Annotated in this window: 52 protein-coding genes and 2 pseudogenes (2 of these 54 running past the window's edge); 35 read left to right on the forward strand and 19 right to left on the reverse strand. The window is 69.6% G+C overall.

Annotated elements, in window-relative coordinates:
- Positions 1-395 carry the 3' portion of a DUF5937 family protein gene (locus tag ACGFNP_RS38020; RefSeq protein ID WP_358317674.1) on the forward strand. 628 nt of this gene lie to the left of the window's left edge, so the window shows 395 of its 1,023 coding nt (coding positions 629-1,023); its start codon lies beyond the left edge, outside the window; its stop codon occupies positions 393-395.
- Between the two features lie 259 nt (positions 396-654).
- Here ACGFNP_RS38020 and ACGFNP_RS38025 read toward each other — a convergent pair whose 3' ends face one another.
- Positions 655-1,263, reverse strand: coding sequence for a TetR/AcrR family transcriptional regulator (locus tag ACGFNP_RS38025; RefSeq protein ID WP_393327087.1), 609 nt, complete (start codon positions 1,261-1,263; stop codon positions 655-657).
- 92 nt (positions 1,264-1,355) lie between these two features.
- Between ACGFNP_RS38025 and ACGFNP_RS38030 the strand changes: the two are divergent.
- The 5 genes and pseudogenes from ACGFNP_RS38030 to ACGFNP_RS38050 all read left to right on the forward strand — a co-directional run.
- Positions 1,356-1,532 (forward strand): annotated as a pseudogene (locus ACGFNP_RS38030) (SDR family oxidoreductase); the annotation flags it as partial.
- Positions 1,533-1,553: 21 nt separating this feature from the next.
- A pseudogene (locus ACGFNP_RS38035) lies at positions 1,554-1,784 on the forward strand (ester cyclase); the annotation flags it as partial.
- Between the two features lie 46 nt (positions 1,785-1,830).
- Complete coding sequence (locus ACGFNP_RS38040) at positions 1,831-2,517, forward strand: SDR family NAD(P)-dependent oxidoreductase (protein WP_393327090.1); 687 nt, start codon at positions 1,831-1,833, stop codon at positions 2,515-2,517.
- 451 nt (positions 2,518-2,968) lie between these two features.
- Entirely contained in the window at positions 2,969-4,177 is a 1,209-nt protein-coding gene (locus tag ACGFNP_RS38045) for a cytochrome P450 (protein ID WP_393327093.1), read from the forward strand.
- Positions 4,178-4,687: 510 nt separating this feature from the next.
- Positions 4,688-5,293, forward strand: coding sequence for a DUF1707 domain-containing protein (locus ACGFNP_RS38050; RefSeq protein ID WP_393327096.1), 606 nt, complete (start codon positions 4,688-4,690; stop codon positions 5,291-5,293).
- 152 nt (positions 5,294-5,445) lie between these two features.
- Here ACGFNP_RS38050 and ACGFNP_RS38055 read toward each other — a convergent pair whose 3' ends face one another.
- Positions 5,446-5,763 carry a hypothetical protein gene (locus ACGFNP_RS38055; RefSeq protein ID WP_393327099.1) on the reverse strand — a complete coding sequence of 106 codons (318 nt, stop codon included), beginning with the start codon at positions 5,761-5,763 and terminating at the stop codon, positions 5,446-5,448.
- Positions 5,764-6,029: 266 nt separating this feature from the next.
- Here ACGFNP_RS38055 and ACGFNP_RS38060 point away from each other — a divergent pair, with 266 nt between their 5' ends.
- From ACGFNP_RS38060 to ACGFNP_RS38080, 5 genes are all read left to right on the forward strand, one after another.
- Complete coding sequence (locus tag ACGFNP_RS38060; RefSeq protein ID WP_393327101.1) at positions 6,030-6,590, forward strand: RNA polymerase sigma factor; 561 nt, start codon at positions 6,030-6,032, stop codon at positions 6,588-6,590.
- Entirely contained in the window at positions 6,583-6,876 is a 294-nt protein-coding gene (locus ACGFNP_RS38065; RefSeq protein WP_358317643.1) for a hypothetical protein, read from the forward strand. Before ACGFNP_RS38060 ends, ACGFNP_RS38065 begins: the two co-directional genes overlap by 8 nt.
- A gap of 226 nt (positions 6,877-7,102) precedes the next feature.
- Positions 7,103-7,642, forward strand: a complete 540-nt coding sequence (locus ACGFNP_RS38070; RefSeq protein WP_393327103.1) for a hypothetical protein — start codon at positions 7,103-7,105, stop codon at positions 7,640-7,642.
- An 81-nt stretch (positions 7,643-7,723) separates the two neighbouring features.
- Positions 7,724-9,043 carry a Dyp-type peroxidase gene (locus ACGFNP_RS38075; RefSeq protein ID WP_393327106.1) on the forward strand — a complete coding sequence of 440 codons (1,320 nt, stop codon included), beginning with the start codon at positions 7,724-7,726 and terminating at the stop codon, positions 9,041-9,043.
- A gap of 10 nt (positions 9,044-9,053) precedes the next feature.
- Positions 9,054-10,175 (forward strand): catalase family protein, encoded by a 1,122-nt coding sequence (locus ACGFNP_RS38080; RefSeq protein ID WP_358317637.1) that lies wholly within the window; start codon positions 9,054-9,056, stop codon positions 10,173-10,175.
- Between the two features lie 6 nt (positions 10,176-10,181).
- On the opposite strand, the gene ACGFNP_RS38085 is transcribed toward ACGFNP_RS38080, so the two are convergent.
- A complete protein-coding gene (locus tag ACGFNP_RS38085; protein WP_393327108.1) occupies positions 10,182-13,046 on the reverse strand; it encodes a poly(A) polymerase in 2,865 nt (954 codons plus the stop codon).
- Positions 13,046-14,827 carry an RNA ligase family protein gene (locus ACGFNP_RS38090; RefSeq protein ID WP_393327111.1) on the reverse strand — a complete coding sequence of 594 codons (1,782 nt, stop codon included), beginning with the start codon at positions 14,825-14,827 and terminating at the stop codon, positions 13,046-13,048. The genes ACGFNP_RS38085 and ACGFNP_RS38090 overlap by 1 nt, the downstream gene beginning before the upstream one ends.
- A 247-nt stretch (positions 14,828-15,074) precedes the next feature.
- Here ACGFNP_RS38090 and ACGFNP_RS38095 point away from each other — a divergent pair, with 247 nt between their 5' ends.
- The gene (locus tag ACGFNP_RS38095) at positions 15,075-15,242 is read left to right on the forward strand and encodes a hypothetical protein (RefSeq protein WP_393327114.1); all 168 of its coding nucleotides are present in this window, start codon (positions 15,075-15,077) and stop codon (positions 15,240-15,242) included.
- Here ACGFNP_RS38095 and ACGFNP_RS38100 read toward each other — a convergent pair.
- Entirely contained in the window at positions 15,232-15,774 is a 543-nt protein-coding gene (locus ACGFNP_RS38100) for a hypothetical protein (RefSeq protein WP_393327117.1), read from the reverse strand. The genes ACGFNP_RS38095 and ACGFNP_RS38100 overlap by 11 nt on opposite strands.
- Before the next feature lie 9 nt (positions 15,775-15,783).
- Positions 15,784-16,563 (reverse strand): hypothetical protein, encoded by a 780-nt coding sequence (locus ACGFNP_RS38105; RefSeq protein WP_393327119.1) that lies wholly within the window; start codon positions 16,561-16,563, stop codon positions 15,784-15,786.
- 28 nt (positions 16,564-16,591) lie between these two features.
- Between ACGFNP_RS38105 and ACGFNP_RS38110 the strand changes: the two genes are divergently transcribed.
- A complete protein-coding gene (locus ACGFNP_RS38110; RefSeq protein ID WP_393327121.1) occupies positions 16,592-17,230 on the forward strand; it encodes a TetR/AcrR family transcriptional regulator in 639 nt (212 codons plus the stop codon).
- Here ACGFNP_RS38110 and ACGFNP_RS38115 read toward each other — a convergent pair.
- Positions 17,154-17,636, reverse strand: a complete 483-nt coding sequence (locus tag ACGFNP_RS38115; RefSeq protein WP_358317623.1) for an Lrp/AsnC family transcriptional regulator — start codon at positions 17,634-17,636, stop codon at positions 17,154-17,156. The two genes, ACGFNP_RS38110 and ACGFNP_RS38115, sit on opposite strands and share 77 nt — an antisense overlap.
- Positions 17,637-17,670: 34 nt before the next feature.
- On the opposite strand from ACGFNP_RS38115, the gene ACGFNP_RS38120 reads away from it, so the two are divergent.
- The 3 genes from ACGFNP_RS38120 to ACGFNP_RS38130 all read left to right on the forward strand — a co-directional run bounded on the left by ACGFNP_RS38120 (position 17,671) and on the right by ACGFNP_RS38130 (position 20,308).
- Entirely contained in the window at positions 17,671-18,588 is a 918-nt protein-coding gene (locus ACGFNP_RS38120) for a DMT family transporter (protein WP_393327124.1), read from the forward strand.
- Complete coding sequence (locus ACGFNP_RS38125; RefSeq protein WP_358317619.1) at positions 18,576-19,553, forward strand: aldo/keto reductase; 978 nt, start codon at positions 18,576-18,578, stop codon at positions 19,551-19,553. The genes ACGFNP_RS38120 and ACGFNP_RS38125 overlap by 13 nt, the downstream gene beginning before the upstream one ends.
- 152 nt (positions 19,554-19,705) lie before the next feature.
- Complete coding sequence (locus tag ACGFNP_RS38130) at positions 19,706-20,308, forward strand: hypothetical protein (protein WP_393327127.1); 603 nt, start codon at positions 19,706-19,708, stop codon at positions 20,306-20,308.
- 86 nt (positions 20,309-20,394) lie between these two features.
- Here the strand turns inward: ACGFNP_RS38130 and ACGFNP_RS38135 are convergent, their stop codons facing one another.
- The 4 genes from ACGFNP_RS38135 to ACGFNP_RS38150 all read right to left on the reverse strand — a co-directional run bounded on the left by ACGFNP_RS38135 (position 20,395) and on the right by ACGFNP_RS38150 (position 22,864).
- Positions 20,395-20,877, reverse strand: coding sequence for an ester cyclase (locus ACGFNP_RS38135; protein ID WP_393327515.1), 483 nt, complete (start codon positions 20,875-20,877; stop codon positions 20,395-20,397).
- Positions 20,760-21,734: a hypothetical protein gene (locus ACGFNP_RS38140; protein ID WP_358317615.1), complete on the reverse strand. Its 975-nt coding sequence runs from the start codon at positions 21,732-21,734 to the stop codon at positions 20,760-20,762. The genes ACGFNP_RS38135 and ACGFNP_RS38140 overlap by 118 nt, the downstream gene beginning before the upstream one ends.
- On the reverse strand, positions 21,731-22,276 hold the full coding sequence (locus tag ACGFNP_RS38145) for an RNA polymerase sigma factor (protein ID WP_358317613.1): 546 nt from the start codon (positions 22,274-22,276) through the stop codon (positions 21,731-21,733). Before ACGFNP_RS38145 ends, ACGFNP_RS38140 begins: the two co-directional genes overlap by 4 nt.
- A gap of 123 nt (positions 22,277-22,399) precedes the next feature.
- Positions 22,400-22,864 (reverse strand): DUF1348 family protein, encoded by a 465-nt coding sequence (locus ACGFNP_RS38150; protein ID WP_393327130.1) that lies wholly within the window; start codon positions 22,862-22,864, stop codon positions 22,400-22,402.
- A gap of 211 nt (positions 22,865-23,075) precedes the next feature.
- On the opposite strand from ACGFNP_RS38150, the gene ACGFNP_RS38155 reads away from it, so the two are divergent.
- The 10 genes from ACGFNP_RS38155 to ACGFNP_RS38200 all read left to right on the forward strand — a co-directional run bounded on the left by ACGFNP_RS38155 (position 23,076) and on the right by ACGFNP_RS38200 (position 35,354).
- Positions 23,076-23,810: a GntR family transcriptional regulator gene (locus tag ACGFNP_RS38155; protein ID WP_358317609.1), complete on the forward strand. Its 735-nt coding sequence runs from the start codon at positions 23,076-23,078 to the stop codon at positions 23,808-23,810.
- 170 nt (positions 23,811-23,980) lie between these two features.
- Positions 23,981-26,335: an aldehyde dehydrogenase family protein gene (locus ACGFNP_RS38160; protein WP_393327133.1), complete on the forward strand. Its 2,355-nt coding sequence runs from the start codon at positions 23,981-23,983 to the stop codon at positions 26,333-26,335.
- 112 nt (positions 26,336-26,447) lie between these two features.
- Positions 26,448-27,422: an L-lactate permease gene (locus tag ACGFNP_RS38165; protein WP_393327136.1), complete on the forward strand. Its 975-nt coding sequence runs from the start codon at positions 26,448-26,450 to the stop codon at positions 27,420-27,422.
- 13 nt (positions 27,423-27,435) lie between these two features.
- Positions 27,436-27,507, forward strand: coding sequence for a hypothetical protein (locus ACGFNP_RS38170; protein WP_358318327.1), 72 nt, complete (start codon positions 27,436-27,438; stop codon positions 27,505-27,507).
- 53 nt (positions 27,508-27,560) lie between these two features.
- On the forward strand, positions 27,561-28,421 hold the full coding sequence (locus ACGFNP_RS38175; protein WP_393327139.1) for an alpha/beta fold hydrolase: 861 nt from the start codon (positions 27,561-27,563) through the stop codon (positions 28,419-28,421).
- Positions 28,422-28,508: 87 nt separating this feature from the next.
- Positions 28,509-31,166, forward strand: coding sequence for a class IV lanthionine synthetase LanL (gene lanL / locus ACGFNP_RS38180; RefSeq protein ID WP_393327141.1), 2,658 nt, complete (start codon positions 28,509-28,511; stop codon positions 31,164-31,166).
- A 252-nt stretch (positions 31,167-31,418) separates the two neighbouring features.
- Positions 31,419-33,182 (forward strand): ABC transporter ATP-binding protein, encoded by a 1,764-nt coding sequence (locus ACGFNP_RS38185; protein ID WP_393327144.1) that lies wholly within the window; start codon positions 31,419-31,421, stop codon positions 33,180-33,182.
- Positions 33,151-34,113: a prolyl aminopeptidase gene (pip, locus tag ACGFNP_RS38190; RefSeq protein ID WP_393327147.1), complete on the forward strand. Its 963-nt coding sequence runs from the start codon at positions 33,151-33,153 to the stop codon at positions 34,111-34,113. The genes ACGFNP_RS38185 and pip overlap by 32 nt, the downstream gene beginning before the upstream one ends.
- 58 nt (positions 34,114-34,171) lie before the next feature.
- Positions 34,172-34,624: a hypothetical protein gene (locus ACGFNP_RS38195; RefSeq protein WP_358317593.1), complete on the forward strand. Its 453-nt coding sequence runs from the start codon at positions 34,172-34,174 to the stop codon at positions 34,622-34,624.
- Between the two features lie 79 nt (positions 34,625-34,703).
- Positions 34,704-35,354: a DNRLRE domain-containing protein gene (locus ACGFNP_RS38200; RefSeq protein WP_393327150.1), complete on the forward strand. Its 651-nt coding sequence runs from the start codon at positions 34,704-34,706 to the stop codon at positions 35,352-35,354.
- A gap of 42 nt (positions 35,355-35,396) precedes the next feature.
- Here ACGFNP_RS38200 and ACGFNP_RS38205 read toward each other — a convergent pair whose 3' ends face one another.
- The 3 genes from ACGFNP_RS38205 to recO all read right to left on the reverse strand — a co-directional run bounded on the left by ACGFNP_RS38205 (position 35,397) and on the right by recO (position 40,552).
- Positions 35,397-38,897 (reverse strand): S8 family serine peptidase, encoded by a 3,501-nt coding sequence (locus ACGFNP_RS38205; RefSeq protein ID WP_393327153.1) that lies wholly within the window; start codon positions 38,895-38,897, stop codon positions 35,397-35,399.
- 150 nt (positions 38,898-39,047) lie between these two features.
- Positions 39,048-39,821 carry an isoprenyl transferase gene (locus ACGFNP_RS38210; RefSeq protein ID WP_393327155.1) on the reverse strand — a complete coding sequence of 258 codons (774 nt, stop codon included), beginning with the start codon at positions 39,819-39,821 and terminating at the stop codon, positions 39,048-39,050.
- Positions 39,818-40,552 (reverse strand): DNA repair protein RecO, encoded by a 735-nt coding sequence (gene recO / locus ACGFNP_RS38215; RefSeq protein ID WP_358317585.1) that lies wholly within the window; start codon positions 40,550-40,552, stop codon positions 39,818-39,820. Before recO ends, ACGFNP_RS38210 begins: the two co-directional genes overlap by 4 nt.
- 153 nt (positions 40,553-40,705) lie before the next feature.
- Between recO and ACGFNP_RS38220 the strand changes: the two genes are divergently transcribed.
- Both ACGFNP_RS38220 and ACGFNP_RS38225 read left to right on the forward strand, forming a co-directional pair.
- Positions 40,706-42,214 (forward strand): CDP-alcohol phosphatidyltransferase family protein, encoded by a 1,509-nt coding sequence (locus tag ACGFNP_RS38220; RefSeq protein ID WP_393327159.1) that lies wholly within the window; start codon positions 40,706-40,708, stop codon positions 42,212-42,214.
- Positions 42,211-42,933 carry a DUF5941 domain-containing protein gene (locus ACGFNP_RS38225; protein ID WP_358317581.1) on the forward strand — a complete coding sequence of 241 codons (723 nt, stop codon included), beginning with the start codon at positions 42,211-42,213 and terminating at the stop codon, positions 42,931-42,933. The genes ACGFNP_RS38220 and ACGFNP_RS38225 overlap by 4 nt, the downstream gene beginning before the upstream one ends.
- Before the next feature lie 134 nt (positions 42,934-43,067).
- Here the strand turns inward: ACGFNP_RS38225 and ACGFNP_RS38230 are convergent, their stop codons facing one another.
- Positions 43,068-43,301 carry a helix-turn-helix transcriptional regulator gene (locus tag ACGFNP_RS38230; protein ID WP_358317579.1) on the reverse strand — a complete coding sequence of 78 codons (234 nt, stop codon included), beginning with the start codon at positions 43,299-43,301 and terminating at the stop codon, positions 43,068-43,070.
- Positions 43,301-43,999: a DUF2975 domain-containing protein gene (locus ACGFNP_RS38235; protein ID WP_393327162.1), complete on the reverse strand. Its 699-nt coding sequence runs from the start codon at positions 43,997-43,999 to the stop codon at positions 43,301-43,303. The genes ACGFNP_RS38230 and ACGFNP_RS38235 overlap by 1 nt, the downstream gene beginning before the upstream one ends.
- A gap of 499 nt (positions 44,000-44,498) precedes the next feature.
- On the opposite strand from ACGFNP_RS38235, the gene ACGFNP_RS38240 reads away from it, so the two are divergent.
- The 3 genes from ACGFNP_RS38240 to ACGFNP_RS38250 all read left to right on the forward strand — a co-directional run bounded on the left by ACGFNP_RS38240 (position 44,499) and on the right by ACGFNP_RS38250 (position 48,229).
- Positions 44,499-45,848, forward strand: a complete 1,350-nt coding sequence (locus ACGFNP_RS38240; protein ID WP_393327164.1) for a hypothetical protein — start codon at positions 44,499-44,501, stop codon at positions 45,846-45,848.
- Between the two features lie 89 nt (positions 45,849-45,937).
- Entirely contained in the window at positions 45,938-46,645 is a 708-nt protein-coding gene (locus ACGFNP_RS38245) for a hypothetical protein (RefSeq protein WP_393327168.1), read from the forward strand.
- 183 nt (positions 46,646-46,828) lie between these two features.
- On the forward strand, positions 46,829-48,229 hold the full coding sequence (locus tag ACGFNP_RS38250; protein ID WP_393327171.1) for a glycoside hydrolase family 16 protein: 1,401 nt from the start codon (positions 46,829-46,831) through the stop codon (positions 48,227-48,229).
- Between the two features lie 9 nt (positions 48,230-48,238).
- On the opposite strand, the gene ACGFNP_RS38255 is transcribed toward ACGFNP_RS38250, so the two are convergent.
- A complete protein-coding gene (locus ACGFNP_RS38255) occupies positions 48,239-49,435 on the reverse strand; it encodes a hypothetical protein (protein ID WP_393327173.1) in 1,197 nt (398 codons plus the stop codon).
- 62 nt (positions 49,436-49,497) lie between these two features.
- Here ACGFNP_RS38255 and ACGFNP_RS38260 point away from each other — a divergent pair, with 62 nt between their 5' ends.
- Positions 49,498-50,454, forward strand: a complete 957-nt coding sequence (locus ACGFNP_RS38260) for an isopenicillin N synthase family dioxygenase (protein ID WP_393327175.1) — start codon at positions 49,498-49,500, stop codon at positions 50,452-50,454.
- Between the two features lie 141 nt (positions 50,455-50,595).
- Here the strand turns inward: ACGFNP_RS38260 and ACGFNP_RS38265 are convergent, their stop codons facing one another.
- Both ACGFNP_RS38265 and ACGFNP_RS38270 read right to left on the reverse strand, forming a co-directional pair.
- Positions 50,596-51,216 carry a hypothetical protein gene (locus tag ACGFNP_RS38265; RefSeq protein WP_393327177.1) on the reverse strand — a complete coding sequence of 207 codons (621 nt, stop codon included), beginning with the start codon at positions 51,214-51,216 and terminating at the stop codon, positions 50,596-50,598.
- A 380-nt stretch (positions 51,217-51,596) separates the two neighbouring features.
- Positions 51,597-53,948, reverse strand: coding sequence for a GH1 family beta-glucosidase (locus tag ACGFNP_RS38270; protein WP_393327179.1), 2,352 nt, complete (start codon positions 53,946-53,948; stop codon positions 51,597-51,599).
- A gap of 91 nt (positions 53,949-54,039) precedes the next feature.
- Between ACGFNP_RS38270 and ACGFNP_RS38275 the strand changes: the two genes are divergently transcribed.
- The 3 genes in view from ACGFNP_RS38275 to rocD are tightly spaced (at most 55 nt apart) and all read left to right on the forward strand, a layout consistent with a single transcriptional unit that may run on beyond the window.
- Positions 54,040-54,582, forward strand: coding sequence for an Lrp/AsnC family transcriptional regulator (locus tag ACGFNP_RS38275; protein ID WP_393327180.1), 543 nt, complete (start codon positions 54,040-54,042; stop codon positions 54,580-54,582).
- Positions 54,583-54,637: 55 nt separating this feature from the next.
- Positions 54,638-55,501 carry a dimethylargininase gene (gene ddaH, locus ACGFNP_RS38280; RefSeq protein ID WP_393327518.1) on the forward strand — a complete coding sequence of 288 codons (864 nt, stop codon included), beginning with the start codon at positions 54,638-54,640 and terminating at the stop codon, positions 55,499-55,501.
- Position 55,502: 1 nt separating this feature from the next.
- Positions 55,503-56,579, forward strand: the 5' portion of a protein-coding gene (rocD, locus tag ACGFNP_RS38285; protein ID WP_393327183.1) for an ornithine--oxo-acid transaminase. Its footprint extends 132 nt past the window's final position; 1,077 of the gene's 1,209 nt are visible here — the first part of the coding sequence; its start codon is at positions 55,503-55,505; the stop codon falls past the right edge of the window.

Consider the following 56,579-nt stretch of genomic DNA (forward strand, 5'->3'; position numbering starts at 1 on the left):
GGGCCGCCACCGTCCCCATTTCCCCGGCCGAGCCCCCTTTGATCATGTACGGCACTCGGGGCGTCGGCACCCTCTGGCAACCGGAGCCCCGTCACTCCCCAGGAGTGCTCACCGACCTTCTGGGCGCCACCCGGGCAGGGCTGCTCACCATGCTCGAGGCCCCCGCCTCATCGACCGAACTCTCCGGCCGCCTGGGCGTCACCCCCTCGGCCGTCAATCAGCACCTCCGCACCCTCCGCGCCGCAGGCCTCCTCGCCAGCGCCCGCCACGGCCGCTCGGTCCTCTATCTGCGCTCGGAACTCGGCGACGCCCTCGTCGCCGGATCAGGACTTCGGGCCGTCGGTGTCGACCGCGGAGCGGAGGACGCTGCCCACCCCGTTCCCGGCGAGACATGACCACGACCCCGGAACAGTCTCTACGTGGGCGCCGCCGTCGACCGGCTGGAGACGAGTGGTCTGACCGTCGGACCGCAGATCCGCGCGCGCCTGTCACCGCTGCTGTTCGAGCACATCAGCTTCCACGGCTCCTCCCCCTTCCATCGCCCGGACCTGCACGGACGCCTGCGCGAGCTGCGTGAGGTCGCCCCCATCGGCGCCGCACTGCTTACCAGGCCACCGAGGCCACCACTATCTGCCGATCAGCCCGGGGCGGTTCTCAGGAGAGCGGCCAGTTGCGCAGGGCGGCGTCGGCCATCTCCTGGAGTTCGTCGCGGCCGACACCGCTCGCGGCTTGCACGGCGATGCCGAACGCCAGAGTGGTGACGTAGCGGGCCAGGAGCCCCGGATCGGTTTCCGGAGGAAGGTCGCCGTCGTCGACGGCTCGCTGGAACCGCTCTCGGACGCAGGAGTAGGAATCGTTGCGCCAGGCGACGAGAAGGTCGCGGACTTCACGCCCGGAGTCGCTGGCGGCCAGTGCGCCCTGGACGCCCAGGCACCCGTGGGGTTGGGCCGGGCGGGTAGTGGTTCGAACGGTGCCGGCCAGGATCGCGGTGGCGACGCCGAGGGCGGTCGGCTCCTCCAGGGCCTCCGCCAGGTATGCGCTCGGTCCTTCGGTGTAGCGCTCCAGGGCCTTGCGGAACAACTCCTCCTTGTTGCCGAAGGCCGCGTACATGCTGGTGGTGGAGATGCCCATCGCGTCCGCCAGGTGGGCCGTGCTGGCCCCCTCGTAGCCGTGCTCCCAGAAGGTCAGCACGGCGCGCTCGAGAGCTTCGTCGGCGTCGAATTTTCGCGGCCGGCCGATGGGGCCGCTCTGTTTCCTCCCCACTCCTTCAGTCTACCGCTTTTTGCAGCGATCGCTACAGAAGTGCTACCGTCGGACTTCTGCAGCGATCGCTGCAGAAATGGAAGGGCGCGTCGATGTGGGACTACTTAACCGACCCGGCGCAGTTCCAGCAGCACCTGGCTACGCGTGTGCCGCGGGGCCGGCTCGGGCGCCCGGAGGAGATCGCCGCCGCCGTGACCTTCCTCGCCAGCGAGCAGAGCAGTTTCATCACCGGTTCGAGCCTGTACGTCGACGGTGGCCTGAACCAGATCAAGGCCACCCGGGACGACCTCATCGCGATTCAGAAAGCTGACGTGGACGCGGTTCCGGACCTGCACTGGGAGCTCAAGGAACTGCTCTTCGACGGTGACCGTATGGCTGCGCGTCTGGTCAACACGGGCACTCCGGCGAAGGCGTGGCTCGGCGTGGCCCCCACCGGCGCCTCGTTCGAAATCGTCGAGTACGCCATTTATCAGGTCCACGTGCATGACGCCGGCGAACTACTCCGGCAGCTGACCGGCTGACCTCCGCGATCAGCGTCAGCAACCCACATATCTCGAAGGGAAAAGCATGACCATCACACTGATCACTGGGGCCAACAAAGGCATCGGCTTCGAAACAGCCAAACAGCTTCTGGCCCTGGGCCACGTCGTCTACATCGGCGCGCGTGACGTCGAGCGCGGCGAGAAGGCCGCGGCAGCACTTGGCGCACGATTCGTGCAACTCGATGTGACCGACGACGCATCGGTGAGCAGCGCTCTGGCGACGATCGACGCGGCCGAGGGCCGGCTCGACGTTCTGGTGCACAACGCGGGCATCCTGGGAGACGGAGTCATCGACGGTCCCACGGCTCTCCGCGTGTTCGACACCAACGCGGTGGGAATCGTGCGCGTCACGGAGTCGGCACTTCCCTTGCTGCGCAGATCATCGAACCCTAACGTGGTCACCGTTTCGAGCAGCGCCGGATCCTTTTGGGCAGTGAACAACCCCGACCGGCCGGAGTTCAACTTGCCCCTCACGCTTTACTCCGCGTCCAAGTCAGCAGCCACCATGCTCACGGTTCAGTACGCCAAGTCCCAGCCGGGCATCAAGTTCAATGCGATCGAGCCCGGCACCACCGCCACCGACATGACCGCGGCCTTCGGGATCGGAAGGTCACCGGAAGAGAGCGCCAGAACTGTCGTGCGCCTGGCCACCCTCGACGCGGACGGTCCGACAGGAACGTTCCAGGACGACACCGGGAAGTTGCGCTGGTAGGCGCGGGGGAACGATCGAGGGGCAACGCGACTGCGTTGCCCCTCGATCGTTTTGCGGCGGGCCAGGCCGGTGGAAGTTCCGCCATCGGGTGGACTGATCGCCGTCAAGATCGGCAGCGACTGCGACCGCACTGGTGGCGCTCGCCGACCTTCTGCCTCCAGGTCCGGCAGCGGAAGCGGCGGGGCCAGGACGGGCGGCAGGGCGGGCGGTGGACCAGCCAAGGAGTCCGATGGAAGCAGAAGTTTAAGAAAATTAAGATCGACTTCTTGAAAGTTGAAGTCCTATCCCCATCGTCAACGCCATCCGCGACCTGTTCACCCAGCAACCGGTCGGCACCGACATCTGGACCGCCCTCGGCTGGTGCATCGGCCTCCTCATCGTCACCTACGCCCTCGCCATGACCACCTACCGCCGCAAGATCTCCTAGGGCCCTACAAGACAAGGAAAGGTCATGAACGAACCCCTCCACAGCGTCACGACGATGCCGACGGCGCGTCAGCCCGGCTGCCCCTTCGACCCGCCGAAGGAGCTGATCCAGGCCCGAGAGCAGAGCCCGATCAGCCGCCTCCCCTTCGCCGACGGACATCAGGGCTGGCTGGTCACCGGCTTCGACCTGGTCCGGTCGGTCCTGGCCGACTCGCGGTTCAGCTCGCGCAAGGAGCTCATGGGCCACCACCCGACCATCGACTACGGCGGCTTCGAGGTCCCGCCGGCGCCGCCCGGTGAGTTCCTGTTCATGGACGAGCCGCAGCACGGCCGCTACCGCAAACCGCTGGTGGGCAAGTTCACCGTCCGGCGGATGCGGCTGCTCACCGAGCGCGTCGAGCAGGTCACCGCCGAGCACCTGGACGCGATGGAGAAGGCCGGGCCGTCGGCGGACCTGGTGACCGCGTTCGCCAAGCCCATCCCCGCCATCGTCATCTGTGAGCTGCTCGGGGTGCCGTACGAGGACCGGGGCCGCTTCCAGGACAACATCGACAAGTTCCTCAACGGGGAGGTCAGCGACGAGGACCAGTTCGCGGCCTACACCGCGACTCAGCAGTACCTCGCCGAACTGGTGGCCGCCAAGCGCGCGAACCCCACCGACGACGTGCTCAGCGACCTGCTCGACAGCGACCTCACGGACGAGGAACTGAAAGGGATGAGCCTGCTCCTGCTGGCGGCCGGGTTCGACACCACCACCAACATGCTCGCGCTGGGCACCTTCGCCCTGCTGCGGAACCCGGCCCAGTTGGCCGCGCTGCGCGCCGACCCTATGCTCGCCGACAAGGCCGTGGAGGAACTGATGCGGTACCTGAGCGTCGCCAAGCAGTTCCAGAGGGTCGCGCTGGAGGACGTCGAACTGGGCGGTCAGACCATCAAGGCCGGTACGACGGTCATCCTGTCCTACGCCACCGCCAACCGCGACCCCGAGCGCTTCACCGACCCTCACGTGCTCGACCTGCGCAGGCAGGACGGCGGGCACCTGGCCTTCGGCCACGGCATCCACCAGTGCCTGGGCCAGCAACTGGCCCGCGTCGAGATGCGCGTCGCCTTCCCCGCCCTGCTCAACCGCTTCCCCACCCTGCGCCTGGCCGTACCGGCCGACGAGGTCGCCCTGCGCCCGGAGACCGCCGACATCTACGGCGTCAAGAGCCTCCCGGTCACCTGGAACGCGTGACCGCCAGCCGGTGACGGGCCAGGACCCGTACGGCCCCCGCCACCGACGGCTCCATCGCCCTGGGCTCCGCGACCGGCCTGGTCGGGCACGTACTCGCCGAAAAGACCAGGGACATCAACCTGAACAGCAAGTCCATAGCCGAACTCGCCGACCACGTGCTGCCGGCCCTGACGGCGGCCATGAGCCGCTCAAGCAGCAGGATCCGGCAGAGGCCGACAACTTCCGCAGCACCGTCATCGTCGCCGTCGAAGCAGCCGCCCGGACCCACCAGGGCCGGCCCAGCCCCACCCTGGCTGACATGATCCGCAAGATCACCGCAGCCCTCGACGCCGCCTGACGGAAAGCCGCCCCGCCCGCGCAGCGTGTCACCGGGCCCCCTGAAACGGCGGCCTGGCGGGGCGAGCAGACGTCGAGCCGCCGGATCGCCTAGGTAGCTGTCCCCTTAGACCGATCAGTCAGTCAGCAAGTTCGGTGGCATGGTGCCACCACCTCACCACCGAGGAGGGCCAGATGCCGGCAGAACCGCTCAACTCACCCGCGCTGCGCGCGTCCGACGCGGAACGCGACCGTGCCATCGAAACGCTGCACGCAGCCGTCGCCGACGGCCGGCTCGACCCGGTCGAGTTCGACGAGCGGCTGGACGCGGCACTGACCGCCCGCACCATCGACGCGCTGACCCCGCTCATCACCGACCTGATCGCGGCGCCGGGCAGCGACGGCGCACTCGTGCTGCCGCTCGCTCGGACGCCGGCCGAGCCGGCCGCCGAACTGCTCACCATCAAGGAGCGGCACGGCTCGGTGCGCCGTGACGGCCGGTGGACGCTGCCACACCGGCTCGCGCTGCGCACCGCGTGGTGCGAGGTGCTGCTGGACCTGACCAGTGCGGTGCGCAGCGCGCCCGAGCTGGTCATCGAGCTGCGGGTGAACGGCGGCAACGTGCAGCTGGTCCTCGCCCCGGGCATGGTGGTGAACGCCAACGACCTGTCAGTACGCCACAGCAGCGTGGCGATCAGCAGGGACGCGGGCGACAACACGCCGGAGACGCTGCACGTCCGCCTGGTAGGCCGAATGCGGCACGGCCGGCTCGACACCCGGTGGCAGGCGCCGCGCCGGTGACCCGGCATCGGCCGACAGCACCGTGACGGGATGACCGCGCGAGCGGAAGGCCGGCGCGTCTCAGACCGGGGTTCAGAGTGTGGACGAGCGCCCAGTCCGACCACGAAAATCCCCCCTGCGCGACCGCACGGGGGGCTTGTTGCATAACGACGTCAGCAGAGGTCAACCCTCTGGTACGAAGCGCCGGGGGAGGAGATGTTCTTCATGGTCTCGCCCGGCGACAGCTCCTTGCAGGGACTGTCGGGCCCGTTGTTCCAGATGATCTTGACGTCGTAGGTCCAGGCGCAGTCGTTCCTGACTTTGACCCAGGGGTAGATGATGTCGTATCTGCCGCTGTCGATCTTCTTCACGCAGGAGATCGCCGTCTCCGCCTCCACGGGGTCCGCGCTCGCGGCACCTGATCCGGCGATCAGCAGAATCGCGGCGCCGGAGGCCACGGTCAACGCCCTGAATCCAGCTCTGATATTCATTGCACCTCTTGGAGGGAGATCGTTTACGTCACTGGCGAACGTACCAAAACATCAGCCACAAGATCGCCAGATCGGGCATTCAGCCCTGACCCCGGACATAAAGAGAGGCGAGGTGAATCCTTTGGTGGGGTGCGCGTCTCTTATACCTGTACCGACAACAGCGTCGGGACAGGTCCAGGAGGTTGTCATGCTCGTTGGTATCGCCGTAGCGGCTGTTCTCTTGTGCGTGTGCACCGTCGTGGTGCTGCGTCGGCGGGGTCGTTCGCGTGGCTGAGGTGGGTTGGCCGGTTGAGCAGCTGGTCGTCGCCGCGCGGGATGGCGACGTCGAGTCGATCGCCGCACTGGTGTCCGGCGCGCACCCGCATGTGCGGCGATTCGCCCACTCGATGTGTGCCTCGCCAGAAGACGCGGAAGACGCCGCGCAGGAGGCGTTGATCATCCTGTTCCGCAAGATCGGCACCTTGCGGGCGTCCGGTGCGCTGGCGTCGTGGATGTTCCGTATCGTCCGCAACGAGTGCCTGCGGCGGGCGCGGCGGCTGGTGCAACACCACGAACCGGTCGTGGACGCCACCGTGTGGTCGGCCGAGGAGGAGGTCTTGCAGCGGTTGGAGGCCGGCCGGATGGCGGCGGCGATCGCTTCTCTGCCCGCTGATCAGCGGCGCGTTCTGATCATGCGAGATGTTCTGGGCTATCGCGGACGGGCGGTCGCCGACGCGCTCGGCCTCAGTACCACCGCGATGAAGTCGCGGCTGCATCGCGCCCGCGCCACGGTGCACCGCACGCTGCAGGGCATACCCGGCACAGCCATGGGAGACAACGATGACTGACGATCGCAGCTTTGCCAGCGCCTCGCTGCCGCGACACCTGGTGCGCGGCGTGGTGGGGTTCGGCGCGCTGGTCGGTTCGGTCGCCCTGATTCCGGTGGTCGGATGGGGCGGCTTACTGCTCGCACCGGCTGGTCTGCTCGCCCTGCGGGGGTGTCCGACCTGCTGGGCCATCGGTTTGATCCAGACCATGTCGATGGGCCGGGTACGGCGCTCCTGCATAGACGGCCGGTGTGAACTGACCGTGGCCCACTCCGCAGAATCGCACCACACCGACAACAGCTCGTAACCGGCAAGTGCCGTTCCAGGACCGACTGTTCATGGGCAGTCCTTGGTTTTCGGCGAACCAAATGCCTACCAGTCGGCCAACAGTGGTGGGGTCAGAATGGGAGATGAGGGCGATGGCGCCTCGCCCTGGAGCGCCTGGCTCCCCTCGGACGGATCCGCAGCAGGAGAGGTTCACCATGACTGCGGCACCAGACGCGACCTCATCAGCTCAGCCCGAGCGCCCGGGCATGAAGGACGGGGTGTGCAGCGAGTTCACCGTCTTCACCAAGATCAAGCCAGGCCACGCGGATGCGCTGCGTGAGGATCTCGCCACACTCGCCGGCGGATCGTCCGACACGGATGCCCGTGCGGCGCTGCGCCAGATCGGCACCCTGCACGACGCACGCCACGTGATTTTCGACAACGACACCCGGCACATGTTCGCCAGCGTCTTCGACGGCTCCTGGGACACCTACATCGACGACTTCGGCAAGACGGCGATCGGAGGCCGCTTCGACAAGGTCTTCTCGCATGCCGAAGGGTTCCCTGGCATCACCGATCCGAAGATAAAGGACTGGTTCATCGCCCGGCAGGCGCCCGCGGGGGTCTTCGTCAGCTCTTATCCAGATCTGACCGTTCAGCAGATCTGGAAAGACCAGCGCGTGAACGAAGCGTTCCAGGCGGTGCTGGACACCCCCGAGTTCCGGGCGGCGCTGGACAACCCGGCGAACGCCGAGTTGCTGGCCACGCCGGCCTTCCAGAGGCTGATGGAGGAAGCCGCAGGCTAGCAGCCCGGGGTTGTCCAGCTGAAGACCGATGCGGAGGCACAAGCGATCATGAACGCGGCGGCAAGCGCGAGCGGAGCCAGCGTGCGCATCGAGATCGACGACATCCAGAGCGGGGCACTGCATCCACGGCCCGCACCGTACGTGGGAAGGTTCGTCTTCCTACGTGTCGATGACCGCCACGCCGGGCGTTCGCTGCTGCGGCGGCTGCTCCCGGCGATCGAGGGTGGATTCCCCAGCGCGGACCCGAATGAGGATGCCTGGGTGGCGGTGGCGTTCACCTACCAGGGACTGCGGGCCCTGGGGGTGCCGCAGGATTCGCTGGACAGCTTTCCGCGGGCGTTTCGCCAGGGCATGGCCGCGCGTGCGGACCTGATCGGTGACCTGGGCGAGAGCGCCCCGGCCCACTGGGAGCCACCGTTCGGAACAGGCGAGGTGCATATCGCGTTGAGCGCCCTCTCCCCCGATGCGGCGCGGCTGGAGAAGGCTCTGGAGCGGGCCCGCGTCGCCTACCGGGACACGCCCGGTGTCCAGGTGATCTGGCAGCAGGAGGTCCGCCAGCTCCCGACCGGGCGTACCACCTTCGGCTTCCGTGACGGCATCAGCCATCCGAACATCGAGGGCCTCGGGCTGCCCGGCTCCAACCCGCAGGAAATCCCCATCAAAGCCGGCGAGTTCATCCTCGGCTACCCCGACGAAACCGGCAATCTGCCGTCCATGCCCAGCCCCGACGTGCTGGGGCGCAATGGGACCTATGTTGCCGTGCGCAAGATTCACACCAAGGTGGCGGCCTGGCGCCAGTACTTGCGTGCGAACACCTCCAGCGCCCAGGAAGAGGCGCTCCTGGCGGCGAAGATGGTCGGGCGCTGGCCCAGCGGAGCACCGTTGGCGCTGACCCCGGAGCACGACGACCCGGCGCTGGGCGCCGATCCGCACCGCAACAACGACTTCATGTACCGGGCGAACGACGATCGCGGCTTCCGGTGCCCCGCTGGTGCGCACATCCGGCGTACCAACCCCCGCGATGCCACCATCATCGGCGACGCCCGGATGCACCGCCTCATCCGCCGCGGCACCACCTACGGCCCGCCGCTGCCAGAGGGCGTACTGGAAGACGACGGCGCCGACCGGGGCCTGGTCGGCGTCTTCATCGGGGCAAATCTCGAACGGCAGTTTGAATTCATCAAGGCCGAGTGGGTCAACGACGGCAACTTCATCGGCTTCCCCGGCGAGAAGGACCCGGTGGCCGGGCATCACGGCGGAACCGGCAGCGCCACCATCCCGGAGAAGCCGATCCGGCGCCGCCTGCGGAACCTGCCCAGCTTCGTGGCCACCCGAGGCGGCGAGTACTGCTTCCTGCCGGGTCTGCGCGCCCTGCGCTGGCTGACCGAGCTGGAGGATTGAGGAGGAGCTCATGCCCTCGCAATTCATCCCTTACACACCAGACGTCGAAGCCACCGTCCCCGATTTCGACGAGACCCTGCAGACGGTGATCGCCAAGACCGAGCGGTACATCGCCGAATCGGTGACCGCTGAGGGCACCGGCCTGGCCGTCCGTGACGCGCACGCCAAGGGATACGGGCTCGTCAGAGGAGAAGTCGAGATCCTCGACCAGCTGCCCGCCGCGTACGCGCAAGGCATCTACGCCACACCGGGACGGCACGACGCGCTCGTCCGCTTCTCCAACGGCTCACCGCACGCGGGCGCCGACGCGCGCCTCGGCCGCGCGACCGGGCTGGCGCTGAAGATGTTCGGCATCCAGGGTCCGACCCTGCTGGCGGACGAGCCCGACACCGGCACCTTCGACTACACCCTCATCAACGCGCCGGTCTTCTTCTGCAACACGGTGAAGCACTACCTGTTCATCCAGGAACTGTTCCTCGACGCGCCGAAGTATTTCGCCCAGGGCGCGCCCGGGCGGCATCGTTTCTACCGGGAGTTCGTGACCGGCAAGGGAAGCTTGGCCGAGGACGAATGGGCGTGGGACGAGTTCCTGGCCTTCCTCGCGGTGTCACAGCGGCCCTTGGTGAACGTGTTGCTGTCGACCTACTTCACGATGGGCGCGGTACGGCACGGCGACCACATCGCCAAGGTGCGCCTCGCCCCCGACCCCGCCTCCGCCGCCGCGGTCGTCCATCGCGCCATCGACCTGGCAGCCGCGGAAGAGGTCTTCCGGCCGGCCTTGGTGGCCGAGATGAGGGACCGGCCCTACGCGTTCGACATCCAGGTCCAGCTCTGCGCCGACCTGGACCGCATGCCGGTAGAGGACCTCACCGTCGAGTGGCCCGAGCGGCTGTCCCCGTTCGTCACGGTCGCCAGGCTGCGCCTGCCGCAGCAGGACATCTCGGACGAGGAAACCCTCAAGAAGATGGACGCGCTCTCCTTCACCCCGTGGCGGGTGACGGCCGAACACGCGCCGCTCGGCGAGATCATGCGGGCACGCGAGGAGGTCTACCGCCGTTCCTCCCTCCAGCGTCACCGGCTCAACCAGCAAGAGCGCCGGGAGCCGCGCAGCGCTGATGAGGTCTCGTCGTGATGGTGATCAGATCAAGGTTGGTACGACGCCTCGATCAACCCGTTCGACCGTGACGCCGGACATGTTCCTGGCCCATCGGCCGGTGATCTCGCTGAGCTGTGCGGCCTGCGGAGGCGTGCGGCCCAGGCCGATCGCGTAGCGGGCCTGCCGGGGGCCGTTCTCGAACGGGCGTGGCCAGGCGTGGACGTCCGGCGCCCCGGCCTCTTCCAGGGCGGTGAGCAGCTCCAGCATGCGGCCTCTGACCCGCCCCAGCACCGCGTCGAGCTCCTCGGGGCGGTCGGAGCGTACGGTCAGCACCACCCAGGCCGCGTGACGGCGGTGGAGGGGCGGCGGGGCGAGTGACTCCGCGGACCAGCCGTTCTCCGTGAGCTCCCATGCCTGATAGAGCTCCTGGGTGAGCCGGTCCAGACCGCCACGGGTGACTTGGCGAGCGCAGTTACGCACGGGAGCGCTGGGCGTCATCACGGTCATCACGGCCGGAGCGGCTGGAGCGGCTGGGGCGGCTGGGGCGGCTGGGGTGGCGGTGGGGGTGAGAGTGACCGGCTCGTGCCAGTCCCAGGCAGCCCAGGTGCTGAAGAATCGGTGGAGGAGCCCGAGGTCGGATTCGCCGGCGGCATCGAGGACGGTGCGGGCGGCCAGCACCGCCCACGCCAGACCGGGCAAGCCGCCGAACGGGGCCGCGTCCAGGCCCTTGGCCCGGGCCCACGCCTTCACCTCACGGGCGAGGCGGGCGAAACGCTGGTGTGCGGGGCCCACCGCGGCGCGGATCGCGTCCGCGTCACTGACCGCGCTCAGGGCGATGGCCGCCGCCTCGCCCAGTTCGGCGCGGCGGGGCAGGAACTGCGCCGGGGGGATCTGGCCGGTTGCCACCACGGTCAGGTCGACGTCCAGGTCGGACACGCGCAGGCGCAGGCCCGGCACCCGGGCGCCGATCACCTGCCGCAGCCGCACGGCCTCGGGCAGCGCCGCCCGCACCCGAGCCTCAACGTCCGTACCGGTGTCTGGGAGCGCCGCCACCAGGTCCAAGTCGGCGGTGGGGAGTGCGCAACCCATGCGCCGGGAGCCTGCGACGTGCACGATCCCGGGACTGAGCGCCTCCGCCAGGCGGCAAGTGACACGATCGGCCAGGTCGGTCAGGTCCGGAATCGGCTCGGGTGGTACGAGCGCGGGCGGAGCGGCGGTGGGCTCGGGCGTGATGGGTTCCGGCGTGGCGGGCTCGGGCAGCCATCGGAGTTCGCCCGTTCCCAGAGTGATCACCGCGCGCGGGCGCATGGGTTCGTCCGCTCGCCGCGACAGCAGTACGACCGCCCCGACGCGGGCGATCATCGGGTCGAGCCGGATGCCCGCATGATGCGGGGCGTTCACGCGGCCCAGGGTCAGGTGCGGGATGAAGCCTTCTGGGCGGCCCGCACAGCGGGGGAAGCGCTGGTGGAGGACGTGACGCAGGCGGGCCCATGGTGCGGGATCGGCGGCGGCCGGGTCGAGCCAGATGGTCGTGTCCTGGCGGTGCTGGAAGGAGCGGATGCCCTCCAGCCGTACGGCGAACGGCTGCACTTCGGCGGCCGCCGCGGCCAGCAACGGCGCCGCCGCCTCGAACGCCGGCTCCGGCACGAACCCGAAGAGCAGGTTGACGTGCGGCAGCCAGCGGTCAACCTGCGGATCGTGCGTCCGGCGGAGCGCCTGGATGGGTGGCCACAGCTCCTCCGGCGGAATCCACGCCACCGCCGTGCGCGCGGTCGGCGGCAGGTCCAGCACCCCGGCGGGCGCGCTGTCCATGACGTCGAGCTCGGTCTCCACCCCGTAGTGGTCGGAAACGTACAGCCCGCCGGGATCGGGCGTGTCGCCGCGCAGGGCGGCCGCGACGGTCCGGGGACGGCCGCGCACCAGCACGCGGTCCAGCCGGGCGGCCCGCCCGGACAGCGAGGACAGCGTCGCCAGCGGGTTGGCACGCGGGTCGAACGTGGGCGTGTCGTCGCCGGACCCGTACGCCTCCGTCCAGGCGTCGCGGAGCCCGAGGGCCGACGCGGGGACGTCCGTGCCGTCGTTGAAGTCGCCCATCAGGACCAGGTCACCCTCGACGCCGGCCAGCCCTTCGGCGATCCGGGCGAGTTCGGCCCGCCGCCGCGCCGCGCCGTCGGCGGTGTGGTCGCTGGTCAGGTGGGTGGTGGCGACGACGAGCGGACCGGCGGCGGTCTCGGCGGCGAGCGCGGCGACCGCCTTGTGCGGGCCGAGCCGCTGCCAGGCCGCCTCCCGGACGGGCAGCCGGCTGAGCAGCAGCAGCCCGCTGTCGGCGACATCCTCGCCATCCGGGTCGCTGCCGACGGTGTAGCGGGCCCGCACCCACGGGGCCGCCAGCAGGAGCGACAGCAGCGCGGGCTCGACCTCCTGCAGCGCGATGACGTCGGCGTCGGCCGCTTCCAGGGTCGCCAGCAGCAGGGGCCGGCGCCGCGCGGTGTCGATACGGTCGCTGTCGTAGCGGTCCCAGAGGGTGTTCCAGGTCAGGAGGCGGACGGCCCCTACGGTGGACGACTCCACCGTGGACCCCGTGCTCGGCCGCCAGCCGACGGCCGGGTCCCAAGTGTGCGGGGTTCTGGCGCTGAAGACGGGCGCGCGCAGGCGGCGCGGGGCGCGTACCCGGCCCGCGTCGCAGGTGTCGATCCGATCCAGTCCGGTGGCGCGGTCCCATACCAGCTCGCCGTCCGCCTCGACGAACAGCACCCGGTGCCACGGAACGTCGCCGCCGGGCACGAAGATCGGCAGCGGGATGCGCTTGGGGTCGGCGCCCCGCTGGCCGACACCGAGCACGAAACGCGACGGGTCGAAGCGCGGATCCCAGCGGACCCAGTGGTAGAGCTCCTCGCTGGTACGCATCAAGCCTCACCCCCGTCCAGGTCTTCGATGGTTCCGGACGCGCCGACGTACCAGGTGCGATGGGCCTGACCCGGATAAGGCGGGACGAACCGCCGCACCTGAGCGGCCAGCACGTGCGGCGGCACCGGATGGGTACGACGGGCGTTGCGCCGGTGCAGTTCGTCCTCCTTCACCAGCGCGACGGCGTGCGTCGTCAGCGCGTCGCGGCGGCGCGCGACGGCGTGGACCAGGGAACGCTGGTGCTGGTTGAGCGAGGTGGCGTCCCAGACCACGGTGCCACCGGCCGCCAGGGCGGCATCGAGCCGAGCCAGCCCCTCGCCGAGCACGTCCCGGTTGGCCCGCTGGTCCGCCCGCGAACCCCTGGCATCGCGCAGATCGTCCAGTGACAGATACGCGTCGATCTCCGGCAGGCCGGCCGCGAACGTGCTCTTCCCGCTGCCCGACGGTCCGACCAGATGCACCAGCCGGGGGAACCGCCTCGACCGCCACCGCCAGGTCGCCGCCACGGCCTCCTCGACCGTGGTGACCCTCCCCCTGGCCCAGGCGTCACGCGCCTCCGCCCAGCACCGCTCGGCCACCTCCTCACCGAGGCCGGCCAGTGCCTCGCGCATACCGGCCCGCAACGGCTCCAGCGGCCCCGGCCCGAGCAGCCCGGCCTCCTCGGCATGCAGGACCGACCATTCGACCTGCTCACGCTCCTGTTCGGCCTCATCGTCCACGCGCCCCGCCAGCAGGGCCGCCGCCACGGCGTGCAGCACGCCCAGGTCAGCGGCCAACGCCATGCGCCCCAGCCCGGCACGCCGCCCCTCGTCCGGGTACGGCCGGCTCAGCGCGCCGTGCAGCCCGGCCAGGTCCGCGACCCGCCGCGCCAGCCGCATGCCCAGCGGCCTCGCCAGCCGGGCCGCCAACCGGGCCCGGGGTATGGACCGCAGCGCCACGGCCAGCACGCCCGCCAGCCGGGCGTCCCCGCACCGGCCGAGCACGTTCAGCCGAGCCGACACCTCGGCCACCGCCTCCGGGAGGACGTCCTTCGCTTCGGCTCGGGCGAGATCCTCTGCTTCGGCTCGGGCGAGGTCCCCTGCTTCGGCTCGGGTGAGGTCCACCGCGGCCAGCAGGGCGTTCACCTCGCAGTCCGCGCCCGAGCGCACCGACCACAGCGCCGCCCCCGGGCCGAGCGCGTTCGGCACGACGCTCGCGTGCATCCAGTGCGTGCCGGTCCGCACGTGCTCGCGACGCACCCACTTGGCCACCCGCCCCGCGAACTCCCCCCGCCCGAAGCCCTCGACGGCCCGTACCACGTAGCCCTCTTGCCGCTCCGCGTTCAGCCGCAATCCCCGCAGCGCCCGCTCGTCGAAGACGCCGCGCCACAGCACCGGCGGGACGGGAATGCCCAGCCCACGCAGGAAGGTGACCGTGCGGTCCCAGTCCAGGCACCGATCGCCGTCCCAAACCGAGAAGCCGTAGAACCAGCTCTCCAGCCCCTGGTACGCGATGGAGTGCCGGGCGTACATGTTCTCCCCGCACACCCGCCACCCCGCCGGGATCCGTTCACCGATCCGTCCTTGCAGACCCTTGACCCACGCCCGGGAGGGATGGTGAGCCGAGTCCAGCGACCGGGCATGCATCCCGTCCGCGTACAGGGTGGTGTTCTCTCCGTCGAGCTTCTCCGTGACCACGACCTCGCGCCCGCGCAGCCCGGACAGATCTCCCGCGCGGACGTCGTCCGGTGTCACGCCAGGTGACCAGGGCAGGTGAGGGGTACGCGGATAGTGCACGCGCATGATCTCTCCCCTGCCGCCCCTTGAAGCTGGAGCCAGCCACTGTACAAGCGGCAAGAAAGCGCCTCCATCGAATAAGCTGCCGCTCCCCCGCGCTCGACCTTTACAAAGTAGACGAAAACCGACAGGCTGCCGGCGTCTGGAGCATCGGCCGCGAGTTCTGGCGATGCCACACGACGGACCAGGGATGCAACGGCCTCGGATCGACGATCGATTGTGGGGAGACGTCACCGGGGACACGGTGGCGCACGTGGGAAGGCAGGTCATGCCCGGGGTGTTCAACCTCGACCGCGAGGAGATGCTGCGCTCGTTCCGCAAGCTCGCGGATGTCGACGCGGAGTTGGCCTGCGTCGGCCACGGCGAGCCCATCAAGAACGCCCACATCGCCCTCCCCGCGACCGCCGGCCTCATCCCCTGATCTCGGGCCCTGTGCCCTCGGCCGCCCAGTGCGGGGTATGCGATTCGATCGCCTCCGGCAGGTGGATCCGCCCGTTCGAGAGAACAAGCGGTTCGATCTCCACGCTCTCGCAGAAGCGCAGGTAACCCACGAAGAACTCGCTACCGTCGGTCTGCGCGTTGGCCGAGCACCGGCCGAGCCACTCCAGCAGCGTCCGGAGCTGATAGAACGCGTCGGGATGCACTTCTTGGCGTACCGTCAGCGCCCAGCCATCAGAACGCTCCCGCCCGGCCAGCTCGGCGACGAGCACGCCGCCCACCAACAGTGCGGTGCCGCGCTGCGTGAACGCGGGCTCTGGTTCCGCCGTCTCCCATTCGCAATCGGGGTCGTCGGGATCACCGAGCGGGTAGGCCTCCAGATAGTTGTCGGTGCCGATCGGCAGCCGCTCGGGTCGCGGCCCCTGCCCCACATGCCACCGCAGCTCGGCGAGCTCGTCATCGGTGATGTCAGGGCGAAGGTCCACCGTCAGCGCGAGTTCGTAGATGTCCGCCATCGGCCCACCTTATTGAGCCGAACCGATCTCATAGTGGCGGGCGAGGGCGTGGAAGGCCTCCTTCGGCTCCCAGGGCATGCCGGGGTAGGTGTGGCCCTGGGTGCCGTCGAGCATCTTGACGATGCCGTACGAGCCGAGGTCGAGGTCGTCGCGGGGGTTGTCGCGGTGCGGGAGTTCGAACCCGGCGAAGCTGAACCAGAAGACGGTGTCCATGCCCACCTCGTCGAAGACGGTCAGCAACTCGTCCATGTAGCGGACCTGCTCGCCCTCGTCGCGTACGGTGCCGGACTTGACGCGGCCGTCTTCGACGACGGTCCACCCGCCGGCGCCCCAGTCGCCCGCGCCGTGGAAGGTGCAGCAGCCGGCTTCGGTGACGGCGACGGGCTTGCCGTGGGTGAAGTGCTCCTCCAGGTCCGCGCGGTAGGTGGCGGCGTTGTGCTGGTTGCGGTAGGCGTCCACGCCGACGATGTCGAAGGGTGTCCAGTCGACGTACTCGATGGGGATGGACGCGTAGCTGATCGGGCCGCCGAAGCGGGGGCGTACGGAGGCGGCGACGCGGGCGAGGAAGGCGTTGACGGGATCGGGTATCGAGGCCAGCGCCGCGGCGCGCTCCTCCGGCGAGGCGCGCAGGACCTGCATGCGCTCGGTGAAGGTGTCGCCGGGCAGGTAGCCGCGGGCGAACAGACTCAGCTCGCACCCGGTCACGAACACGACGTCGGCGCCCTGGCGGCGGAGCGCTTCGGCGCGGTCGGCGCAGTCGTCGAAGTAGGGCAGCATCTCCCGCGCCACTGTCGCAGGGTCGAAGACGCTGCGGGTGGTGTCGCCGTTGGGCAAGGTGCCGGCGGCTCTGCTGGAGGCGGCCTGGCAGGAGCTGCGCGCCGTCGGCTACCACGAACTCACCTACGACGCCGTGGCCGCGCGCGCTCGGACCAGCAGGACGGTGCTCTATCGCCGCTGGCCGCACCGACGTGACCTGGTCCTGGCCGCCCTACGCCACCAGGCGCCGCCCATGCCGCCGCCCGTTCCCGACACCGGCTCTCTGCGTACCGACCTGCTGACCCAGTTCCGCGTGGTCAGCACACGCATGATCGAACTTTCCCCGATCCTCCAGGCGATCGGCGACGGCAGGGCAGACGGCAGCGAGCTCACCGACTACCTTCACGAGCGCGTCGGCCAGGCCGGCAAGCGTGAGATGGACCTCCTGCTCGAACGTGCCGTGCTGCGCGGCGAGATCGACCGGGTCCGGATTCCGGCCAGAGCCGCCGTGGCACCCTTCACACTCGTCGCCGTCGAGACGCTGCTCAACCACCGCCCGTTGCCTGAAGACGCGCTCGCCGAGATCGTCCTGCCGTTGATCGCGCACCACACGGGCCCGAGTCTCACTCCAGGGGCAGAGGACGGCGCGGCACGGGAGCGGTGTGAATCAGCGACGTGGTCGTCTGACCGTAGGGCGTGAACAGGTCAAGGATCGGTTCGAGTTCGTCGACCGCCCGCAGGTGCATCGTGAAGTAGAAGCAGTCGTCGCCGGTCATCCGGTAGCACTCGACGATCTGCGGAACCTCCTGGGCGATCTTGGAGATGCGGTGCAGTTCCCGGATCGCCGGGCGGATCCGGACCATCACCGTGACCGGAAAACCCAGCGCCCGCGGGTCGACCTCGGCGTGATAGCCGGTGATCACTCCCGTCTCCTCCAGCCGCTGCACCCTCTCGGCCACCGCGGGGGCCGACAGGGCGACCCGCCGGCCCAGCTCGGCGAAGCTCAGTCTGGCGTCGACCTGCAGCTCGGCGAGAATACGAAGGTCGAGGGCGTCCATTCCCTTGGGTTCGTACGCCCGCTCGGGTCTGATCCTTCGATTCGCCATTCTCCTAAATTACGGGCTGGCCAACGATGGGGGCATGTCGCCCACCGGCCCTCGTGCCGTACTCTCCGCGGCGCCTCCATGGACCTACTTCCTGGGAAGCGCCGTCTTCCACTACCTCGGCCCGGCTTTCGCCGTGCTCCTGTTCAGCAGGCTCGCCCCGCTCGGGGTCGCGGGGCTGAGGATCTGGAGCGCCGCGCTCGTCTTCGCGCTCTGGCGCCGCCCCTGGCGGACCCTCGCCCGGCTCGACGCCGCGGGCCGTCGTTCGATCCTCGCCTGGGCCGCGGTGCTCGCGGCCATGAACGTCTGTTTCTACCTGGCGATCGCCCGCGTGCCCCTGGGAACCGTCGCCGCGATCGAGTTTCTGCCGGTCATCGTGCTGGCCGCGCTCGGTGCCCGTACCGTCCGTAACCTCGTGGCACTCGTCGCGGCCGTCGGCGGTGTCTACGTGCTGACCGGCATCCGGCCGGCCGGGGACCCGCTGGGGCTGGGGTTCGCCTTCGCCAACGCGGCGCTGTTCGCCGCCTACATCGTGCTGGCCCACCGTACGGCTCGGCGGCCGAGCGGCGTCAGCGGCATCGACGGGCTGGCCGCCGCCATGCTCGTCGCCTGCGTGTTCGTCGCGCCGGTGAGTGTTGGGCAGGCCGCTCCCGCGGTGCTCGACCCGGTCACGCTCGCCGCCGGGATCGGGGTGGGGATCTGTTCGTCGGTGATCCCGTACGTGTGCGATCAGCTCGCCATGGCACGCATCGCCCGCTCCACGTACGCGCTGCTGGTGGCGCTGCTTCCGGCCACGGCGACGGTGATCGGCGTCGTGGTGCTCCGGCAGCTTCCCTCACTGGCCGATCTCGCCGGAGTCGCCCTCGTGGTGTTCTCGGTCGCCCTCCACCGCGAGGTCCGGACTGCGCCTGCCAAGGAGATCCTTCAGGAAGGTAAGACGGAATGCGCTATGTGAAGCTGGGCTCGTCGGGGCTGCGGGTGTCCCGGATCTGCCTGGGCATGATGAGCTACGGCGATCCCCGTTCCTGGGAGTGGATCCTGCGCGAGGACGCGGCCGAGCCGATCGTGCGGCGCGCGGTCGAGGCGGGTGTGACGTTCTTCGACACCGCCGACATGTACTCGGACGGCGTGAGCGAGGAGATCACCGGGCGGCTGCTCGCCAAGCTCTTCGCCCGCCGCGACGACTACGTACTCGCCACGAAGGTCTACTTCCCGACGGGACCGGGCCCGAACGACCGAGGGCTGTCCCGCAAGCACGTACTGGCCGCCATCGACGCCTCGCTGACCAGGCTCGGAACCGACTATGTCGATCTGTACCAGATCCACCGCTGGGACCACGAGACCCCGATCGAGGAGACCATGGAGGCCCTGCACGACGTGGTACGGGCCGGCAAGGCACGTTACATCGGGGCCTCCAGCATGTACGCCTGGCAGTTCGCCAAAGCGCAGCACACCGCTCAGACGGCCGGCTGGACCCGGTTCGTGTCGATGCAGAACCACTACAACCTGGTGTACCGGGAGGAGGAGCGGGAGATGATCCCGCTCTGCCTGGACCAGGGAGTGGGCGTCATCCCGTGGAGCCCGCTGGCGCGCGGACTGCTCACCGGGAGCCGCTGGCGCGACGGCCGGCGGCGTACTGTCCGATCCGGCAGCGACCTGCTGGCCGACAGCATGTACGAGGACGCCGACTTCGACGTCGTCGACGTGGTGCGGGCGATCGCCGACGAACGAGGACTGCCCCCGGCACAACTCGCGCTCGCCTGGCTGCTCGGGAGGTCTGGGGTGACCGCGCCGATCGTCGGGGCGAGCAAGGTGCGTCAGCTGGATGACGCGATCGCGGCGGTGGATGTGTCCCTGAGCGGCGAGGAGACGGCCCGCCTGGAGGCTCCCTACCTGCCCCACCGGATCATCGGGCACTAGTCACGTTCCGTCTCGATCTCGAACGACCCATGGACGGGGAAAGTTATCGGCTCGGCCGCAGGGGGCTGACGCGTGTCGTTCTTCATGAGATCACGCACGCACTAAAAACAGGGGCGTGAATGATCGGACTCCCCAATGAGAAGGAAGCGCCTATGAGGACCGGGACGAGGAAAGCTCAGGCCGCTCTGTTCGCCGCCGCAGCGGCCATACCGTTGGCCATCGTGCCCGGGGCGGCGACCGCCGCCGGACACGGCAAGGGCTCCGGGGACTGCGTCACGTCCGGATTCAGACGCTCGACCGACCAGATCGAGGTCATCAGCGGCCATCAGACGCAGACGATCACCGGCAGGGGGTGGACCGACCTGACCTGCGGCTCAATGTACGTGCAGGTGCCAAGAGGCACACACGGACACCTCACCGTCTGGGTGAACGCCGAGATCCGATGCAAGGGGCCGAGCGTGATCGGCAACTGGTGCGGGGGCCGCATCATCGTCGACGGAGTGGCGCTGCCGCCGAGCAACAATGCCGACAATGACCGCTTCGACTGGGACACCGCCAACCCCGATGACCGGCGCTGGCGCGACGGTTCGATGCTCGCCGCCGGGTACGTGACGTGTCCCGCGAACAACTCCAGGATGTACTGCAACAAGAAGATCCAGGTGCAGGCGACCAACAACACCAGCTCCACCACGTTCTGGATCGACGACACCATCGTGCGCGCCGAGCTGCTGAGGAGACAGCTGTTCCCGCGCTGATGGTCAAGCCCACGGCCTGGAGGAGCGGAGACGCGGAACGGCCGATCCCGGGCGGACAGGCCGTTCCGCGTGTCTGACGGGCGAGTTCAGACGATACCGAGCTGGGCGAGCATGCCGAGCTGGTCGCTGCTGCCCCACCGCTCCACCAGCTTGCCGCCGGCGAAACGGCTGATCTGCATGCCGCGGTAGCTGACCTTCCCGCCGGTGGCGGAGTGGCCCATGAGGTCGCCCAGGTGGGTGCCGCTGATGGTGTAGGCGAAGGCCAGCTCGTCCTCGGTGGCGATCAGGTGCTCGACCTCGACGTGCAGGTCCGGGAACGCGGTGCGCAGCTCGGTGAAGAGGGCCTTGTAGCCCTCAGGGCCACGTCCACGGACGTCCTGCGCATGGATCGTCGTGTGAGCCTGTTTCCGCAGGTTAAGCGGTACGTACCCGCAGGAGCGAGTGCCGCCTGCTAGTCCTTGATGACGTTGTCGCGTGGACCTCCGTAAACGGGGTTCTTGTCGTAGCGCTTGTCCGTGACGAGCAGGCGGACCACTCCTGGTTTGCCCATGGATTCCTCCGCCTCCCAGACGATCCAGTCGTCGCCGACGGGAGCGGTCTGCGTGCGGAGTACGCCGTAGCCGCCTGGATTTCCCTCTGGGATTGCCATGACGACGTAGGTGACCTTCAGTCCGCGTTTCCTGATCTCGGGCAGAACCTCGCCGACGGTCTTCTCATCCACCCGGAACCCGGCGAGCGAGCGGCCCTTCTCGGTCGCCCGCCGGGTGTCGGACTTGTCCTCCTTCGGTTTGTGGCTTTCGTCGGGCACGAGGACGCACGGCGCGACCGGATTGTTCATGAGGATGGTGCTGGTGCTCTCCTCGCCGATCGTCCAGACGAAGGTCTGGCCGGGCTTGAAGAGCTTGGTGTTGATCCGCATCTGCCAGCCGCCGGAGGTCTCTTCTCCGGGAATGTTCTCCGGCACGGAGTACAGGCCGCGGGGAATGTCCTTGACGTACGTCCCGCGCGGTTCCCGGCACCACTTGCCCGCAGGCGCGTAGTCGACGATGGCGGGGACGTTGAGCTCCTTCAGCTGTCTCGTCAGTCCCGCGGCGTCGTGGAAGTCCCTGACCTTGACGTACACGACGCCGTCGGCGTCCTTGGTGACCGCGTAGGAAGGGGGTACGCCGTTCTGCAGCAGGCTCTGCGCCATCACCAGGCCCACGGCGAGCGCCCCCGCGCCCGCCAGCCCCAGGACCAACCGCCGGGGACGGCGCCGGCGTGGGCGGACCACGGACGGGCCGCCGCCAACGGCGCCGGGCTCCTCGGCGATGATCGAGTCCAGCAACGTCCGCGCCCCCGCGTCGGACGGGCGGCCACCAAGGGCTCCGGGCTCGACCCGGGCCAGCGCGCGAGTGATCTCGTCGACGTCGTCGATGTTCTTCACAGCTGCCTCTCCGCCGGGATCAACCGGCTCTTCGACGTGAAGCGCACGTCCGCCTCGGCGAGGGCGCGGGCGAATCGCCTGCGGGCCCGGTGGAGCCTGATGCGTACGGCGTTGCGTGACAGGCCGAGCACAGCGGCGATCTCCTGCCGGTCCAGGCACTCCCAGGCGACCAGGGACAGCAGCTCGCGATCATCATCGGACAAGGTCCGGAAGATCTCCGTGATCGCCTTCAGCTCGACCCCGCTGTCGGGCGCGGCCTGGTACAGGTCGGCCAGCTCGGCGTCGAGCTCCACGCTGAGGGCCTGGCGGCGAACCTCGCCTCGGTAGTGGTTGGCCAGCACTTTTCGCGCCACGCCGTACAGCCACAGCGTGGCTTCCGCTCCGCCGGGCAGCTCATCGATGCGCCGCCAGGCGATGGCGAAGGTCTCCGCCACCACGTCGGCCGCGTCTTGCGGCGACGCGCAGCGGCGGGCCGCGTACGCCGTGATCTGGCCGTACGTCTCCCGGTAGACGGCCTCGAGCCTGGCTCGCTGGTCACCCACTGGCCGTTCCCGTGCTCGGTCTCCTCGGCATTCCCATGCCCGGCTCCTTCATAGTGCGACTTGCGGACATCTGTGCCTATGTAAGGAGTCGGGCCATCATTTCTCGTCAGAGCGGAGAAATTTTCAGAAGCCGAGATCGGTCAGGCCCGGGTGGTCGTCCGGGCGGCGCCCCAGGGGCCAGTGGTACTTCCGGTCCGACTCCTGGATCGGCAGGTCGCTGATGCTCGCATGCCTCACCCGCATCAGGCCCTGCTCGTCGAACTCCCAGTTTTCGTTCCCGTACGAGCGGAACCAGTTGCCCGCGTCGTCATGCCACTCGTAGGCGAAGCGGACCGCGATCCGGTCCCCGGTGAAGGCCCACAGCTCCTTGATCAGCCGGTAGTCGAGCTCTCTGGCCCACTTCCGCCGGAGGAACGCCACGATCTCATCGTGTCCCGTCGCGAACTCCGCCCGGTTCCGCCAGCGTGAATCCTTGGTGTAGGCCAGCACCACCTTCTCGGGGTCCCTGGTGTTCCAGCCGTCTTCCGCCAGCCGGACTTTCTCTATGGCGGTCTCCCGGGTGAACGGGGGCAAAGGGGGTCGCGTCATGATCTCTTCTCCTCAGTCATCGCAGTTCCGAAACCGCGCGACCGATCCCCGACCACCGTCTCCCAGGCTGCCGGCTCCACGGTTGCGACGGTAATTGCAGGATACTTCTCCGGTACGAGGCACTTTGGGATGGCTCACCCAGGCCGTGCAGGGATTTCTGGATCTCACCGCATACTGGAAGGATCTCCATGAGCGACGGACCGGAGGACTGATGGCCGAACGACCCGGCGGGGCACGTACGGAGGAGCCTGCGGCCAAGCGCAGGAGGCCTCGTGCGGGTAGCGGGCAGTCGCTCGGCGACCAGGCGTACGAGCACATACGGGCCGCGATCCTCCAGGGCAGATACCGCCCCAACCAGCGGCTGCCGGAAGACGAGGTGGCGGCGCAGCTCAACAGCAGCCGCACTCCTGTACGCGTCGCCCTGATGCGCCTGGTCGACCAGGGGCTGGTCGTCCGGGAGCGGCAGGGCTGGGTCGTGCGCGAGCACACGCCGGACGAGATCCGCGAGATCTACGAGGTGCGGTGCGCCCTTGAGGCGATGGCCACCGGATTGGCCGCCGTACGCGCGTCCGAGGAGCAACTGGGCACGATCGCCGCGTTCTACGACGGGCCGATCGAGGAGTACGTGCAGCGGCCACGCGCCGAGCTGGGCCGGATGAACCGCGAATTCCACCAGACCATCGTGCGGGCCTCGGGCAACGGCCGGCTGCTGGACGAATGGCTGCGCAACCGCGACTTCGGCATCACGTACAACATGGCCGTCCTGTTCACCCGGGAAGAGGTCGTCACCTGCGTGGAAGGCCATCAGCGCATCGTCGAGGCGCTGACGCGCCGCGACCGTGAGGGCGCGGAGAAGCAGGCGCGGATCCATGTCGAGGACGTCCAGGCCGCGGCCAGCCGCCGGCTCGACGCCCTGCAGACGTCCGTCGGGCTGTACCTGTCCTGAGCTGACTTCGCCCTAGCACTTCCCCCAGGCCGACGTGACCACCCCGTCGGCCTGGTTTCCGGCGTCCGCGTCCGGCTTCTTCACCGGTCAGATCGACCATGGCTACAGATGCGAAACGGTGATGAAACAGACTCTTGAGACATTGGATCCAAGTTTGTACCCTACGTTGCATGCAATCTGCCAAGAGCTTCTCGTCGATGGACCCGCGGACAGGAGCCGAGCGGCGCCGGTTCGCCGACGCGACGCACGCCGATCTCGACAAGGCCCTCGCGGGCGCGGCCGAGGCGTTTCCCGTCTGGGGCGGCTTCGACCCGGCGCCGCGGGTCGCCCTGCTGCGGCGGATCGCCGATGAGCTGACGGCCCGCCGAGCCGAGCTCGTCGCGGTGGCCGGCGCGGAGACCGGGCTGCCGGAGCAGCGTCTCGACGGTGAGGTGGAGCGGACCGTGCTCCAGCTCACCCAGTTCGCGCGGATGATCGAGAAAGGCGGTCACTTCGACGCGGTGATCGACCCGGCGACTGGCGCCGCCGCGGACATCCGCCGCGTCAACGTGCCCCTCGGCCCGGTCGCCGTGTTCGCGGCCAGTAACTTCCCGTTCGCGTTCGGCGTGGCGGGCACCGACACCGCCGCGGCGCTGGCCGCCGGGTGTCCGGTGATCGTGAAGGGGCATCCCTCGCATCCCGAGACCGCCGAGCTCGTCGCCGCGGCGGTGCACGCGGCGGTGGCCGCGACCGGGGCGCCGAGCGGGGTGTTCCAGTTGCTCCAGGAGAGCGGGCTGGAGGTCGCGCGGCGGCTGGTCACCGCGCCCGAGATCGCGGCCGTCGCCTTCACCGGTTCGCTCGCCGGCGGCCGGGCGATCTTCGACCTGGCCGCCGCGCGCCCGCGCCCCATTCCCGTGTACGCGGAGATGGGCAGCCTCAACCCGGTGTTCGTCCTCCCCGGAGCACTCACCGAATCCCTGGCGGACGGCTTCGCGACCTCGCTGACCACGTCGAACGGCCAGCTCTGCACCAAGCCCGGCGTGATCTTCGTGCCGAGCGGCGAGGCCGGCGACAGCTTCGTGGCGCGAGCCGTGCACCAAGTCCAGGAGCAGCCGCCCGGCGTCATGCTCAACGCCGCCATGCGGCAGCGCCTGGCGGCGGGGGCGGCGGAGGTGGCGGAGCGGGCCGGGGTACGCGTGCTCACCGGAGCCGTCCTGCCGGACGACGCCGGTTTCTCCTTCCCCGCGAGCCTGGTGGAGGCCGATCTGACCACGTTCCTGGCGGACCCGGCGCTCGGCGAGGAGCGGTTCGGGCCGTTCGGCGTCATCGTCCGGTACGGCGAGCCCGATGAGCTGATCGGCGCGGCTAGGTCCTTCGACGGGCACCTCACCGGAACGATCCAGCTCGGCGCCGGGGACAGTGAGGACGGGCGGCGACTGGCCGCCGAGCTGGCGGCCCGGGTCGGGCGCATCGTCTGGAACGGCTGGCCGACCGGGGTCGCCGTCACCGACGCGATGCACCACGGCGGTCCGTACCCCGCGACCACGAACGCCGCCGCCACCTCGGTCGGCACGAACGGGATCTTCCGCTTCCTGCGCCCGGTGGCCTACCAGAACAGCCCGCAGAACCAGCTTCCCGCCCCGCTGAGGGACGCCAACCCGCTGCGGATCGGCCGGAAGGTGGCCGGCGAGACGACCGCCGAGACGATCATCACCACGGGGCCCGGCGATGCCGCCCGTGGCGCGGTGCTGCTGCCGTCACTGCCCGCCAAGCCCGAGCTGACGCCCGAGGCCGCCCAAGTGATCAAGGAAGTGCCGGGCTATCTGGGCGTACCGTTCGTCAGCCCCATCTTCCAGGCGCTGGCCAACTATCCCGACTACCTCGTCCCGGCCTGGAACCAGTTCAAGCCCGTCATCGGGTCAGCGGAGTTCCAGCAGGCGGCGGCCGGGCTGGGCGTGCCGGCCGGGTTGCTGCCCGCGCCGGAGGAGTCCCTGACGGCCGTCGGCACCGACATCGCGCGCTACACGATCACCTTCCACCGGCTGCTGCCCGAGATCCTCCTGCTGGCCTCGTGCTGGTACCGAGGGCTCACCGTCGGCGCCGATCCGGGCCTCGCGCTCGACGGGAACACCGGCCCCGGACCGCGTGGTGTTTCCCCGGCCGCGGTCAACATCGTGCCGGACGGGACTCCGCCCGGCGAGGAACTGGCGCGGGTGTACGAGGAGATCCGCGCCGTGCACGATCATCCCCGGGTGCTGAGCTACTACCGCGCGATCGGCGGCCGGCCCGGCCTCATGCCGCAGGTGTGGAAGCGGCTGGAGCCGATCGCCCGCAGCGCGGAGTACGCCGCGGCGCGCGAACAGGTGCTGGCCGACGCCGACGCCGCTGCCGCCCGCCTGCCCGTCCCGGTGATCGACACGGCTCACGCGGACGACGTGGCGGCCATTCTCGCGCTGTTCCGGCTCCGGCTGATCCCGTCGCTCCTGTTCGACACGGCGGTCGTTCTCGCGCTTCTGGGGGAGAACGCGGCGGTCGTCACCGCCTGACCGTCAAGGAACCCGGCTCCACGCGGCATCGGGGGATCGCCGCATCACCCCATCCCTCCGGCCCCGGTGACCTCATGTCCAGGGCCATTCCGATCCCGCTGAGGGGTTGCTCATGTACCAGCAGATCTTCGACCCAGTCCTCGGACAGCTCGGGCTGTCCGCCCTCGTCGCCGCGATCCCGTTGCTCGTCCTGTTCGTCCTGCTCGGCGTCTTCCGATGGAAGGCCCAATGGGCGGGTCTGTCGGCGCTGGCGGTGGCCGCCCTGATCGCGGTCGCCGTCTACGGCATGCCGATCGTCCAGACCTTGAGCGCCGGCGGTTATGGCGCGGCGTCGAGCTTCCTCACCGTCATCTGGATCCTCGTCAACGCACTATGGATCTTCAAACTGACGGAGTCCACCGGGCACTTCGGCGTACTCCGCAGATCGTTCGCCGGCGTCAGCGACGATCAGCGGATCCAGGTCATCATCATCGCCTTCGCGTTCGGCGCGCTGCTGGAGGCACTGGCCGGCGCCGGCACGCCGGTCGCGATCAGCGCGGTCATGCTGATCGCGCTGGGGCTGCCGCCCTTCCGGGCCGCGGTGGCCTCCCTGGTGGCCAACACCGCCCCGGTCGCGTTCGGCGCGCTGTCCGTGCCGATCACCACCCTGTCCAAGGTGACCGGGCTGGACTTCGAGGCGCTGGGCGCGATCGCCGGTCGGCAGACCTCGGTCGTCGCGACGATCGTCCCCTTGGTGCTGGTCTTCCTGGTGGACGGCCGCCGGGGCGTGCGGGCCGTCTGGCCCGCCGCGGTCGTCGCGGGACTGGCCTTCGGCGCCGGGCAGTTCATCTTTTCCAACTACATCTCGGTCGAACTCGCCGACATCGGCGCCGCGCTCTCCTGCGCGATCTTCCTGGTGGCGTTCCTGCGGGTGTGGCGTCCCCGGGAGCCGCTGACCGTGGCAGCCGTGCCCGTGGTGGCGGGCGGCTCGGGCACCGGCAGCGTCGAGGAGGAAGCGGCCCTGCTGGAGCGCGCGGGCCAGGACTCCCGCAAGAACGTGATCCTGGCCTACCTGCCGTACGCCGTGGTGGGCCTTCCTCGCCAGTGACGCGGCCTCGTACATCACCGGGACCAACCTCGTCGTCGACGCGGGCTGGACCGTCATCGACGGCCGCTTCGACCCGGGACGCTGACCGGCGGGAAATCCGATTGCCCTGGTCGCGACGCCGCTGACAGGATCGCCGCCATGCCTACCTTCTCCGCACATGATGGGACCGACCTCGCCTACCACGTGTTCGGAGAAGGCAGCCCGGTGATCTGCCTGCCGGGCGGCCCGATGCAGGACACCGACTACCTCGGCGAACTCGGCGGCCTGTCGGCGCACCGGCAGTTGATCATGATGGACCTCCGGGGCACCGGCCGGTCCGCGACACCGCAGGACCCCGCCTCCTACCGCTGCGACCGGCTGGTCGATGATGTCGAGGCACTGCGCGAGCACCTCGGCCTTGACAGCTTCGATCTGCTCGCGCACTGCGCCGGCGCGAACCTCGCGGCGCTGTACGCGGCCCGGCACCCGGACCGCGTCGGCAAGCTCGCCCTGATCACGCCGAGCACCTTCGCCGTCGGCATCGCGCCCAGCGGGGAGTCCCGGATCGAGATCGCGCGGCTGCGTAAGGACGAGCCCTGGTTCCCGGCGGCCTTCGCGGCTCTTGAGGCCATCGTGGCCGGCAAAGCCACCGATGACAGCTGGCAGGCCATCGACCCCTTCTTCTACGGCCGCTGGGACGCTGCGGCGCAAGCTCACCATGCCGCCCAGAACGGCCATCGCAACGACGAGGCCGCGGCCGCCTTCGGCGCTGAGGGCGCGTACGACCCGGATGCCACCCGCGCGGCCCTCGCCGCGTTCAGCGCGCCGGTGCTGCTGCTCGCCGGAGAGGTCGACCTGAACTCGATTCCGAGCGCCGTGGCCGCATTCGCCGAGTTGTTCCCGAACGCCGAGTTCGTCGTCCAGCCAGCGGCAGGCCACTTCCCCTGGACCGACGATGCCGACCGGTTCGTAGCGACGACCGCCGCGTTCCTCGATCGGTCCTGCGACAAGAATCGTTGATTCGACTGTCAGCGAATTGCAAGACCCGTCGGCGACCTTCGTATCGAGCGCCTCCACGAGGCGGCGCCGAAATCGGGAGGCAGTGCCGTGGGGGCAGACGCGACCATCCTGCGCGACCTCGTGACCGCCGAGCTGGCGCGGTCCGGCGAGGCGGGCTGGTCGGTCGAGGCGTCCGATTTCTGGTGCCGGGTCACTCCTGACGGCTATCCGATGCCTGATCAGGGATGGAAGCTGCATGTCTCCGCGACGATGCTGTCGGCCCCTCTCGTACTCGCCCAGGTCGCCCGTGTGCTCATCGAGGCGGGGTGCGCCTTCAAGTTCCCCGCCGAGCTCGGCACCTACTGGGAACTGCTCTCGCCGCACTGCGCGCGGGCGCAGGCGGGCAAGTTCGTCACCGCCTACCCGGCCGACGACGCCGAGTCGGTACGGCTGGCGGCCCTCCTCGACGAGGCGACCAGGGGGCTGCCGGGGCCGGTGATCCTCTCCGACCGGCCCTTCCGCGCGGGCGGCATCGTCCACTACCGCTACGGTGCCTTCTCCGGGCACCGGACGCTGGGCAACGACGGGTTCTACGAGGTACGGCTGCGCGCTCCGGGCGGAGAGCTGGTCCGTGACCAGCGGACGGCCGCCTTCACCCCGCCGAGCTTCGCCGACTCCCCCTTTCAGCCGCTCGCCCGCCCGCCGAAGGCGTCGGCGGTCATGCTCAACGACCGGTTCGTGGTGCGGGAGGCGATCAGGCACGCCAACAGGGGCGGCGTGTACCTCGCCGAAGACACGAAGACCGGACGCGAGGTCATCGTCAAGGAGGGTCGCCCGCACGCCTCCTCCGACCTCGGCGGCCGGGACGCCAGAGAACGGCTGGCCGCGGAACGCGCCGCTCTTGACGACCTCGCCGCCACCGATGGCGTGCCCGCCGTCGTCGACTACTTCGAGCAGGGCGGCCACGCGTTCCTCGCGGAGGAGCTGGTCCCGGGCCGCACCGCGCATCGCTGGTCGGAGGCGCGCGCGACGCCTCTCGGCCCGGACGGCTTCGGGTGCGCGGTCGAGGAGGTCGTACCGGTCGTCTCGCACCTGGTCGCCCTGCTGCGGGAGGTGCATCGCCTCGGCTACGTCTTCCGCGATCTGTCGCCCGGCAACGTCATGATCCTGCCCGACGGCCGGGTCCGGCTCGTCGACCTCGAGTACGCGGCCAAGCAGGGCACCACCGTCATGGTCGGTGGCACCCCCGGCTATCTGGCTCCGGAGCTGGCCCCGCACACCGGCGCCTTCCGCCAGGCTCCCCCGGCGACGGCGGATCTCTACAGCCTCGGAGCGCTGGCGTACTTCCTCGCGGTCGGCGCCGATCTCGGCCTCGCGGAGGACGAGGCGGCGGGCCCGGCGTGGGGCACGCGCGCCACCGACCACCTGGCCAGGGTCGCCGAGAGCAACCCCACCCTGGCGGCGCTGCGGCCGATGGTGGCGGGCCTGCTCGCCGAGCCGGACGACCGCTGGACGCTCGACGCGTGCACCCGCTTTCTAGCCGAGCTCGCCCAACCCGAGCTCGCACAACCCGAGCTCGGCCAGCCGGGCGGGCGACGAGCGCCGCAGCCTCGGGTGAGCGCGGACGACCTCATCTCCGACGGGCTCGCCTGGCTGGCCGAGACCATGGACGATCGCCCCGACAGCCCGTCACCGTGGCCCAACATCACCTATGGGCTCGAAGCCGATCCCTGCTCGGTGAGCGCCGGCGCGGCGGGCATCCTCACGGTCCTGCCGCCCGAACAGGCCGGTGCGGTCTCGCGCTGGCTCCACCAGCGCCTCGCCGAGGAGGATGTCTGGCCTCCCGGCCTGTACGCCGGGCGATCCGGCGCCCTCTGGGCGTTGTACGAGGCTGCTCCGGACGACGAGTCGAGAGACTTCGCGGTACGGGCCGCGCACCGGCTGCCGACCGACCACCCCAGCCCCGACGTCACCCACGGCCTGGCCGGATGCGCGATGGCCACCCTGCGCCTGGCCATCCGCGCGGATGACCCCGGGCTGCGCGAGCGGGCCACGGAGCTGCTCCAGAACCTGCACGACGCGCGGACCTCGTACGAGGGGCGCCCCCAATGGCCGACACAGGCGGCCTTCGACTCCAGCCTCGCCGGCACCAACCACTTCGGCTTCGCCCACGGCCTGGCCGGAGTCGGCACCGCGTTGCTCTATGGAGGCGTCGCCCTCGGCAGGGCGGACTGGATGGAGACCGTACGCGAGGTGGCCCACACCTTCTACGAGCACGCCGACGTCGAAGGGGACACGGCCTGGTGGCCGTTCAGGCGCGACGAGCGCGAGTCCGTACGGCCCCGCCGCCCCCACTGGTGCAGCGGTTCGTCGGGCGTCGGCTCCTTCTTGATCCGCTATTGGAACGTGACAAACGATCCGGCCGCGCTGGAACTCGCCGAAAAGGCGGCGATCGCCGTACACCGGACCCGGTGGCAGTCGGGCTCGGTGCTCTGCCACGGCCTGCCCGGCGAGGGCGACTTCCTCCTCGACATGGCCCGGTTCACCAGGGACGAGCGCTACCACCGATGGGCGGAGGACCTGGCCGGGTGCCTGTGCGCGCGGGCCGTCAGGCACGCGGGCCGGCTGCACGTACCCGATCGCCTGGGCCGGACCGTGCCGACCTACCTCGGCGGCACCGCGGGCGTCCTCGCCTTCCTGCTGCGCCTGCGTCACGGTCATCCGCGCCTGTGGATGCTCGACGACGTCATCGGGCGCTCCCCATGATCTCGCCGTGCCCCGAGCACGGCGACGCCAGGAGGAACGGAAATCAGAGAGGGGGGAGAAAAATGTCTTTCGACGTTCAGGACCTGCAGAACCTGCAGGAGCGTGAGCCGAGCACCACGGAGTCGGCGCTGCTGAGCAACTGCATCAAGCACCCGGGTTGCACCGACACCAACTGATGACGGAACGGCGTGCGGCAAGCCATGGGCCGCACGCCGTTTCAGAGCTCCGAGAGCCTCCGAAAGGGCGGCAGACGTGACGACCCGCAGGATCATCCGGCTGTTCATACCGTATCGCCGCGCCGTCCTGCTCGTCGTGCTGCTGGTCGCGATCTTCTCCGCGCTGAACGCCGCCATCCCGCTGCTGACCCAGGTCGTCTTCGACCGCGCCCTGTTCGGCAAGGACGGCCCGCGGCCCGACCTGCTGGCGCTGATCGCCGGTCTGGCGGCCGTCACGGCGGCAGGGGCGGCGGGCGTCGATCTGGCCCAGACGTGGATCGCGGGCCGCATGGCCCAGCGGGTCATCCACTCTCTGCGTACGCGGCTGTTCGGCCACCTGCAGCGGATGCCGCTCGGCTTTTTCGCCGCCGCCAGGAGCGGCGAGATCCAGTCGCGGCTGGCCAACGACACGAACCAGATCGAGGACGCGATCAAGGACACGCTGCCCAGCCTGCTCGGCAGCCTCCTCGCGTTCCTGTTCGCCCTGGGGGCGATGTTCTCGCTGTCCTGGCCGCTCGCGAGCGTCACCCTGTGCCTGGCGCCGGCCATCCTGTGGGTCTCCGCCCGCTCGGGACGCGCGCTCAAGATCCTGTCTGCCGCCGGCCAGCGCGCCCGCGCGGAGATCGCCTCCATCGCCGCCGAACGCCTCTCGCTGGGCGGCATCACCCTCGCCCGGGTGCACGGACGCGACAGCCATGAGGCCGCGGTGTTCGGTGCGGAGAGCGAGCGGCTGGCCCGGCTGGGGGTCCGCGCCGGCCTGGCCGCTCAGTCGGTGCTGAGCGCGGGGCACATCTTCTTCGTCCTGACGCCTTACATCGTGTTCGTCGCGGCCGGGCTCATGGACGGGATCACGCCCGGCACGCTCATCGCGTTCGTGGTGCTGCAGTCGCGGCTCTACCAGCCGCTCTGGCAGATCCTGCACATCTCCACCGAGTTCCGTACCGCCCAGGCGGCCTTCGAGCGGGTCTTCGAGTACCTGGACCTGCCACCGGGACCGCCGCCCGCCGTGCGCGGCGATGGAGCGGGTGAAGTGCGCGTCGCGCGGGCCTCCTACGCCTACGCGGGACCGGACGGCGAGGCCCGCTGGGCGCTCCGCGAGGTGACCCTCGACCTGCCCGCCGCCTCCGCGACACTGATCGTCGGCCCGAACGGATCGGGCAAGACGACTCTCGGCTACCTGCTCGCCGGGCTGTACGAGCCGGCGGAGGGGACGGTGCGGATCGACGGCCGCGTCTGCCTGGCTCCGCAGGAGGCCCTGCTCTTCCAGGGCTCCATCGCCGAGAACCTCCGCTACGCCGCGCCCGACGCCGGCCTGGACGACCTGGTCGCGGCCTGCGTGACGACCAGGATGCACGACCGGATCATGGCTCTGCCCGACGGCTACGACTCCGTGGTCGGTGAGCGGGGTGCGCTGTTCTCCGGTGGTGAACGCCAGCGCATCGCCCTGGCCCGCGCGCTCCTGAGCGACGCGCCCGTCCTGGTCCTGGACGAGGCGACCTCCGCGCTCGACCCGCTGACCGAACGCGAGGTCATCCACGCGGTGCTGCGACGGCGCAGGGGAATGACGACGGTGATGATCACCCACCGGTTCGGCGGCCTGGACACCTTCGACACCGTCGTCGTACTGGACGGGGGCCGCATCGTCGAATGGGGCGCCCATCCCGAACTGCTGAGCAACCGGCACGGCCTGTACGCCCGGATGGTCCGCGCCCAAGCCGTCCAACCGCAGGGTGCGCGCCGGGCGGCGGTGGCGAGTATGTCTGATAGCTATGGGACAAAAGACGTTTTATCCGCCGATTGAGCCGTACGAGACCGGGATGCTCGAGGTGGGCGACGGGAACGAGATCTACTGGGAGGTCAGCGGCAACCCCGACGGCAAACCTGTCGTCTTTCTCCACGGCGGCCCCGGCGGCGGGGTGCTGCCGGCGCAACGGCGGTTCTTCGACCCCGAGGCGTACAAGATCGTCCTGTTCGACCAGCGCAACTGCGGGCGCAGCCGGCCACATGCGGCAGATCCCGGGGTCTCGCTGAAGGCCAATACCACCTGGCACCTCGTGGCGGACATCGAGCTGCTCAGGCAGCGGCTCGGCATCGAGCGCTGGCAGGTGTTCGGCGGCTCGTGGGGGTCGACGCTGGCGCTGGCCTACGCGCGGCGGCACCCGGAGCGGGTGAGCGAGCTGGTGCTGCGGGGCGTCTACTTGGCGACCGAGGCCGACAACGCGTGGGCGTTCACCGGCACCGGGGCGGCCCGGCTGTTCCCGCGGGAGTGGGCGGCCTTTCGTGGCTTCGCCCCGGAGGCGGAGCGGGACGACCTGGTCGCCGCCTACCATCGCAGGTTGTTCGACCCGGACCCGGAGGTGCACGTCCCGGCCGCGCGGGCGTGGGCGGCCTGGGAGCTGTCGGCGAACACGCTGCTCCCCGCCCCACCACCGCCCCTCGACGACCGGGAGCTGGTGAGCTTCTCGCGCATCGAGGCGCACTACTTCAGCCAGGGCTGTTTCCTGAAGGAGGGTGAGCTGCTCGACGTGGCCGCGATCCGGCACATCCCGTGCGTGATCGTGAACGGCCGCTACGACATGAAGACACCGCCGGACGCGGCGTGGGACCTGCACGCGGCCTGGCCGGAGGCGGAGCTGCGGATCGTCGAGGACGCCGGCCACGCGGGCGCCGAGCCCGGCACACTGCACGAGCTCATCACGGCCACCGACGGTTACCGGCACGTTCGGCTATAGACGATCGCTGTTCGTGACAGGAGAATTACTGCCAGCACGCACGTACGAGGAGGGCCCCGTGGCGTTCCCCATCATGAAGCTGGCAGCCGCTCTGATGTTCGCCTGTCCGAGCCCCGTCCCCGTCGCCCCCGCCGGCACCGCGCTGCTCCAGTCGGGTGAGATCCGCTTCCACACCATCGACGAGGCCAAGGACGGCGACACCGTCGTCACGGTGACCGTCCGCGACCGTAGGGGGCAGACCATCGCCCTCCTGACCGGCGTCCTCGGCCGATGGGCCGAGGACGCCTGGTCGGCTCTCATCCCGCTGAACGTCACCAGCCCGCCCGGGGACCTGGCACGGCTGTGGGGCGGGACGATCAATGTCCGGATCGACCCGGAAGGTGATGACACCTGGGCCTTCACCTTCCACACGTATCTGCACTTCTCCGACGGGCAGACTGCCGACGTCCACCAGCGGCAGCTCGCGGTCGTGAACGAGGACCGCCGCGACTGGACCACGATCATCCGATGACGAGTGACTTGTCGAAAATGCGGACAGGCGGCCGGATATACGTCACTCTTGATCGATGAACGGCGGCTGTGGAGGTGGCATGCCCCACCGCCTCTGGGCGCCGCTGGCAGGCATGGCGATGCTCGCCGGAGCGGGGGTCGGCGGTGCCACCCCGGTGGCCGCCCGCACGACCCTCCCAGAGACAGCTCTCCCAGAGACAGCGAGCGTCTCGGTGACCGTCGACCAGGACACCTACCTCAGCGAGGCCAACCCGGACACGCCGCACGCCGCCTACACCTGGCTGGCGGCCTGCCCGCGCACATGTGACGCCACGGCCGGGTCGGAGCGGCAGTCGCTGGTGCGGTTCACGGTGGTGGGGGTGCCCGCGGGCGCGACCGGGGTCACCATGAGGCTGAGGCTGCGGGCCGCGCGGACCACGGACAGCTCGATCTCCGTGAGCAAGGTCGCAGCCACCTGGGCGGACGGCGTCACCTGGAAGAACCGGCCATCGCTCGGCACCGCGCTCGACACGGCCAAGGGGCTGACCGACGGGAGGGACGTCGAGCTCGACGTCTCCGACGCCTTCACCGGCAACGGGACCTACTCGTTCGGGATCAAGGCGACGGCGGGCGCCCAGGCCGTCTTCGACTCGGCCGAGGCCGCCGACGGCATGCCGCCCCGCCTCATCGCCACGTACACCGCTCAGCGCGTCGCAGGGCCCTTCCGCCGCACCGTACGAGACATACGGTAAAAAGAGCTCCCGGGCCCGCCCTAGAGGCGGGCCCGGGTCATTTCACGAGACCTTGTCGGGCCGCTCCGAGATGCGGATGGCGTTGACGATCGTCTTGCCCTCCCGCGTCGCGAAGCGGACGTTGAGCTGGCCGTCGGTGACCTTCACCGTGTACTGCCTGCTGACGGCCGTGTACGTGCCCGCCTCCAGCGCCAGGTCGAGCGCCGGGATCGCGAGCTGCCCCTCGACGAGCACGTCGAAGACCCGGCGGCCGATCTGCGTCGACTTCACGTCGGCGAAGTCCAGCTCGACGGTGTACGTCCCGGCCGGCACGTTGTCGAAGCGGTACTCCAGCATCCCTTCGCGTGCCGTCTTGAACAGCGACTGGTCGTCGGTGCCCTTGATGGTCTTGGACGAGGTGCTCGTACTGGTCGAGGTGGCGATGTATCCGTAGCCGCCCGCGGTGTACTTCTTGTCGGGCGTCCAGGCGTCACCGGCGGTGTCGGTCACGGCCTTGGTGCCGCCGGCCTCCACGGCCACCTGAAGCTTGGGCACCACGACCGTCACCGCGATCTCGATGACCGGCTGCCGCCCGCTGGCCGACTTCACGATCAGCTTGCCCGAGCGGAGCGCGCCCGGCTGGACGCCGGCGCTGGACACGGTGACCTTCAGGGTCACCGCCTGCCCCTTGGTGAGGTCGCCCGCCGTCGGCGTGACACCGATCCAGCCCTGCGCCGGATCGGTGGTGACGGTGTACGCCGTGGGTGAGCCGAGGTTGGTCAGCTGCATCGTGCGGGTCCTGGTGGCGTTCGTGGGCAGCACCACGGTCAGCTCGCTCACCGAGGGGCTGACCCGGCCGGTGATCAACGCGGTGTCGATCCTGGTGACCGTGGTCGGGGCGATCGTCACGGCCTTCGTGAACGTGCCGTAATGCTCCTTCGACACCTGCACCTCGTAGTCGCCGGCCAGGACCTGCCCGTAGAACGTGCCGTCCTCGCCGGTGGTGTAGGTGGCCACGTCGCCCACCTTCACCGTCGCGCCCGCCAGCGGCTTGCCGTCGTTGGCGTCGGTGACGGTGCCCGTCACCAGGCCGTGCCTGCTCGCGATGAACGTCAGGCTCTGCCCGTTGGCCAGCGCGACCTCCTCGAAGGAGTACTGGAACGCGTCGGTGCCCGTCGCGTTCTCGACGCCGACCGTCGCGCTGGTGCCCTTGTCGCGCTCGCTCTCGATGTCCTTGTAGCGGTAGCTCATCGTCCCGTCCTCGCCCAGCAGAGCCGCGAACGAGACGCGCTGGTCGGTGGCCGAGTAGAACTTCACGTTGCGCCACTCGACCACGAACTGGCGGTGCGGCGCCGTACCCGTGACACCGGTGTAGATACCGCTGTCGGCGTCCACCACCAGGTCGTCCCAGTACGGGTAGACGGCGTTGTTCGGCGTGCCCGCGCTGGGCAGCCGGCCGTTGCTGCCGGTGACGATCTTGTCGGTGGCGAAGCTGGCGAACCCGTTGGTGCTGATCCACGCGCTGCTCTGCCCCGCGCCGTAGAACGGGACCGGGAACGGCAGCGTCACCTGCTGCGCCTCGTCGTCGCCCGTGAGCGCGAGCTTGTTGGTGCCCGCGACGTACGGCTCGGCGGCGCTCCGGCAGGTGTAGCCGAAGTTGTCGCCACGCAACGGCAGCTCGATGTCCTTGGTCACGTCCCCGGCCACCGTGACGGACGCCGTGGCGCCGCTGGAGCAGCGGGAGACTGGGGTGAGCTTGAGGTCGTAGGTGCCGTTCGGCAGTGAGAACCGGTAGCGGCCCGCGGCGTCGGTGACCGCGCTGACGGGCGTGCCGACGGCCTCGATCTTGGCGCCCGGCTCCGGCGTGCCCGCCGTGGTGACCGTGCCGGTCACCACGCCCGCGGCCCGCAGGGTCATCGCCACGTCGGCCGTGGTGCTCTGGTCGGCCGTGATCGTCGCCGTCGCGGTGCCCTTGTCGTAGCCGAACTTCTCCGCGCCGATCTGGTAGTCGCCCGGCAGCAGGCGCGGGATGGCGTACGTCCCGTCCGTCCCGGTGACCACCGTACGGCTCAGCGGCCCGGACAAGGTGACCGTGGCACCGGACACCGGGCTGCCGCCGGCGGTGACCGTACCCTTGAGCTCGCCGAGACCCCCGCGCGGCGCGGCCTGCACCGCGGCGAAGGCGTCCAGGCGGCCCTCGCCCCAGACGTTGTTGTCGGCGGCGGTGCCGCCGCAACTGGTGTCGTTGACGTCGATCGCGGTGCTGTCGAGCAGCGGCCGGGTGGCGGCCACGTCACCCTGCAGCCCCGGCGAGGCCGACCAGATCAGCGCCACCGTGGCCGCCAGGTGCGGCGAGGCCATCGAGGTGCCCGTGTAGCTGTCGTAGCCGTTGCCGGGCACCGACGAACGGACGTTCACGGCGGGGGCGGCGAGGTTCGGCTTGATCTCACCGTTCTCGCCCTCGCCCTTGCTGGAGCGGGCGTACAGGACGTTGTTGATGTCGAAGCCGCCCGCGCTGTAGCTGATCGCGTACTGGCCGGGCGACCCGCTGGTACGGCAGGCGGGCCCCTCGTTGCCGTTGGCGAAGGCCGGGAAGATGCCGGCGGCGATCCACGCCTCGACGGTCTCCTTGTACCAGGGGTCGAAGCCGACGCCGCCCCAGGAGTTGTTGACGATGTCGGGGGCCAGGTCGGGGCGCGGGTTGGCGCCGTTCAGGTCGGTCGGGGCGAGCATCCACTGGCCGGCGGCGAGCAGCGAGGCGTCGGTGCAGGTGTTGACCTCGCAGCCCTTGGCGGCGATCCACTTGGCACCCGGCGCGACCCCGATGCCGCTGGCGCCGACCATGGTGCCCATGACGTGCGTGCCGTGCCCGAGGTTGTCACAGGGCGCCGCGCTCGGGCAGATGTGCGCGGGGTCGAACCAGTTGTAGTTGTGGTCGACGGAGCCGTCCGGGCTCCTGCCACGGTAGGCCGCGGCCAACTCGGGGTGGTCGAACTGGGCACCGCTGTCGATGGTGCCGACCACGATGCCTTCGCCGCGGTCGGCTAACTCGTTCCAGACGCGCGGGGCGTTGACGCGGTCGATGTTCCACTCGACGGCGTTGACCTTCGCCTCGGCCTTACCGGGGTCCGGCTTCGGCAGCGACACGGTACGCACCGGGTCGATGCGGTCCACGTCCGCCAGGGTGGCGATCTCGGCCGCCAGCTTGGCGTCGGCGGTCACTCTGACGGCGTTGACGATCCAGTACGGGGTGTAGTCGGCCTGGTGGGACTCCAGGAGCTTACGCAGGGCCGCCTGCGAGGTGTCGGCCTTGGCGGTCTTGGCCTCGAAGACCTGCTCGGCCTTGTCGTCCTTGGTCGCGGCCCGGCGGGCACCGCTGAGGTCGGCGGTGCCCTTCATGCGTACCCAGAAGGTGGCCTTTCCGTCCGCGGCCAGGTCGGCCTGGACGGATTTGTTGATCTTGCCCGGGTCGGGCGCGGCTTGGGCCACGCCCTGAGGGAGGATGAGGGTGACAACGGCGGCGACCGCGATCAAAATCGCACGCCAATGGGGGGTGGACGGCACACGCTCTCCTTCACGCCATGGGAGTAGAGCTGATCTTTACGCCTATGGGCAGAAGACTGAAGAGAACGTGTCAGCTTTGCAAGGGTCTGACCACAACAAGACATGACAAGTCATGAAATGTAATCTCGACGACTCATGGTCGGAGGTGCTCTAGACCTGGTTCGGCAGCGCCCCGCCGTAGCGCCTGTCGCGCTTGGCGTAGATCTCGCACGCCTCCCAGAGGTCGCGGCGATCGAAGTCCGGCCAGAGCCGGTCGAGGAACACCATCTCGGCGTACGCCGACTGCCACAGCAGGAAGTTGGAGAAGCGCTGCTCCCCCGACGACCGCACGAACAGGTCGACCTCCGGGATCTCCGGCTCGTCGAGATAGCGGGCGAACACCTTCTCGTTGACCTTCGACGGCTTGACCCGGCCCGATGCGATGTCGTCCGCCAGCCGCAGCGCGGCCTCGACGATCTCCGCCTGGCCGCCGTAGTTGACGCAGAACTGCAACGTCAGCTTGCGGTTGCGCTCGGTCAGCTCCTCGGCGCTCTGCAGCTCGGAGATCACGCTCTTCCAGAGCCGGCCCGGCTTGCCCGCCCAGCGCACCCGTACGCCCATCGCATGCAACTCGTCGCGACGGCGGCGGATGACATCGCGGTTGAAGCCCATGAGGAAGCGGACCTCGTCGGGCGAGCGCTTCCAGTTCTCCGTGGAGAAGGCGTACGCGGACAGGTAGGGAACGCCCAGCTCCAGCGCGCCCTCGATGACGTCGAACAACGACGCCTCGCCCGCCTTGTGCCCCTCGGTACGGGGCAGCCCCCGCGACTTGGCCCAGCGGCCGTTGCCGTCCATGACGATGGCCACATGCCTGGGCACCAGGTCACGCGGGATCGGCGGCGGAACCGCGCCGGACGGATGCGGGGTCGGCGGTCGAACGTTCACACAGGCTCCCTCTCTACGTGTCGGAGAGAGCGTATTCCGTGTTCGAGATGCCATTGCAGATATGCGGCGACCAGGCCGCTGCACTCGCCGCGATGCCGCGCCTGCGACGCGTCGGCCGCCGCCCAGTCGCCGCGCAGCAGCGCGGTCATGAGCCCGATCGTCTCCCCCGCGGGCACCACCGATCCGGACGGCTTGCACGCCCCGCACACCACGCCACCGGCCACGATGGCGAACGCCCTGATCGCCGGGGCCTGGCACCTGGCGCACGCGTCCAGCGCGGGGGCGTAGCCGGCGACCGCCAGCGAGCGCAGGAAGTAGGCGTCGAGCACCAGCCTGGCCTCGTGCTCGCCGTCGGCCAGTGTGCGCAGCCCGCCCACCAGCAGCAGGAACTGCCGCAGCGCCGGCTCCTTCTCGCCGTGCGTCAGCCGGTCGGCGGTCTCCAGCATCGCCGTGCCCGCGGTGTAGCGCGGGTAGTCGATCGCCAGGGCCTCGCCGTAGGGTCTGATGGTCTCCGCCTGCGTGACGACGTCGAGTGTGCGGCCGGTGTGAAGTTGCAGGTCGACGTGGGTGAACGGCTCCAGCCTTGCCCCGAAGCGCGAAGTGGTGCGGCGCACGCCCTTCGCGACCGCCCGGACCTTGCCGGTGCGCTTGGCCAGGATGGTGACGATGCGGTCGGCCTCGCCGAGCTTCTGCGTACGCAGAACGACGCCCTCGTCACGATAGAGACTCACACACCCATCCTATGGCGCACCAAGGTCATGCTCGGGTGGAGCGGGCTTTGCGCACCTCGGATGGAGCGACTTTGCGGAACCCTCACTAGACTTTGACGTCCGTCCCCGCTCTACCCGTTGTTCAACCCCCCGCAACCGCCTCGAAAGGGAGTCATGACCCGCGTGGTCCTGCTGGGCTCTTCGCCCGGCCCTGACACCGCTCCGACCGGCCTGAGGCTGGCCGCGCTGCCTGGCAATCCCACCGTGGCCGAACGGCTGCGCAGCCAGATCCTCTCCCTGGATCCGCAGCCGGCCATGATCGAGCCCGGCGACCTGGCCGGCGCTCTGCGCGCGCTGGCCGATGTCGCCGAGTCCGCAACGGAGAACCTGTTCCTGATCCCGGACAACTCGATCGTCCACGACGAGCTGATCTACCAGATCACCAAGGCCAAGCGCGGTGCGCTGGCCCTCGTCGCCAAGGAGCCGCGTCCGGACACCATCGATCAGGCGCAGGAGGAACTCGTCCCGATCGACGAGGCGGAGCCGGAGATCGGGCTCAACACCCTCGAAGGGCTGCCCGTCCGCGCGCGCGCCGGGAAGTCCCGCGTCATCTCCGTCGGCACCGCCAACCACGCGGTGACCAGACCCAACACGGCACTGCTCGGCCCCCTGCACGTGAGCGCCAGGAACGCTCCCCTGCTGGCCGAGACCTGCCGTGAGCTCGCCGACATGGCCGACGCGTTCGGCGCCGACGACGACCTGATCCAGCTGATCATCTTCGGCCTGGTCCGCAACGGCATGTCGGTCGGCATCCGCGGCCGCCGCGACCTGTTCTACCGCCGGGTCACCACCCAGGAGGAGACCAACGAGGCCGGCATCGAGATGTCCGGCATCGACGAGGACCGGGCCCGGCTCGACAACGCGGTCAAGGGCGCGGACGGTTTCTTCACCACCTACTTCGTCTCCACCTACTCCCGCTTCATCGCCCGCTGGGCCGCCCGGCGGGGCCTGACGCCCAACCAGGTCACGCTCATCTCGATCGCGCTCGGCGTGCTGGCCGCGGCCTGCTTCGCCACCGGCGATCGGCCGTGGATGGTGGCGGGCGGGGTGCTGATCTACTTCGCCTTCGTCTTCGACTGCGTCGACGGCCAGGTCGCCCGCTACGCCCGTAAGTTCGGCGTGCTCGGCGCGTGGCTTGACGCCACCTTCGACCGGTTCAAGGAGTACGTCGTCTTCGCCGGCCTCGCCGTCGGCTGGGTCGTGTCGGGCAACAGCGACGACATCTGGATCCTCGCACTGGCGGCGCTCGGCCTGCAGTCCACCCGCCACCTGCTCGACTTCTCCTTCGGCATCTCCAACCGCCGCAAGCCGCCTGCCCAGCTGCCCACGCTTCCCCTGAACGCCCCTGACGACCGCGCCCTGCGCAAGGCGCTGGAGCGTCGTAAGGTGGAGCGCAGCCAGGGCATCCGCGGCGTACTCAAGATGTGGAGCCGCGCCGGGCGGTTCAAAGCGGTGCACTGGGCGCGTAAGATGATCGTCTTCCCCATCGGCGAGCGGTTCGCGGCCATCGCGATCACCGCCGCCCTCTTCGACGCCCGCATCACCTTCCTCACGCTGGTGATCTGGGGCTCCGTCGCCGCCGCCTACACCCTCACCGGACGCCTCATGAGGTCGCTCGCATGATCACCGCACCACTGGCCGCAGGCACTCCCACGCCGGATCCCGACGAGGAACGCCGCCGCATCCAGACCGCCCGCCTACTCGCCTACCGCGACGACGGCCCCCTCGTCCACGCGCTGGCCGGCCGCATCGGCAAGGGCATCCCACCGGTGCCGGCCACGCTCATCGCCCTGCTGGCGGTCGTGGCCGTCACGGTCTCCGGGGTGCTGAAGTCTGGTGGCCCGATCCTGCTCGTGCCGCCGCTGCTCGTGCTCCTGCTGGTGCTGCCGACCGCGCCCCGCGACCACCTGGGCCGCCTCGACTGGCTCACCCCGCCACTGCTGCGCGGCGCCGAGTTCCTCACGATCATCGCGGTGGGGCTGGCGGCCGACGTGCCGAAGTGGCTGCTGTTCGTGCTCGTGTACGTGGTGGGTTATCACACGTACGACACCGTCTACCGGACGCGGCAGAGCATCTGGCCGCCCGCCTGGGTCTTCCACGCGGGGCTCGGCTGGGAGCTGCGGCTGCTGATCATCGGCGTGGGCGCCGCGCTGGGCTGGCTGACGCCGGTGCTGGCGGTGCTGACGGCCTACCTGTTCGTGCTGTTCGCGGTGGAGAGCGTGACCAGCTGGGTCCGCCTCGACAAGGCCTCCGCCCAGGCGGGCGCCGACGCCGAACAGGACCTGGAGGCGTCTCCCGAAGACGCTCTGGAGCAGGCCACCGGAGAAGCCGAAAAGGGCTGACTTCCTTTGCTTGTCGCACCACCCCCGTGACGGCTCAACTGCCGTCCGGGGGTGGTTTTTCGTTTCTTGGTCCATCGCATCGCAAGCTGTTGCTCCTGGCCCCTGACGGGAGCAACAGCTCATCCGTCATCGCGCTAGGAGCGCGGCCTGAAGGACAACAGGTCGCCGGGCTGGCAGTCGAGGACCTCGCAGATCTTGCTCAGCGTGGAGAACCGGATCGCCTTGGCGCGGTTGTTCTTGAGGATCGACAGGTTCACGTTGGTGATCCCCACCCTGTCGGCCAGCTCGACGAGCGTCATGCCGCGCGCTTCGAGCAACTGGTCCAGATGCACCTCGACGGCGTGCTCGGGGTTTTCGGCGGGCGGCATCAGACTGTTCCTTCGAGTTCCTCGCGCATGTGCGCACCGGCGCGGACGACCTTCGACATCACCACGAGCCCGAGCCCGGCAACCAGGTACGCCCACGGGAACACCCAGCCGAACAGGGCCATGTCCCACACGCTTTTGACGGAGCTGTCCACCATCGACACGGCCAGGCTGGTCTCAACGATGGTCGTGTAGAGCGATGCCGCGAGCGTACTCACACCGAGGAACGCACCGAGGAACACCAGTCTGCGGACGATCCCCTCATCGAAACCGTTCTCCCGTCGCGCGTCTCTGATCAGCCGCTCGAGCAGGAAGAGCGCGATGAGCAGCATGAGGGGGGTGGCGAAGCGCGAGCTCTGATACAGCAGCTGGGTGCCGAGGCTGGAGTCGTCCTGGCAGATCTGAGGCGGCGGGTTCTGGAACTCGACCCCCTTCTTCACGGGGTACGGGTCGTCATGGACGGTGCTCGTGACCGCGGCCTTCCGGCGTTGGGGATCCTCTAGAAAGTTGCCCTTTACGGCGGGTATGCCCGGCGCCGACACGCACACCAAGCTCTGGGCGCCGCGGGAACCGAAGGAGTTCTCTCCGCCGGTCAAGGCAGCGCCCCCGACCGTGTAGATCATCATTCCCGCGAACAGGACCAGGAGGACGCGGACGGTGATCGCCGTCCATTTCAGTGGGGTGGATCTGTTGAGAGGCATAGCACTGCTCCGCATCGTTCATCGATATTATCGTTTGTCGATGGTATCGAAAAGCGATACGGAGTCAAGCGAGTACCCAGAACTGGGCCCATCGCCCCGATGACAGATCACGAGCAGCAAGCCATCGATTCGGCGACGTTGGCGGCGGGCCACCGATGCGCCAGCGAGCCATCGGCGTGACGGCGGGCCTCAGAGTGACGGCTTGCCTCGGCGTGACGGCGGGCCACCGATGCACCAGCGAGGCCTTAGGGCTTTTCTTCCTGTACGGCACGCATGGGGAACCCGCCACCCGCCGACCATGGCGGGGGGCCTCCAGGAAGACGGCCTCTGACCGGTACAGGGTCGGCCGCCGATACGGCGTGCTTGTTGGTCGGACGTCGCCTTGGCTGGTTGGGTGGGGGGTTGGCGTGGCTGGAGCCGCTTTGGGTGGGGACAGAGCGATTAGGGTGGGGGGTCAGGGCACTCTAGTCGGATAGCGGTTCTGTGCCGGGAGACGCGGATGGCGTTCTTGTCGCGGCTGTTCAAGTGGGGGGCGGGCGATCCGCCGGCCGAGCGGGAGGAAGCGCGTCGGCAGGGGATGCGGGATGCCCGGGAGCATCCGCTTGGGGAATTCACGGATCCGGAGTTCCAGCCTTCGTATGTGACCGAGGTACGGGCTCGGGCGCGTGAGAGCATCACCGAGGTTGATCGGCGGCTGGCGGCCACCAGGACCGTGCTGCTTGAGCGGGCGGTGGGGGCTCGGGAGACGATCCTGCGCGAGCTCGGGCGGGCCGATCTGCGGCCGGTCGCCGAGCGCGCCAACGGTCACACGCCCGGTCACACGCCCGGCGCCAAGGGTGCCGGTCCGGCGGATGATCCTGGCGCTGCCGCTTCGGCCGGCGGCGAGGATGCCTTCATCTCCATCGCGGAGGCCAGGCGGCGGCGGGCCGAGGCGCGGCGTAAGGCCGTGGTGCAGGAGGCCGGTGACACGGTTCATCGGGCCAGGGCGCAGATCGAGCGACTCACGCAGGAGTGGGAGAGCGCGCTGATCGAACGCAACCATGCGGTGGAGACCGTACATGCCAAAGCCGAGCAGCTCATCGCGGCTTATCGGGGTGGGGTGATGCGGGCTCATCCGCGCAAGGAGGAGATCCCGTCGCTGTGGAAGGGCGAGGTCATCGCGATGGACTCCTCGGGGGACAGCGCGACCGCGGTCTCCGGGCGGGAGGAGATCGGGCGGATCATGGAGGAGGTCGAGGCGCGGATCGAAGTGTGGCACGCCGAGGTCGTCGCACCTCGGGCACTGCCCGGCGAGGCACGGCGCGCACTCCCCTGGGACGCGGCCCCAGAGGCCGACCTCGTTTTCGACACCGACTTAGAGTCCGACGCCGACCTTGAATCGGATGCCGGCCTCAATCCAGATGCCGACACCGGCCCCGGCTCGGGCTCGGGCTCGGGCTCCAGCTCCGGCCCCGGCTCGGGCTCGGGCTCGGGCTCGGGCTCGGGCTCGGGTGCCGACCCGGACTCCGATGCGGACGCCTACCTGGGCTTCGACGCCGGTCCCGCCCCAGGCCGGGGCTCAGACCTGTCCTCCGACACCGCACCGGATCCAGGCCACCGCCCCGCTCCCACCCCGCGCACCAACACGGCTCCCGCCCCTGGTCCGGGCCTTGTTGCCGAAGCCGGGCCTGATTGGGAGGCCACCGACGATCACGGGATCGGCCGTGATCGCGAGGCTGGACCGGACCAGATGGCCGGACCCGACCGTGGGGCTCGACCCAACCGGATGGCCGGACCCAACCGCGAGGCCGGGCCCAACCGCGAGGCCGGGCCCGAGCGTGATGACACCGGGGCTGGAGGAAGGCGATGACGGACGGAGGTGGCGGCGAGGCCGGGTCTCGGGGGGAGGCTCTGACGCGGACGCCCGCGCGTCCGGTCGCCAGGCCAAGGAGGCGCAGGGTGCGGCGCGGGGTGGCGGCCGTGGGGGTCGTGGTGCTGGTGGGCGCGGGGGTCAGTGGGTGCGGGACCGAGGCGAAGGCCGTGTGCGGGGTGGTCGTCGACTCCACGAGCTATGCCGACCCGGCGACCTCCCGCAGTGACGTCACCTCCAAGCTGCCCCCCTTCGCCCAGGGCTGCGACTGGATCGCGTTCGCCGCCGTGACCGGGAGCTCCGAGAGCAGTACGTGCCGCCAGGACCCGGTGTCCATCGCGGCCACCAAGGCCGAGAACCCCAACGCGAACCCCGTCGTCGAGGACCGCATCCGGACCCATCGCATCACCGAGGTGCTCCCCCGGGCGGTCGCGCTGTTCGACTGCCCGACCGAGGGCGAGGGGTCGGACGTGCTGGGTGCGTTCCGGTACCTGGTCAAGCAGATGAGCGCCCAGCGGCAGCCGGACAAGGCGCATCAGATCATCGTGTTCAGCGATCTCATCAACAACCGGGGCGAGCTGAACATCAACAAGCTGGACCTGAGCGAGGCCGCCCGCGCGCAGAAGGCCAAGCAGTTGCGGGCGTCGCAGCTGATGCCGGACCTGGCCGGCTACGGGGTGGTCGTGCACGGGTTCCTGCGGGAGAAGACGGCGAGCCCCGACCGGTTCCCGCTGCTGGAGGACTTCTGGAAGGAGACGTTCGAGGCGGCGGGGGCGAGCCCGGTCGACCTGCTGTAGTACGCGACCGCGCAGCGCCACAAGACACCGGAGCCCGAGAGCGCTCTCTCCAGGCGGGCATGGGCCTTTTCGCCAAGCCGTCAAGCCTGTGGTGCCGTTTGTTGACACGGCATTACACCTGTGTTTACGTCTCGTGAGAGAGCGCTCTCTGCAACAGCCTCCGCATCCCCCCAGGAGCAAGGAATGGCACCACAAAACCCGAGTCGCAGGCGCTTGGCGGCGGTGGCCGTGGCGCTGGCGGTGCTCGCCGCCCTCCTCGTGCACGTGGCCGTGAGCGCTTCCGCGGCCGTGCCCCCAACCCCTTCCGGCTGGTCACTGGTCTGGTCGGACGACTTCAACGGCACCTCGGGCGCGCCGCCCTCGTCGGCGAACTGGATCGTGGACACCGGGCACGGCTACCCGGGCGGCCCGGGCAACTGGGGCACCGGTGAGATCCAGAACTACACGGCCGCGTCCTCGAACCTCGGTCTCGACGGCGCCGGGAACCTGCGGATCACGCCGCAGCGCAGCAGCTCCGGAGAATGGACGTCGGCGCGCGTCGAGACCACACGGGCCGACTTCAAGCCGGCCGACGGGCGGGTGCTGCGCATCGAGGGCCGCATCCAGATGCCGAACGTGACGGGTCAGCCCGCCCTCGGCTACTGGCCGGCGTTCTGGGCGCTCGGCTCGCCGTACCGGGGCAACTACTGGAACTGGCCGGGCATCGGCGAGTTCGACATCATGGAGAACGTCAACGGCATCAACTCCGTCTGGGGCGTACTCCACTGCGGCGTGAACCCCGGCGGCCCGTGCAACGAGACCACCGGCCTGGGCGCCAGCGGCGCCTGCCCCGGCTCGACGTGCCAGGAAGCCTTCCACACGTACCGCTTCGAATGGGACCGCAGCGTGAGTCCCAACCAGTTGCGCTGGTACGTGGACGGCCAGCAGTTCCACAGCGTGAGCCAGAGCCAGCTCGACGCCGGGACCTGGGCCAACATGACCGGGCACGCCGGCTACTTCCTGCTGCTCAACGTGGCCATGGGCGGGGCGTTCCCGGACGCGCTGGCCGGCAGCGCGACGCCGACCGCGGCCACCGTGCCGGGGCGGCCGATGGTCGTCGACTACGTGGCGGTATGGCAGAGCGGCAGCACGGGACCGACGCCGACCGTCACGCCCACCCCGCCTGGTGGGGTCGACGCCCGCTCGACCATTCAGGCCGAGAGCTACCAGGCCCAGTCGGGCACCATCGTCGAGACCACCACGGACACGGGCGGCGGGCAGAACGTCGGCGCCATCGCCAACGGCGACTGGCTCCGCTTCGACGGGGTGAACTTCGGCTCCGAGGCCGCCAGGCAGTTCAAGGCCAGGGTGGCGTCGGGGGCGGCGGGTGGTGTGAGCGGGCTGGTCCAGGTGCGGCTCGACAGTCCCACGGCGACGCCGATCGGCGACTTCGCGCTGGCCAACACGGGAGGCTGGCAGAGCTGGCGGACGGTTCCCGCGAACATCTCCGGGGTGACCGGAACGCACACGGTCTACCTGACGTTCAGCAGCGGCCAACCGGCTGATTTCGTCAACGTCAACTGGTTCACCTTCTCGACCACGTGACCACCCCGGTCAGGCGCCGCGGGTGTCGGCGGCGCGGCGTCTGGCCACGATGCGTTCGGCCCAGCTGGCCGCCTCCGGGTCGTGCAGCCCCTCGACCACGCCGCCCAGGTACGCGGTGCCGAGGCTGTCGAAGCCGCTGTCGAGCTGCCGCGTCCTGCTGGCCAGCCGCCGGTCGACCGCCTGCAGGTACTGGGCGATGCTCTCGGCGTAACCGGCGTCTCGCTGGTAGTCGGCCTGGGCGGCGGCGCAGGCCACGGCCTCGGCGTCACGCTTGGCGCGTAGCTCGCGCAGCCGGCGGTCGTTGGGGTTGTGCATCCTGCGCCCCAGGTCGGCGGCGATCAGCGCGGTGGCGACCAGCAGGGCGAGCAGCAGGATCATGGTGGGCAGGAGGCCGACGCCGGAGGAGGTGGGGCCGATCTCCTGGCCGTCGACGATCAGCGGCCTGACCAGGGCCTCCCGGCGGAGCACGGCCACGGCGACGATCAGGCCGAGCCAGACGAGCGCGACGGCGATCAGCAGCCAGCGCCCCTTGGCGGGGCTGCCGTTCTCCTGCCATGCCCGGAACGTCCTCCCGTACATGTGCGGGGCGACCAGCATGATCAACGCGGCGCCCGCCGCGAGCAGGGCGGTCATCGCCACGCTGTCGCCCCAGTTCAGGATCACCTGGTACAGGATGGGCACCTCGACGATCAGCAGAAGCAGCAGGAGCAGCGCGGCGGGCAGCCAGCGGCGTACGACGGGCCAGCGGCTGCCGGACAGCGCGATGGAGCTCGGGCGGCCGTCGCCGGGGCGCCTGCTCGGCTGTTCCAGCTCCCGGACCCGGCGCTGGCTGTCGTCGAGCGCCTTGCGGATCTCGCCGAACGCGCGCTGCGACTCGGTCAGCTTGATCTTCTGCGCCTCGAACTCGGCGCGGGCCTGCTGGATCTCCCGCTCGGTGAGGTTCTCGATCTGGGCCAGTTCGGCCAGGCGCTCGTCCTCCAGTTCGTGGAAGCGCGGCACGCTGCCGGTTTCGAGGGTGAGCGTGTCGATCTGGCCGTCGGTGGCGTGGGCACGGCCAAGCTCGCGTTCCTCGCGGCGGCGCTGCGCCCAGTCGGGCAGGTGGTAGAGGTCTCCGTCATAGGCGACGGCGGGGGCGATGCGAGTGACCTGTCCTGGTTCGTCGGATTCGTGCCCGTGGTTATGCTCGTGCCGGCGAGTGAAGCGCATACAGCCTCCAGCGCGGTCCTGTCTTTCGATGTTAATCGCCGGATATGCGGAACAATGGCGTGGTGAGTGAATTGCCGGTGATCGACATCTCGCCGCTCCTCTCCGGCTCTCGGGAGACGGCCGCCGTCGCGGAGCGGATCGGCGCCGCCTGCCGGGACAGCGGCTTCTTCTACGTCTCGGGCCACGGGGTCGCGCCCGAGCTCGTCGGCCGCCTCGACGCGGCCGCCAGGAGGTTCTTCGAGCTGCCGGTCGAGGTGAAGAACGAGATCTCGATGGAGCGCGGCGGCCGGGCCTGGCGCGGCTTCTTCCCGGTCGGCGGCGAGCTGACCTCGGGCCGCCCGGACCAGAAGGAAGGCGTCTACTTCGGCGCCGAGGAACCGGCGGGCGACCTCCCGCTGCGCGGCCCGAACCTGTTCCCCGAGCAGGTGCCGGAGCTGCGCGCGGCCGTACTGGAGTATCTCGGCACGATGACCGGCGTCGCCCAGGCGGTGATGTCGGGGATCGCGCTCAGCCTGGATTTGCGCGAGGACTATTTCCGCGCCGGCTATACCGCCGATCCGACCATTCTTTTCCGGATATTTCATTACCCGCCCGCAGAGCCGGACGAGACCGACGCGTGGGGTGTCGGGGAGCATACCGACTACGGCCTGCTCACCCTCCTCCTCCAGGACGGCAACAGCGGCCTCCAGGTCCACACGACGCGCGGCTGGATCGACGCGCCGCCGCTGCCTGGCACGTTCGTGTGCAACATCGGCGACATGCTGGACAAGCTGACCGGGGGCCTCTATCGATCCACTCCGCACCGGGTGCGCAATCTGAGTGGGAATGAGCGCCTCAGCTATCCGTTCTTCTTCGATCCCGGGTGGGACTGCGAGGTGCCGCCGCTTCCGTACACACCGGGCGGGCGGGCGCGCTGGGACGGGCAGGATCTACGGGCGTTCAGCGGCACCTATGGGGACTATCTCCTCGCGAAGGTGTCCAAAGTCTTTCCCCATCTCGCCGAGGCGCTTGGGGAGTAGCAAGCGAGAACCCCGGCACGATGGCCGGGGTTCTCGGGTGCCCGTACCGGCCCCCGACCGCTGGCGCACGCCATTGTGCACCTGCCGGTACAGCCGATCAGACGGCCGGAACACGCATTCTTGGTTCTTCTCCGACCCGGGTCAGGCCACGACCGAGATGACCCTGCCGATCGCCTGGCCGGCGGCGACCACCTTGATGATGGCGTCCAGGAAGACCCCGAAATCGGCGTTGACCCTGGCCTCCCAGCGCCAGGCCCAACGCCGGCTCAGGTCGGCCCAGCCGTCGTGCAGAGCGGGCAGGATCTCGGACTTCCCCCAGTCGTCGTCCCGCGAACCGGGTTCGAAGGTGCCGTGCACCCGCCCGGTGTGCGCGAAGGTGTAGACGTTGGGGTTGGGCTCGAGAAAGTCCCTGATCGCCCAGATGAACGATGTGTCGTAGCTGATCGCGCCGGACACATGGAAATGCCCGCTGAAGTTGTACGAGCCGGTGTCGTGCAGGGCCAGGTTGGCCCAGCCGCCCACGGCGACACCATCCCTGAACCCGATCCGCGCATCAAACGGACCGATGATCGATCCATCGGCCGCCAGCGGCGGTAGCCCGATCCCGGCGGCACTGGCGACACGCTGGCCGAGGCCGCCCGGACCGGACGACGACGGCTTTTCCAGCGAGGCACCGACAGACGCCTGCAGGTTCGGCGCGGAATCGAGGTCATGGAGGAAGGCGGCCAGTTGATTCTGCTCTTCGGTGGTGAATTGCGACATTGGTGGGGCTCCTTTTCCGTCGCGGAATCTCCTGGGCCCATCTGTCGGGAGGGCCGTGTCTTGCCTTCTCAGAATGGGAGAACCGGCGATGGAGAGAAATACCTAACGTTGGGGATTACCGGAAACCATTTGCCGCATTTGTCCGCACGGTTCGTGCCGGCCTGAGCCTGCCCGGCCCGCCGCGGCTCTGGCCGCCCCGAACACCTGCGTTCTCAAGACGCTCAACAGCGGGAACTACGTCACGGCTGTCGGTGCCGGTGGGCGTACGACGGATGTGATCCACACCGATGCGACAAGGCTCGGATCATGGGAGAGGTTCGTGATCACTTGCGGGTTCTGAGCCCGGGCAGGCGTCGCTTTCACCGCCCGGGCATGGTGAGCTACGTGGATTCCCGCACCACGAGGCGGGTCGGGACGATGACCGAGGTGGTGTGCCTGCCTTCCAGTCTCGACAGGAGCAGCCTGGCCAGGGCCATGGCCTGGTCGGCGACCGGGGCCTGGACCGTGGTGAGGGACGGGGTGGTGCAGGAGGCGGCGTCTATGTCGTCGAAGCCGGCGATCGCCAGATCGTCCGGCACCCGGCGGCCCGCCTCACGCGCCGCCCGCAGCGCGCCGATCGCCAGGTGGTCGGTGGTGGCGAAGATCGCGTCCAGGCGCGGGTTGTCCGCGAGGAGCTGCCGGGCCGCCGCCGCGCCCGCGTGCATCGTGAGGTTCGCGGTGGCGATCAACGGGTGGCGGCCGGCGCGTTCGAGGGCGGTCCGGTGGCCTGTCAGGCGGTCCTGGGTCGCGACGAGGTCCAGGGGGCCGCAGATGATGCCCAGGTGGCGGCGGCCGGCCGACAGGAGGTGGTCGGTCACCGCCGCCGCGCCGCCCGAATTGTCGACGTCCACGTAGGGGACGAGGGAGGCGATGGCGGGCTTGCCCAGCAGGACTGTGGGCAGGCCGGTGCGGATCAGCCGTTCGGTCAGCGTGTCCGTCCTGTCCGTGGACGGCGGAAGGAGGATCACGGCGTCCACCAGGCGGGCCTCGGCGTGCTGGACGATGCGGCGGTGGCTCTCCGCCGTGTCGGCGACCATGAGCGTGATCCGCTTGCCCGCCCCTTCCAGGACACTGGTGACGTACTGGACGACGGCCGCCGTCAGGGCCTCGCCGCCCGGTCTGGGGACGGACAGGACGAGCGCGATCGAGTCCGTACGCCGGGTGACCAGGCTACGGGCCGCCGCGTTGGGGACGTAGCCCAGCTCCTGGACGGCCCGCATCACGGCCGTGCGGACCTCCGAGCTGACGGCAGCCTCTCCGTTGACCACCCGGGACACCGTGGCCCTGGAGACCCCGGCACGGGCGGCCACGGTCTCCAGCGTGGGCCGTTTCGGGCGGCTCTCGCCCAGGCCGTTGCGCTTGATGACGTCGCGGTACCAGTACGCGCTGTCCTTCGGCCGCCGCCGCTGGGTGGCGAAGTCCACGTGGTAGAGGCCGAACTTGCGCTGATAACCGTCGGCCCATTCCATGCAGTCGAGCAGCGACCAGAGCAGATATCCGCTGACCCGCGCGCCCTCCTCGATGGAGACCCGGAGGGCCCGCAGGTGTTCCTCGATGAAATTGATTCTGTCGACGTCGTGAATCCCGTCCCCGGTGATCACGTCCACGAAGTCGGCGCCATTCTCGGTGATCATCAGCTGGGTGTCGGGATATTCGCGGGAAAGGCGGCGGAGAAGCAGCGGGAGGGCGTTCGGGACAATGGGCCAGCCCATGGCCGTCACCGCCGTGGGCACCGTGCAGAAGAGGATTCCGGCGCTTCCCGGATACGCCGGATCGGCCGGTTGACTGGGCTGGGCCTGCACCACGGTCGGCGCGTAGTAATTGACGCCGATCAGGTCGATGGGCCGGGAGATGTCGGCCAGGTCGCCTTCGTGGATATGGTCGAGGCCGGCGGTGCGCTCGACGAGCGGGAGCAGATCGGCGGGATACGCGCCACGCAGCACCGGCTCCAGGAACTGCCGGTGTATCAGCGTGTCGATCCTGGCCACCGCCTCGGTGTCCTCCTCAGGCAGCTCCATCGACAGGTCGCCGACCTGGCCGGGTGTCATGACGGGCGAGAAGTTGAGGATCAGGCCCACCTTCGAGGCGCCCGCGGCGCGCAGCTCGCCGGTCGCCAGTCCGTGGGCGAGCAGCAGGTGGTGCGCGCTTCTGAAGGCGTCGGCCGGCGAGCTGCGGCCCGGCGCGTGAATGCCGGAGCCGTAACCGAGAAAGGCCGACACCCACGGCTCGTTGACCGTGAACCAGGTGTCGACGCGGTCACCCAGCCGGTCGTGCACGGCCCGCGCGTAGTCGGCGAAATGGCCGGCCGTGTCGCGGACGGCCCAGCCGCCCTTGTCCTCCAGCGCCTGCGGCAGATCCCAGTGGTAAAGCGTCGCGTAAGGCGTTATGCCCGCGCCGAGCAGCTCGTCGACGAGCTGCTCGTAGAAATCGAGTCCGGCGGCGTTGACCCGTCCCGAGCCGCCGGGAACCACCCTCGGCCAGCTGACCGAGAAACGGTAGGCGGTCACGCCCAGGTCTTTCAGCAGGCCGACGTCTTCGGCATATCGATGATAATGATCGCAGGCGGTCTGCGAATCCAGAAAGGTGTCCCAGATGGACGGGCCGCGGCCGTCGGCCACGTTCGCGCCCTCAATTTGGTAGGCGGACGTCGAAACTCCCCAGACGAAATTCTCGGGAAAAGCTGCTCTGCTCACGGGTCCAGCATCCTCCGGTCAAAGATCGAACGCTCAGTCTCCCCTGGCGTGCTCGTCGCGCGCCAGCCTGGCCAGGCTGTATACAGGGCGCGTGGAACTGGACCGGCTGGATCGTGACATCATCGCGGCGCTCGTCGACGACGCCCGCCAGACCTATGCGGAGATCGGGCACCGGGTCGGGCTGAGCGCGTCGGCCGTGAAACGCCGGGTCGACCGGCTGCGCGAGGCCGGTGCGATCACCGGGTTCAGCGCCCGGGTGGCGCCGCAGGCGCTCGGCTGGACCACCGAGGCGTACGTCGAGCTGTTCTGCCAGGGCAAGACGAAGCCCTCGGACATCGCGCTGGCCGTGGCCAAGTGCCCGGAGGTCGTCGCGGCGGCCACGATCACCGGTGAGGCCGACGCGCTGGTGCACATCCGGGCCACCGATGTGCGCCATGTGGAGCGGGTGATCGAGCGACTGGCCGCGGAGGCGTTCGTGGTGCGGACCAAGAGCTCGATCGTGCTGTCCCGGCTCGTCGACCTGCCGCCGGGAGCCGTGCCCGACGCCCCTCTCCCCGGCCGCGCCGAGCCCGGATCTGACCCGTTCGCGGGTCCCGTACCGGATGAGCGCAACAGAACGCAGGTCGTCGGCTGAAAGTCGCAACAGACCCGCGCGTACATGCAATGTCAACCCCTTGGCCTGCGCAAACATAAATTCTTATGCTGTCTTCGTCCCCTTCGGGGACACTCCCCCGACGACCCCGACGGAGACCTGCATGCCCAAGCACTTCCTCATGTGCCGCCCGGAATACTTCACGGTCGAGTACGCGATCAACCCGTGGATGCATCCCGAGACCGGCACCGACCGCGATCTCGCGATCCGGCAGTGGGAGGGCCTCAGATCGGTTTACCAGAGCCTCGGGCACCAGGTCAGCCTCATCGATCCCGTCGAGGGACTGCCTGACATGGTGTTCGCCGCGAACGGCGCCCTGGTCGTCGGCGGGCGGGTCTACGGCGCCAGGTTCGCCTACCCGCAGCGCGCCGCCGAGGGCCCGGCCTACCTGCGCTGGTTCACCGAGAACGGTTTCCCGGTCAAGGAGCCGTCCCACGTCAACGAGGGCGAGGGCGACTTCCTCACGCTCGACGACGTCATCCTGGCCGGCACCGGCTTCCGTACGAACCTGTCGGCGCACCAGGAGGCGCAGGAGTTCACCGGCCGCCCGGTGATCTCGCTGACGCTGGTGGACCCGCGTTTCTACCACCTCGACACGGCGCTGTTCCCGATCGACGGCCGCAACGTCGCCTACTACCCGGCCGCCTTCTCCGAGGGCAGCCGCGCGGTGCTGGCCCGGCTGTTCCCGGACGCCGTGCTGGCGACCGACGCCGACGCCGAGGTGCTCGGGCTGAACGCGGTCAGCGACGGCACCCACGTGGTGATCAACGCCGAGGCGGGCGACCTCCAACTGGAGCTCAAGCGGCGCGGCTACGAGCCGATTCCCGTCGACCTGTCGGAGTTGCGCAAGGCAGGTGGCGGCCCCAAGTGCTGCACACTGGAGATCCGGGGGGAGAACTGAGATGAGCACCACCACCGACCTGATCGAAGTGAGTGAGCGCCGTAGCGCGCACAACTACCACCCGCTGCCTGTGGTGATCCACGAGGCCCACGGCGCGTGGGTGACCGACGTCGAGGGCAAGCGATACCTCGACTGCCTGGCCGGCTACTCCTCGCTCAACTTCGGGCACGGCAACCCGAAGATCATCGAGGCGGCGCAGGAGCAGCTCAAGAACCTGACGCTGACCAGCCGTGCGTTCTACCACGACCAGTTCGCCACGTTCTGCGCCGGGCTCGGCGACCTCACCGGCAAGGACATGATCCTGCCGATGAACACCGGCGCCGAGGCCGTCGAGACCGCCATCAAGGTGGCTCGCAAGTGGGGCTACGAGGTCAAGGGCGTCCAGCCGGAGCAGGCCAACATCATCGTGATGGAGGACAACTTCCACGGCCGGACGACCACGATCGTCAGCTTCTCCACCGACCCCGACGCCCGCGAGGGTTTCGGCCCCTACACCCCAGGCTTCCGGATCGTGAAGTACGGCTCGGTCGAGGCGATCAGGGAGGCCGTCGACGCCAACACGGTGGCGGTGCTGTTCGAGCCCATCCAGGGCGAGGCCGGGGTGCTGGTGCCGCCGGACGGCTACCTCACGCAGGTGCGAGAGCTGTGCACCGCCGAGGGGATCCTGATGATCGCCGACGAGATCCAGTCGGGTCTCGGCCGCACCGGCAAGACGTTCGCCTGCGACCACGAGGGCGTCGTGCCCGACATGTACGTCCTGGGCAAGGCCCTCGGCGGCGGCGTCGTACCGGTCTCGGCGATCGCCGCGAACGAGGACGTGCTCGGCGTGATCAAGCCGGGCCAGCACGGCTCCACCTTCGGCGGCAACCCGCTGGCCTGCGCGGTCGGCAACGCGGTGATCGAGATGCTGAACACCGGCGAGTACCAGTCCAGGGCCGCCGAGCTCGGCGAGGTGCTGCACGCGCGGCTGCGCGAGCTGATCGGCCACGGCGTGATCACGGTGCGCGGGCGCGGGCTGTGGGCGGGCGTCGACATCGACCCGTCGCTGGCGACCGGGCGCGAGGTGTCGAAGGGGCTG

The sequence above is a fragment of the Nonomuraea sp. NPDC049269 genome, from assembly GCF_043197155.1.
In the GTDB taxonomy this organism is placed as follows: Bacteria; Actinomycetota; Actinomycetes; order Streptosporangiales; family Streptosporangiaceae; genus Nonomuraea.

What these genes read in the sequence shown, in the direction of transcription:
- ACGFNP_RS38080 (WP_358317637.1), top strand. Translation starts at nt 9,054, where the DNA reads ATGCCCTCGCAATTCATCCCTTACACACCAGACGTCGAAGCCACCGTC.
- ACGFNP_RS38045 (WP_393327093.1), top strand. Translation starts at nt 2,969, where the DNA reads ATGAACGAACCCCTCCACAGCGTCACGACGATGCCGACGGCGCGTCAG.
- ACGFNP_RS38155 (WP_358317609.1), top strand. Translation starts at nt 23,076, where the DNA reads ATGGCCGAACGACCCGGCGGGGCACGTACGGAGGAGCCTGCGGCCAAG.
- ACGFNP_RS38255 (WP_393327173.1), bottom strand. Translation starts at nt 49,435, where the DNA reads ATGCGCTTCACTCGCCGGCACGAGCATAACCACGGGCACGAATCCGAC.
- ACGFNP_RS38160 (WP_393327133.1), top strand. Translation starts at nt 23,981, where the DNA reads ATGCAATCTGCCAAGAGCTTCTCGTCGATGGACCCGCGGACAGGAGCC.
- pip (WP_393327147.1), top strand. Translation starts at nt 33,151, where the DNA reads ATGGGACAAAAGACGTTTTATCCGCCGATTGAGCCGTACGAGACCGGG.
- ACGFNP_RS38085 (WP_393327108.1), bottom strand. Translation starts at nt 13,046, where the DNA reads ATGCGTACCAGCGAGGAGCTCTACCACTGGGTCCGCTGGGATCCGCGC.
- ACGFNP_RS38070 (WP_393327103.1), top strand. Translation starts at nt 7,103, where the DNA reads ATGAAGGACGGGGTGTGCAGCGAGTTCACCGTCTTCACCAAGATCAAG.
- ACGFNP_RS38125 (WP_358317619.1), top strand. Translation starts at nt 18,576, where the DNA reads ATGCGCTATGTGAAGCTGGGCTCGTCGGGGCTGCGGGTGTCCCGGATC.
- ACGFNP_RS38225 (WP_358317581.1), top strand. Translation starts at nt 42,211, where the DNA reads ATGATCACCGCACCACTGGCCGCAGGCACTCCCACGCCGGATCCCGAC.
- ACGFNP_RS38175 (WP_393327139.1), top strand. Translation starts at nt 27,561, where the DNA reads ATGCCTACCTTCTCCGCACATGATGGGACCGACCTCGCCTACCACGTG.
- ACGFNP_RS38115 (WP_358317623.1), bottom strand. Translation starts at nt 17,636, where the DNA reads ATGGCGAATCGAAGGATCAGACCCGAGCGGGCGTACGAACCCAAGGGA.
- ACGFNP_RS38090 (WP_393327111.1), bottom strand. Translation starts at nt 14,827, where the DNA reads ATGCGCGTGCACTATCCGCGTACCCCTCACCTGCCCTGGTCACCTGGC.
- ACGFNP_RS38230 (WP_358317579.1), bottom strand. Translation starts at nt 43,301, where the DNA reads ATGCCGCCCGCCGAAAACCCCGAGCACGCCGTCGAGGTGCATCTGGAC.
- ACGFNP_RS38055 (WP_393327099.1), bottom strand. Translation starts at nt 5,763, where the DNA reads ATGAATATCAGAGCTGGATTCAGGGCGTTGACCGTGGCCTCCGGCGCC.
- ACGFNP_RS38050 (WP_393327096.1), top strand. Translation starts at nt 4,688, where the DNA reads ATGCCGGCAGAACCGCTCAACTCACCCGCGCTGCGCGCGTCCGACGCG.
- ACGFNP_RS38040 (WP_393327090.1), top strand. Translation starts at nt 1,831, where the DNA reads ATGACCATCACACTGATCACTGGGGCCAACAAAGGCATCGGCTTCGAA.
- ACGFNP_RS38235 (WP_393327162.1), bottom strand. Translation starts at nt 43,999, where the DNA reads ATGCCTCTCAACAGATCCACCCCACTGAAATGGACGGCGATCACCGTC.
- ACGFNP_RS38200 (WP_393327150.1), top strand. Translation starts at nt 34,704, where the DNA reads ATGCCCCACCGCCTCTGGGCGCCGCTGGCAGGCATGGCGATGCTCGCC.
- ACGFNP_RS38240 (WP_393327164.1), top strand. Translation starts at nt 44,499, where the DNA reads ATGGCGTTCTTGTCGCGGCTGTTCAAGTGGGGGGCGGGCGATCCGCCG.
- ACGFNP_RS38130 (WP_393327127.1), top strand. Translation starts at nt 19,706, where the DNA reads ATGAGGACCGGGACGAGGAAAGCTCAGGCCGCTCTGTTCGCCGCCGCA.
- ACGFNP_RS38265 (WP_393327177.1), bottom strand. Translation starts at nt 51,216, where the DNA reads ATGTCGCAATTCACCACCGAAGAGCAGAATCAACTGGCCGCCTTCCTC.
- ACGFNP_RS38100 (WP_393327117.1), bottom strand. Translation starts at nt 15,774, where the DNA reads ATGGCGGACATCTACGAACTCGCGCTGACGGTGGACCTTCGCCCTGAC.
- ACGFNP_RS38220 (WP_393327159.1), top strand. Translation starts at nt 40,706, where the DNA reads ATGACCCGCGTGGTCCTGCTGGGCTCTTCGCCCGGCCCTGACACCGCT.
- ACGFNP_RS38150 (WP_393327130.1), bottom strand. Translation starts at nt 22,864, where the DNA reads ATGACGCGACCCCCTTTGCCCCCGTTCACCCGGGAGACCGCCATAGAG.
- ACGFNP_RS38165 (WP_393327136.1), top strand. Translation starts at nt 26,448, where the DNA reads ATGTACCAGCAGATCTTCGACCCAGTCCTCGGACAGCTCGGGCTGTCC.
- ACGFNP_RS38250 (WP_393327171.1), top strand. Translation starts at nt 46,829, where the DNA reads ATGGCACCACAAAACCCGAGTCGCAGGCGCTTGGCGGCGGTGGCCGTG.
- ACGFNP_RS38120 (WP_393327124.1), top strand. Translation starts at nt 17,671, where the DNA reads ATGTCGCCCACCGGCCCTCGTGCCGTACTCTCCGCGGCGCCTCCATGG.
- ACGFNP_RS38065 (WP_358317643.1), top strand. Translation starts at nt 6,583, where the DNA reads ATGACTGACGATCGCAGCTTTGCCAGCGCCTCGCTGCCGCGACACCTG.